The following is a 53,872-nucleotide window of genomic DNA, read 5'->3' on the forward strand; positions in this document are numbered from 1 at the left end:
GATAACCAGTTCTTAAGCGTTTTCCAGAGGTTTTCATGGTGGTCAGTCAGTGGTGCTGCGTAGTTTTTCACTTCAGTTTGTGTTGAAGCCAAAGTATCAGGCGAAATCAGACTGACATCACCATCTTTTTCGAACCAAACCGACTGGTCATCTTCAAGTGAAAAGCACTTATCTAACCCAATTAGCACTTGGTAATGAAAGGCTAAGGCGGTTGTTAACGCTGCATTTTCGGTTTGGCTTCCACTCATACCTGCCAGATCCTTTTGTTCATACTTTAAAACTTCATGGGATAATCGGGGACAGACCCCCATTTTGCGGTAGGTAATCGAGGACAGACCCCCATTTTGGGCAGTCGCGTAACAGCGATACGCTGTCTTGAGGCACGCTACCGCCACTACCCGGCAAGTCGTGATGGCCTCCTGCCATCCCTGCGGTAGTCCTGCGTTCCGGCGATATTGGTCTTCCACCTAGTCGTCTAAGCAACCTTAAGCAGTCAGCGTATGCGAGAGTCATGATGGATGCCACACATCGAATGGTCGCAGACGTCGCTCGCCCCGGCGTCTGGGGCCCCGGACCAGCGTGCTACCCAACCGCGCCCAGGTGGGTATGGCGCTCAGCGGAGAGCGATGGCAACGCTGCAAACAAAAGCCCTCGAGCCAGGGGACGGGCTCAGGGGGCTTCGTGATGGTCACGTTCACCTACCCTTGCTGGATCTTTGACCCTTGGCACAGCGGGTTGGCCAAAGGCCGCGAACTGGTACGACGTGTTGAATGTCGTCCGGGGTGCCGGCTCAGCCCCCTGGGCGAGCGCCCGAGCATTCGCTTGCCTTGTGGTCAAACCGTCCCCCGCTGTCTAGACAGCGATCCATTGCCACCTGGCGGGCTACCCAGGGACCTGAAGCCAAGGCAAGGAGAACGGCCACCGTGACGATAACCAAGGCCATGATCACTGCTTTCCTATGGCGCAACGAGCAAGTCCTGGCGTCGCGCGGTACCTGGAGGTGGTGACCGCTCCGCTGCCATGCGGAGATCCTGATATGTCACGACAGGCATCACCGGGCGCCGGCTTGTCACTGCCACTTGAAAACGCACGATCGGCGGCTCCGCGTTCATGGCAAGCTCATCTGTCGTCTTCGCGGTGCGGTTAGCCATCATCTTGTCGACGGACGGCTGAAGTGGTCAGAAAGTCGTTCAACTGAAGGTCATCGATGAAATCCAGCGTGCCCGCGGGGACGGAAACGATCATCGTCGAGTTGATGACACGATGTGCCGATTCGTCGGGTGTCGCAATCGTCGCGGCATGCAGGGTGCCCTGCCATGCCGGTTGCGACTCGGAATATGGCGAACACGAGTTGTTGATGCAGATGATCTGGTAGTCGGTGCTCGAGAAGCAGGGCACGCGAGTTTTATAGGGCCGCAAGAGATCGTGGCCAGGCTTGAACATGGGATTGTATCTGGCCATGAATTCATTCGGCGTGAGTTCACGGTCGAAGGCGCATCTCGCGTAGTCGTAGATCTCGATGTCGGAATCGATGGCGGACGGCTCGTAGCCGAGCATCAGGAAGCACTCATCCGGCCCGCCATCGAGGTGTGGCCGGGTGGTGTCCTGTTGATCGAAGCGCGCGGCCGACAGGTACGCCAGCGTATTGCCGGTGGTGGATTCGTGGATCGCGGCCATTTCGCGCTTGAGGTCCACCATCACGTGCCGGAGGGCTAAGGAATCGATGTCTCGACCGAGAGGGAGCACGCAGAAGCCTGGCCTGTCGAAGTTGACGCGACAGGTCCGGCGGTAGAGGTCGGCGGCGATCGCCGTCAGGTCCCATGAAGGGGGACGAAGGCAGATCGCGTCGCGCGCCCATGTGAGGGGTTCATCGTTCATGGACGGTGGGATGTCCCCGTGGGATCCACATGCATGTCGCTCATGAGAGCTGATCCTTTCCTGGTGAATGGGGCTTTCAAGGCACGACAGGGTGTTCGGCATCCTTTCCCGCGACGGTGGTCCATTCCCGGACCTGCCAGGCGGTGACGAGACCGTTGATGACGTAGGGATCCGCTTCGGCGAAAGACGCGGCGACGTCCCTGGAATCCCCCTTGAAGACGATGGCGGCCCCATCCGCCGGGTCGGCAAAGGCGCCCCCGAGGAAGAACTCGCCGCGCTCGATGGACGCCTTTGCCAGTGCCAGGTGCTGATCCCGGAATTCCCCGCGCCGCTCCAGGTAGTCAGGGGCGTACTCATAGAACAGGATATAGTGCATTTCCTCACCTCCACGTCATCAGTCGTGTTGTTTTAGGGTTCTGGCCAGAAGCTGAAATACCCCATGACGCCAGCCATCGCCGGTGACCCCACCGCAGCGACGCGGAGGGTCTGTCAACCGGTGCATGGCCCGGTCATGTGCCCTCACGCATGGCGCGAATATCCTCGATATCCACGGGTCGTGACAGCGCCTCCTTGTAGCGGATCAGGTCCTCCCTGAGCATGAGGGGCAGCGCCATGCCCAGCAACTGCACGGTTTCCTGGCGGGAGACATCAATCTCCAGCGGGATCCAGGCCTGGTTGCCTGCCTCCAGGATTCGCGGGCCCTCCGCGCTGCCCACCTCCACCTTGACGCCTTCGTAGGTGAACTGGACGTAGGTCAGGTCCCAGCCTTCCTCCCGGCGGTGAGCGGCCGCCTTGGAGACGAATGCCTGGCCGGCCTGAACCACTGACCAGAAATGCTCGCCGGGCACGAAAAGATCGATGTCGTTCAGATCACGCTCGGAGCCGTACCCCTTTGCCGCGAGCCCTCCGACGATCAGAAACGGGATATTCCGCTCTTGCAGTAACCCCACGATCCACTGGACCGCGACTCGATGCATGCAACCTCCTATGGCGCATAACGCTGACATGCTGCGCCACTATCCATGTAACGATGGAGTTGAACAGGATGGAGACGTCCCGCCAGCGTATGCGACAGTGCTGATGGGGACCAGACGTCGATTGATCGCACCCTTCGTTCGCCCCGGCGTCTGGGGCCCCGGACCAGCGGGATATCCAACCGCCCCAGGATGGGCATGGCGCTCACCGGTGAGCGATGGCACCGCTGCAAACGCCCCCCCCCGAGCCGGATGACTGGCTCGGGGCTTTGCCTGCCAACCTCACTTACCCTGCTCGGGGCTGTTGCTCTAGCGTTTCGCACCCGCAGAGAGAACAGAAGGTGTCTGACAGCCAACGATCGCCGGCACCTCCTGAACCAGCGCTTCGTCTTCGAGCGCCGCCACCATGAAAAGCGCAAAGTCCACGCGGCGGGTGATGTTGCTGGCGAGGATGGGATCGCCGACATGCCGGGACCACACCGGCAGGCCCTGGCTCTCACCCTCCTCGAGATCGCTGCCCCGAACGACGGTCCATCGCCTCCCACTTTCGAACACGCGCCGGCAGGCTTCCACCTGGTCATCGAGGTCCGCGAAGCGAAGGAGCCGTGCGAGGCTGCCGAAAACCTTAACGAAGGTCCTGAGCTTCCATGAATAGATATCCTTGCCGTCTCGTGTGATATGCCAGCCACAGGAGAAGATAAGGCGCGCCTCCGGCGGCGTAACATCGAGCACGGCCTGGGCCGTTCCCGTCGCGTACTGCTGAACGCCCCACGGCACCAACACGGTCAGCACCCCATCGCACCCCGCGACGGCTTTCTCAATCACCTCCCGGTCGTTGGTCGCTCCCGGAACGATCGTGATGCGCCCCTTGAAGGCCTCGAGCTTGCCAACGCTCTGCGGGCGGCACACGCCAACCACTTCGTAACCCCGATCAAGGGAATGCTGCACCATGTACTGCCCTAGCTTCCCGGAAGCCCCTACGATGCACACCTTGTTCATCGTCATCCTCTCGCATTGCCCGGCGGTAGGCTCACGGTGTAGCGGCCGTGCGCACGTATCAGAAAGCGCGGCCCACACCCTGTTCAGGCCGACGGGTCCCCGCCAGCCTGCGCAAGGTCCCTCGTCCCAACATACCGCCCGAAACGGCGACGCCCAGCAAATCGCTTTCATAAAACCGCGTTCATCACCGCGGCAATGGCCAAGTCGTAGAGTGCGCTCCAGTAGCAGGACGTGATCCGCGGCGCGCCGCCCACTGCCCGAGCCACACCGAGCCGAGCACGATCACGGCGCCGCCGGCCTGCAGCGGGCTCAGCTTCTGATCCAGCAGCATCCAGCCGAGCGCCACGGCGGTCAGCGGGCTCATCATGCCGAGCATCGAGACCGCCGCCGGCTCGAGGCGGGCGACACCGCGAAACCACAGGAAATAGGTCAGGGCGGCGCCAATCAGCCCGAGGTAGCCAAGGCCCACAAGATTGCTCGTTGTCAGGGCGGGCAGCGCGGGTTCGCCGAACCAGGCCAGCGGCGCCAGCAGCAGGCCGCCGGCCGTCAGCTGCCAGGCGGTGAAGGTCAGCGGCGATACCGGTGGCTGCCACTTGCGGCTGAGCACGGTACCGGCCGCCATCGAAAGCGCCCCTCCGAGACCGGCCGCCAGGCCGATAGGGTCCAGCTCAGCGGCGGGGGTGAACACCAGCAGGGCGACCCCGCCGGCACCGGCCAGTGCCGCCAGGACTGACAGCGTAATGATCGGCGTGCCCAACAGGCCGCGAGCCAGCAGCACCACCCACAGCGCCTGCAACGCGCCCAGGGTAGCGGCCACGCCGCCCGGTAGCCGATAGGCCGCCACGAACAGCAGGGTCCAGAAGATCGCGAAATTGAAGGCGCCGAGCAACAGCACCCTGCCCCACCAGTCGCGCCCCGGCAGCCGGCGGACCAGCAACAGCAACAGCAGACCGGCAGGCAGGGCGCGGAGCACGGCCAGGGTGATCGGATAGCCCGCGGGCAAGAGCTCGCTGGTGACAATATAGGTGCTGCCCCAGACGGCGGGCGCCATTGCAGTGAGCAGCAGGTCGGTCAAGCGGTTCATGGCGATGCCTCGCATCGGCAGGGGCACTGGGCTCTAGGGGGAAGGTCAGCCCGGCGCAGGAGATCAGGAGGTGAGCTCGTTGGAAACGAGCCGCAGGTTGTCGAGAAGCTGTGCGCGCAGGCTGTCCAGCGGGCCATTGATCAGGCGCTGCCCCGTCTCGCGCACGATCACCGTGGGCACCACGCTGACCCGCAGCCCCCGGGCCAGTCGCTGATCGGCCTGGACGGCCTCGAGGGTCGCCGGGTCTTCCATCCGCCGCATGAAGGCCAAGGCGTTAAAACCGGCCTCGCGGGCGATGGCCCTGAGCACGCTGGAATCCGCGACGTCGCGGGCCTCGCTGAGGTGTGCGGCCTGGATGGCATCGAACATCTGCCAGTGACCTGCCTGGCCGGCCAGGTACTGCGCGGCCTGGCAGGCCAGTGCCCCGGGCAAGCCATGGGGATAGTCGAAGGGGGCCGAGCGCATGCCCTCGATGTTGAAACGCTGAGGTGCCTCACTGGCTTCCCGGCAGGCCGCCCAGTGGTCGAGGATCGTCGACTTGGCCTGAGCCATGGAGCCGAAGACCTCCGCCATGCGCGCCGGGCTGTCCTGCAGGACGAAGGTACGATGCCGGATATCCAGCTCGAACTCCTCGGCCAGCCGATGCAGCCGCGGCGACAGGTTGAAGCACCAGCCGCAGACGACATCGTGGAAGAAGTCGAGGGTGAGTGAGGGGGTGGGCGAGTGTGTCATCAGGCGCTCACCTCCTCGGTTGACTGAGAAGCCAAGGACGAGATGTCGCGGCTGGCGACCAGGCGTGCGGCAATCTCGGCCACGTGGCGCCCCTGGAAGCGGGCACCGGCCAGCTCCGTGGCGCTTGGCTGGCGCGAGCCGTCGCCGCCGGCCACGGTGCCGGCGCCATAGGGTGAGCCGCCGACGATCTCGTCGTGTCGCATCTGACCCGAGAAGGTGTAGGGCAGCCCGGCGATCAGCATGCCGAAATGCAGCAGGGGGACTTGGGTGGAGAGCACCGCCGCCTCATGGCCGCCATGCTGCGAGCCGGTAGAGGTGAAGACGGCGCCCACCTTGCCGACCAGAGCATTGCGAGCCCAGAGCCCGCCGGCCTGATCGATGAACTGCTTCATCTGCGCGGCCATGTTGCCGAAGCGCGTCGGCGTGCCGAGGATGATGGCATCGTAGTCGGGCAGCTCCTCGACCTTGGCCTCCGGGGTATCGTCGGCGACATGACCTGCCGCCTGTCGCACCGCCGCCGGTACTGTCTCGGGTACGCGGCGGATGTCGACCTGGACGCCGGGGACGCTGCGCGCGCCGTCGGCTTCTGCCTCGGCGAGGGAGCGGATATGGCCATAGCTTGAGTAGTAGAGAACGAGGACGCGGGTCATGGTGAGCCTCTCTATTTCGGATGGGTGACGAAACAGAGCATGGGTCAGCATGGCAGGGAGAATAAGAGGGGAAAGGGAACGACATTCTTTACTCATGGTAAAGAATGCCGGGAGTTGAGCGCAGCGGCGTCGGAGGTCAGCTGCTTAGCCGTTCCTTGAGGTGGTCGAGGAAGGCCAGGGTCTTGGCGTCGGTGCCCAGACGCGAGGCGGTGACGGCATAGACCTGTCGGGTCGGGAGTTCGAACGCCGGGAGCACCCGCACCAGCTGGCCGGCCGCCTCGGCCGGATCGGAGATGAAGTCCGGCAAGGCACCGATGCCCTGGCCGGCGATCAGCATATCCCGCAGCATCAGGCTACTGCCGACCTCCAGGCGCGCGGGGCAAGGCACCGAGACCGCGCCGTCGGGCCCTTGCAGCGCCCAGTGGCTGGCATCATCGGCCAGCAGGTAACTTACCGCCTCGTGGTTGTCGAGTTCCTCCGGCCTCTGCGGGTTGCCGTGGGCCGCCAGGTAGGCCGGGCTGGCGAACAGCCGTTGGTGCACCGGTGCGATACGCCGGGCAATCAGGCTCGAGTCCGGCAAGGTGGCGCGCACCCGGATCGACAGATCGAAGCCGCCCTCGACCATGTCGATGACACGGTCCTCTAGGGCCAGTGACACCTCGACCTCCGGGTAGCGTTCCATGAAGCCGGGCAGCAGCGGCGAAAGCACCATCAGGCCGAAGGACTGAGGCGCATTGATACGCAGCCTCCCCCGCACGCGGTCGCTGTACTCGCGTACCCTTTCCTCGACCTGCTCGACCTCCTCGAGCAGGCGACGACTCTCCTCGTAGTAGAGGCGGCCCTGCTCGGTCAGTGCCATCCTGCGCGTGGTACGAGTAAGCAGGGTGCAGCCCAGGTGCCGTTCCAGGCGCTTGGTGTCGCGGCTCAGTAGCCCCGGTGATACGCCGAGATCCTCCGCCGCCCTGGCGAAGCTGCCACGCTCCACGATGCGGCAAAAGGCCCTCATGACCGCCAATCTGTCCAATGTATGACTCCATGCATTCGCGAAGGGAGAGGCGCAACTTGGCACTGCAGGCAAGTGTGGCATGCGGCGCCGACCCGTGAACGCTTCGCCACGGATCGGGCGGCAAGCTGCGCCTTCCGCACCGCATGGAGACACGGCTATTCCCAAGCCACCCTGCCCTGGCGCGAGCTCTCAGTCGGGCCCGTCGCGCCTGCTGGCCGGCTTGGCCTGCACCGGCTTGGCCTCGTCATCGATATCCTCGCCGATAAAGCCGCCGGACTGGCGCCGCCACAGGGCGGCATAGAGGCCGTCCTTGGCCAGCAGTTCCCCGTGGGTGCCGCTCTCGACGATCTGTCCCTCATCGATCACCACCAGACGGTCAAGCATGGCGATGGTCGAAAGCCGATGGGCGATGGCGATCACCGTCTTGCCCTCCATCAGCGTATAGAGCTGCTCCTGAATCGCCGCCTCCACCTCGGAGTCCAGCGCCGAGGTGGCTTCATCCAGCACCAGGATGGGAGCGTTCTTGAGCAGCACCCGGGCGATGGCGATGCGCTGACGCTGGCCACCGGAGAGTTTGACGCCGCGCTCCCCCACCTGGGCATCCAGGCCGCGGCGGCCCTGGAGGTCCACCAGGTCATCGATGAAGGTATCGGCATGGGCGCGACGCACCGCCTCCTGGATCTGCGCTTCGCTGGCCTGGGGGCTGCCGTAGCGGATGTTGTCGCGCACCGAGCGGTGCAGCAGCGAGGTGTCCTGAGTGACCATGCCGATATGCCGGCGCAGCGACTCCTGGGTCACCGCGGTGATCTCCTGGCCGTCGATCAGGATGCGCCCGCCATCCAGGTCAAAGAAACGCAGCAGGAGGTTGGCCAGGGTCGACTTGCCGGCCCCGGAACGACCGATCAGCCCCACCTTCTCACCGGGAGCGATGGTCAGGTCGAGGCCATCGAAGACCCGCCGGCCCTGACCGTCGGGGCGCTCATAGCCGAAGCGCAGCGCCTCGAAGCGTATCTCGCCGCGCGGAACCGTCAGCGTCCCGGCATCGGGCGCATCCTTTACCGCCGGCTCCCGGGCGATGGTATTGAGGCCATCCTGCACGGTGCCGATGTTCTCGAACAGGCTCGCCACCTCCCAGAGAATCCAGTCGGACATGAAGCGGATGCGCATCACCAAGGCGATCGCCACGGCGATGATCCCCAGCGACACCGCTTCCAGGTACCAGGCGCCGATGGCCATGGCGGCCACGCCGGCCAGCAGCAAGGAGTTGAGCACCGTCAGGCTGACGGTCAGGCCGGTGGCCAGACGCATCTGCCGATAGACGGTGCCCATGAACCCCTCCATGGCATCCCGGGCATATTCCTGTTCGCGACGGGTATCGGCGAACAGCTTGATGGTCTGGATATTGCTGTAGCTGTCGACGATACGCCCGGTCATCACCGCCCGGGCGTCGGCCTGGGCCATGGAGACCGCCCGCAGGCGCGGCACGAAGACCCATATGATGGCGATATAGCCGGCGAGCCACACAACCAGCGGCAGCATCAGCCAGGGCTCGGCGCGGCCCATCAGCAGCATGGCGCCGGTGAAGTAGACGAGCACATAGACCATCAGGTCCATCAGCTTCATCACCGTCTCGCGGATCGCCAGGGCCGTCTGCATCACCTTCTGGGAGACCCGCCCGGCGAACTCGTCCTGATAGAAGGCCAGGCTCTGGCCAAGCATATGGCGATGCGCCAGCCAGCGACCGATCATCGGGTAGTTGCCGAAGATGCCTTGCTGGGTCACCAGCGACTGCAGCAGGGTCAAGAGCGGCAGGCCGATCACTACCAGCGTCGCCATCCCCGCCAGGCGCCAGCCATGCTGGGCGAAGAAGCCCTCACGCTCTGCGCCGGATAGCCAGTCCACCAGTTCGCCCATGGTGTGGAAGAAGAACACCTCCGCCGCCGAGACCAGCGCCGTCAGCACCGACATCACGACCAGCAGCGGCAGTACCGGCCGCGAGAAGTGCAGGATGAAGGCGAATAACCCTTTGGGTGGGGTGCCCCGATCGTCCTCCGGGTAGGGATTCACCAGGGTCTCGAAATAGCGAAAGAGGGCGCGATACATGGCAGCAGTCCGGTTGCAGGGAGTGGGCCCGACGTTCTCGAGCCTCGTGGAGGATAGCCAAGCGAGGACCCGGCCGGCACCTGGGGATGCAAGACGACCCTTCGCGGAACTGCCGGGCGATAGGGCGTTCCCGGCCGGCGCCGCCTACTGCAGCTGGAACTCCACCGGCTGCAGCGGCTCGGGCGCCGGATCGCCCAGTGCCTCGGACACGCTGATCTCGTGCACCCGGCAGATGGCGTCCAGCGGCAGGTCGTTGGTCTCGCGGCCGAAGGGGAATTCCAGCTGCTCCGAGAGGCGATCGAGCCCGAAGAAGGTGTAGGCGACGATGGCGGTGAACACCGGGGTGAACCAGCCGGCGCCGGGCACCAGCCCGAACGGCAGCAGGTAGCAGTAGACATAGGCGGTGCGATGCGCCAGCAGCGTGTAGGCGAAGGGCAGCGGGGTCTGGGCGATGCGCTCCGAGGCGGCCTGGATGCCGGCCATGCCGTGCAGGTGCCGGTCGAGCGCCGCCGCCCCCACCGAGTCGAGCTCCCCTGCCCTCCGTGACTCGGCGATCACGTCGCCGGCCTGCTGGAGCATGAAGGCCGCCGGGTTGCGGGTGGCGAGCGCCTGATCGACCAGGGCCGCGGGAAGCGAAGCCGGCAGGTCCGCGCGTACATCCTCCTCGCGAAGCTGACCGCGCAGCAGGTGGGCATGGGCCAGCGCGCGCATCATCAGCTCACGGCGCCGCTCCGGGCTCAGGTAGATGCCGCCGGTCCGCGCCAGGCCGCGCATCTCATAGACCATGTGCCCCCACTCGCGGCGCGCCTCCCACCAGCGGTTGTAGGTCGCCGTGTTGCGCACGCTCAAGAGGATCGACAGCGCGATGCCCATGAGGGTGAACGGCAGCAGCGTGTATTCGACGATGCCATCCAGGTAGTGATGGCGAGAGACCCAGGTGACGACCGTGGCGAAGAGCCCAGCCAGCAGGATATGAGGGAAGATATGGGGCAACACCGAGCCCTTCCAGGCCAGCATCAGCCTGAGCGCACCGGGGCGATCACGAACGATCACGACACAACGACTCCGAACGGCGAAAGCGGCGATGTTGTCACAGCGCCCCGACCGAGGAAAGCCGGGCCCGCGCTCGCGCGCTGAGGCGGTATCGCTGCTAGCGGCAATACTCGTAGAGATTGTTGCGTGCCCCGTAGAGATCCACGGCCCCCTTCGCGCGGAAGCCCAGCGTGGTCAACAGACGGTTGGAGCGGGCATTGTCCGGCAGCGTCACCGCCAGCACCGAGTACAGAGCATGCGCCGTCATGCCCTGCTCGAGCACGGCGGCCGCGGCCTCGAAGGCGTAGCCGCGACCGCAGAAGGCGGGCAGGAACGCATAGCCCAGGTCGGGGCGATCGAGCTCGTCCCGTTTCACCAGGCCGCACATGCCGATCGGCGTGCCCTCCCCTTTCAATTGCACCAGGTTCAGGCCGAAGCCATGCGCCCGATAGCTCGCCATCGGGCCGTTTTCCAGATAATGAACGGCATGCTCCCGGGTGCGAACCTGCTTGTCGGCGATGTGGCGTATGAACGACGGGTCGTTCAAGAGCCGCACGATGAAGTCGGCGTCCCCGGCCTCGAAATGCCGAAGGGTCAGTCGTTCGGTGTCGATGACTTTCCCCATGCCAGTCCTTGGTTGAACGCGAAAAAAGCCCCCGAACCGTGGGATCGGCGCGGGGGCTTTTCATTGTGCGCGCGTGAGTTGATGAGCGCTAGGGCGCGACCCAGCGGCCCTCCCGATGCGCGAGGATCTCGCCGGTCTCGTCATCCAGCGCGAAGAGGTGCAGCCAGCCGTTGCCCACCAGGGACTGCAGGCTCTCGTGGCGGGCGATGATCGCGTCGATCGCCGCCGTGGGCGCCGCCAGGTAGGCGCTCAGGCGCATCGGCTCGTGGCGCCAGCGCTCGCCGTCGTGCAGCGACTGCATCGGCAGGCCGATGCGCAGGTCGCCGCCGTTGCCCTCAAACACGCCGATATGCCCGCCGACCACGTTGTGCAGCACCTTGTTGCCGCTGCCGAACTTGCGGTTGTCGGTGACGGAGGCGTTGTACTGCATGTTGATCCAGTGGGCGACGACCAGGGGCGCGGTCATGATCAGCTCGAGGCGCGCGGCGTCGGCGTCGGTGCGCCAGTCGTAGTCGTGCAGGAAGCTGCGCCCGGCGAGATCGAGAGGCGCAGTGAGGCGCCGCGGCGCGGCGATGAAGCTGGCGTTGTTGGCCAGGCCCCACTCCGGGCGGGTCTGCGACCAGTCGGCGCCGCGACGCTCGAGGTGCTTCTCGAGCTCCGGCTCGTTGGCCGCGAAGCCGAGCCGCGGGGCGCGCTCGCGCCGGGCCTGGTCGCCGGCCCCGTCGAGCCAGGCGCGCTCTTCCTCGCTCAAGGCGAAGGCATCCTCCACGCCCTCGGGCAGCTCGATGCGGTCGGTGATGGTGTGATGCAGTGCGGGCACGAAGCGGGTCTGCTCGGGAATGACGAGGCCGGCCTCGGCCAGCGCCCCGCGCACCGCGGGATCGTTGAGCAGCCGCGCCAGGGCGCGCACCGAGACCTCGCCCGACTGCCCGCCGCAGGCGCCGCACTCGAGCCCCGCGGCATGCGGGTTGTTGCTGCTGTGGCTGCCGTGGCCCACCAGCAGCACCCGGGGCGCGAGCCCCTCGGTGAGGCCCATGGCGCCGAGCACGGTGCGTGCGAGCGAGGCCTTGTCGGCCAGGCTCAGCGCCTCGCCGCTGTCGCGCCAGTGCCAGCTCAGCGCATCCATGGCGAGCGGCTCGCGCCTGGCCTTGGCATCGAGCGAGCGGCGCAGCAGCTTGCCGGCATAGAGCAGGCCGCCCGCTTCCACGGCGGTGAAGCTGGCACTCGCCGTGCGGCTCCACTCCTGCAGGCGCGCCTGCCAGTTCAGCCGCTTCGCCGAGCGCGCCTCGTCCTCGCCCGCCCCGCTTTTGAGCGTCACCTTGGGCGCCAGCAGGCCCGGCAGGTGGGGCTGGGCCAGCGCGGTGCCGCCCTGCCGGTGTTCCAGGGGCAGGCCGAAGAAGCCGGCGAAGCCCAGGGTCTGGATGGCCGGGCTCTGGCGCTCCAGGGCCCGGCGCAGCGGCTCGGAGCGCACGTCGATGCAGAACACCGCCTGCAGCTCAACCGCGTCGGTTGCCGGGGCCGATGTGCGGGCCGACTCGCCCAGGGCCTGGTGCAGCGGCGCCTGGTAGGCCAGCTCGCTGGCGAGCTGCCACACCCAGAGGGGCTGCTGGGCGCGCTGGTGACGCTCGACCCGCTCCGGCAGCTCCACGAGCTCGGCGTGCCACAGCCGCGTCAGGCGCTCGGCCTGGTCGGGCTGCTCCGCGCGAACGTAGCGCCACAGCACCAGCTCCCAGGCCAGGCGGATCGCCAGCAGGCTGCGCATGTCCGAGGCCGGCGGCTCGCGCTCACCCTCGCCGTCGGGCGCGGCCAGCGCCCGCTGCCACTCCTGGTAAGCGACCCAGGCGGCCCAGCCGTTGATGTCGAGCAGCAGCGCCTGGGCATAGTGCTCGAGCCGGCCGGCCTCCACGTCAAGCTCGGCGATGGCGGCCTGGAAGAGGCCGGCCTCGGTGTCCGGCAGGGTCTGGAAGTAGCCCCGCAGCCGCGGCTCGCCCATCAGGATGGCGATGCCGCGATCCTTGAGGGTGATGTCCCGCCAGTGCTGGTAGAGCCGCTTGCCGCAGGGGGCGTTCAGGCGCTCGGCGTTGAGCGGCCCGTCCTCCTGGAAGTTGGCGGCGCAGAACTGGCTGATCTGCTGGGTGATCTCGTCCCGCCAGGCCATCTTGTGCTGGCGGTCGCGACGGGCATCGATCAGGTCGCTGATGTTGTGCCAGTGGGGCAGCCGGCTGAGCTCGTCGACGACGACCAGCAGGTTCTTGTAGCCGCCCGGGTAGTCGAGCCGCTCGGCCGCCTCGGCGAGATGCTCATCGGTGATCTCGCCGCGCTGCCAGGCGCCCAGGTAGTGGCTCGGCGGCATCAGGCAGTGGACGTTGCCCAGCGCCGAGAGCCGCGCCGAGACCGTGGCGGCGTCCTCCCCGCGCTGGGTCCAGTAGGGGCTCACCGCGATCAGCCGATCCAGCGGCCAGCTCGGGGCGATGCGCGCGCAGGCCCTATCCAGCGCCGCTTCCTGGGCATCGGTCAGCGGCGCAACATCACTGGCGTCGGCCATCCAGGCGACCTGGGAACTGTTGAGACTCGTCATAGCGAACTCCCGCGAAAGGCTGTGTGCAGCTGCTTGGCCTTGATACGGCCGGGCAGCTCGTGGGGCCAGAGCTTCAGGGTGGTACGGGTGACCCACTCATCCAGGTAGAAACCGGCGTAGCAGTAGCGATTGAGCGTCTTCGAGCCGCGGTGGTGCAGGCCATGGCGCTTCAGCCAGTAGCCCGCGAAGAGCAGCAGGAACAGCGCGCTGACCCACAGGTCCGCCCAGGGCGAGACCGTGTGCCCGGACGCCGGCAGGAAGGTGGCAAACAGGGTCTTGAGGCCGACATAGGCGAGCATCACCAGCGCGGCCAGGCCGGCAAAGGCGCCGAGGCTGCCCGCGGTGCGCTCGCTGCCACGCTCGGCCAGCAGCACGGTGAGCGCCAGCGTCAACAGCACCCAGGGGCTGTTCGCCGCGAAGGCCGGGGCGTCGGTGAGGCCGCGTGCGAGCGCCACCGTCCCCGCCACCAGCACGGCGCTGATAAGGCCTGCCGAGAACCACTGGCCCGGCGAGGGGCTGCGGCCGGGAGCCCGACGGCGCAGCAGGTCCTGCTCGACCGCCTCGCCCGAGCTCAGGAAGGCGTAGGCCTTGTAGCAGGAGTGGGCGATCAGGTGCAGCAGCGCCAGCTCCACCAGCCCCAGGGCGATCTCGACGAGCATCAGGCCCATCTGCGCGCTGGTCGACCAGGCCAGGCGCACCTTGATGCTGACGCGGGTCATCATGACCAGCGCCGCCAGCACGCTGCCGATGCCGGCGACGACGAGGACCAGCGCCTGGGCGGGGGCCGACTGCAGCAGCAGCGGCGAGAACAGCAGCAGCAGGTAGCCGCCGAGGTTGATCACCCCGCCGTGCAGCGCCGCCGACACCGGCGTGGGCGCCTCGACCACCTGGATCAGCCAGCCGTGCAGGGGCAGCTGGGCGCACTTGATCAGCGCCGCCAGGGCGAGCAGGCAGGCCGCCGCCTGTTCGGCGAGGCTAAGGGCGCCGTCATCCGCGCCCTGAGCCTCGCCATAGGCACCGACGATGACGCTGATCCGCGCGGTGTCGTGGTGCAGATAGAGCAGCACGAAGGCCGTCAGGGCACACAGTTCGGCGGCGCGGGCGAAGAGGAACTTCTTGTGGGCCGCCAGGGCCGCCCGGGGCCGGTCGGGGTAGAACATCAGCAGCTGATGCATCGCCAGGCTGATGGCGAACCAGGCGAGCAGGAAGAGCGCCAGGTGATCGCTCAGCACCGCCACGCTGACCGCCGCGAACACGGCCTGGATGAGCGCGACGAAGCGCCGCTGGCGGGGCTCGCCCTGGAGATAGGTGGCGCTGAAGCGCACCACCACGAAGGCGATGAAGTTGGCGAGCAGCAGCATGATCAGCTGCAGCGGCGCGGTCTGCCAGCCGCCGTTCACGGTCGGCAGCAGCTGCGCCGCGGAGAGCCCCAGCAGCAGCGCGGAGACGAGGAGGCCGCAAAGCGTGGTGGCCTGGGCCGTTCGCCAGGCACGCTCGCGCGGCTGGCGGGTGCTCAGGGCGGCGCCCAGCGCCAGCGCGATGGGCACCAGGGCCAGCAGCCAGGGGGACAACAGCTCGATCCACTGCATGAGATGACTCCGCTCGTTCAGGTGCGAGCAGTATCGAGCGCCCTATGTTTTAATTAAAATATATATAAATTGAGCAATTGTTCTACAAAAGAGAACGATATGAGCCGCCTGAACTATCACCACCTCTACTACTTCTGGCGCGTGGCCGCCGAGGGCAAGCTGACGAGTGTCGCCCAGTCGCTGCACCTCTCCCAGAGTGCGCTCTCGGCGCAGATCCGCAAGCTGGAGGAGCGGATGGGCAAGCCGCTGTTCGAGCGGCGCAATCGCGCCCTGGTGCTGACCGAGGCGGGCCGGCAGGTGTTCAACTACGCCGAGGTGATCTTCACCAAGGGGGAGGAGCTGGAGTCGCTGATCAATCGCGGCATCGAGCCCGAGTACCAGCACATCCGCATCGGCACCCTCTCCAGCATGTCGCGCAACTTCATCGAGGGCTTCATCGCCCCGCTGCTGCAGGGCGAAGGGCCGAGGGTGCGCTTCAGCCTCTATGCCCGGGGCATGGCCGACCTGCTCGACGGCCTGGCCCGCCACGAGTTCGACCTGGTGCTGGCCAACACCCAGCTGCCGCCCTCGGGCTCGCCCCAGGCCGCCTGGCAGAGCCAACTGCTGGCCCGCCAGCCGCTCTCCATCATCGGCCCGCCCGACGCCAACCCCTATACGCCCTTCCCCGAGGGCTACGAGGGCCTGCGCTGGGTGCTGCCCGGCGAGCACCACGAGCTGCGCCGCGCCTTCGACGGCCACTGCAGCCTGCACCAGTATCGGCCCGAGATCCTCGCCGAGGCCGACGACATGGCCATGCTGCGCCTGCTGGCCCGCGACAGCGGGGCGCTGAGCGTGCTGCCGGAGGTGGTGGTGAAGGACGAGCTGCGCCAGGGCCGGCTCACCTCCTTCGAACGGCTGCCCAACGTCTTCGAGAACTTCTACGCCATCACCCTGCCCCGGGAGTTCATGCCCGGCGTGGTCTCAGAGCTTTTGGCCCGCCCGCTGAGGGAGCTGACCTGACCACGCGCCCCTGCCCCGGCTGCAACGCAAAGCCCCCGAGCCGAATGACCGGCTCGGGGGCTTTCTGATCGCGGTGCGCGAAGCGCGAACGGCTTAGCGCAGACCCGCCCTGGCCGCACGATGCGCGTGCAGCTTCTTATAGCTCTCGATCAGCCGCTGGTGCTTCTCGAGGCCCTCGAGCGCCATGCCGACCGGCTCCAGGCCGTGGAAGCGCACGCTGCCGTCCACCGAACCGACCACGGCGGCCAGGGTCGCCTCGCCGAACATGCGCGTGAAGTTGTGGCGGTAGTCGTCGAGCTCTAGCTCGTCGTCGAGGGTGATCTCCAGCACCGCGTGCATGGCCTGGTAGAAGAGCCCGCGCTCGACGGTGTTGTCGTTGAACTGCTGGAACATCTCGACCCGCTCCAACGCCTCCTCGTGCTGGCCGAGCGCCAGGTTGATCAGCAGCTTGAGCTCGAGGATGGTCAGCTGGCCCCAGACGGTGTTCTCGTCGAACTCGATGCCGATCAGGGTGACGATGTCTTCGTGGTCATCGATCTGGCTCTCCTCCAGGCGCTCCAGCAGCGCGGCGAGCCGCGCATCGTCGAGGGTATGGAGATTGAGGATGTCCTCGCGGAACAGCAGCGCCTTGTTGGTGTTGTCCCACACCAGATCCTCCACCGGATAGACCTCGGAGTAGCCCGGCACCAGGATGCGGCACACCGGCGCGCCTAGGTCCTCGTGCACGGCCTGGTAGGCCTCCAGGTCCAGCTCCTCGAGGATGCCGAACAGGCCGGCGGCCTCCTCGGCGTTGCTGCCGGAGAAGTCCCACTCGACGAACTCGACGTCGGCCTTCGCACTGAAGAAGCGCCAGGAGACCACGCCGGAGGAGTCGATGAAGTGCTCGACGAAGTTGTTGGGCTCGGCCACCGCCAGGGAGTTGAAGGTCGGCGGCAGGAAGTCGTTCAGACCCTCGAAGCTGCGCCCCTGCAGGAGCTCTGTGAGGCTGCGTTCCAGCGCCACGTGGAAGCTCGGGTGGGCGCCGAAGGAGGCGAAGACGCCGCCGGTCTTGGGGTTCATCAGCGCCACGCACATCACCGGGAACTGGCCGCCCAGGGAGGCGTCCTTGACCAGCACCGGGAAGCCCTGGGCCTCCAGTGCCTCGACGCCCTCGAGGATGTCGGGGTAGCGCTCGAGCACCGCCATGGGCACGTCCGGCAGGGTGATCTCCTCCTCGATGATCTGCTTCTTCACCGCGCGCTCGAAGATCTCGGAGAGGCACTGCACCTGGGCCTCGGGGAGCGTATTGCCGGCGCTCATGCCGTTGCTGAGATAGAGGTTCTCGATCAGGTTCGAGGGGAAGTAGATCGTCTCGCCGTCGGACTGGCGCACGAAGGGCAGCGAGACGATGCCGCGATCGGCCCGGCCAGAGTTGGTGTCGATCAGGTTCGAGCCGCGAAGCTCGCCCTCCGGGTCGTAGATGTCCCGGGTGTACTCGTCGAGAATGCCGGCCGGCAGCGCGTCGTCGGGCCCCGGCTGGAACCACTCTTCATTGGGGTAATGAACGAACTGGCTGCCCGCGATCTCCTCGCCGAAGAACTGGTCGTTGTAGAAGAAGTTGCAGCTCAGCCGCTCGATGAACTCACCCAGCGCCGAGCAGAGCGCGCTCTCCTTGGTGGCGCCCTTGCCGTTGGTGAAGCACATCGGCGAGGCGGCGTCGCGGATGTGCAGCGACCAGACGTGGGGCACGATGTTGCGCCAGGAGGCGATCTCGATCTTCATGCCGAGATCGGCGAGCAGCCCCGAGAGGTTGGCGATGGTTTGCTCCAGTGGCAGGTCCTTGCCCTCGATCCAGGTGCCCTCGCCGTTCGCCTCGCCGGTGGCCTTGCCCATCAGCAGCGCCTGGGCGTCCTCGTCGATGTTCTCGACCACCTCGATCTGGAACTCGGGCCCGGTCTGCACGACCTTCTTGACCGTGCAGCGGTCGATGGAGCGCAGGATGCCCTGGCGATCCTTGTCGGAGATGTCCTCGGGCAGCTCCACCTGGATCTTGAAGATCTGCTGGTAGCGGTTCTCCGGGTCGACGATGTTGTTCTGCGACAGCCGGATGTTCTCGGTGGGGATGTCCCGGGCGTTGCAGTAGACCTTGACGAAGTAGGCCGCGCACATCGCTGAGGAGGCCAGGAAATAGTCGAAGGGCCCCGGTGCCGAGCCGTCACCCTTGTAGCGGATGGGCTGGTCGGAGATGACCGTGAAGTCGTCGAACTTGGCCTCCAGGCGGAGGTTGTCGAGATAGTTGACCTTGATTTCCATGGACAAAGCACCGGGTGTTGATTCAGGGGGCGTAAGCGCAACCCGCCATTATCCAGCTTTTACCGGGCGTCGTCTTGGGCGCGTGGTCAAAAATTCGCCGGCCTCGGCGCGACGGGGCTAGCCCGGCGCCTCGCCGCCTCTCGAGCGCCCGAGGTCAGTCGCCCTCGGGGCCATGCACGGTGACGCCATGCTGGGTCAGAACCTCGAGCAGTCTCGGCACGTCCGGCGGGCCGGGGGGAATCCACTCGTCCACGGCGCGAAACATCTCCACGGCTCGGCCCCGCTCGGTGATCTCGAGCATCTCGCCGCCGCCCTCCGCGAAGTGGAAGGCATGCACCGTGCCGGCGGGCACATGGACCAGCGTGCCGGCCTCGCAGAGCGCCGACTGGTCGCCCGCCGCGAAGTGCACCGCCCCCTTGAGCACGTAGAAGCTCTCGTCCCAGTCGTGATGGTGGGGGGGCGGCCCCATCCCCTCAATGCCCCGCTGCAGGGTGATTTCCCGGCCGTTGGCCTCGTCCTTCGAGGTCAGCACGGTGACGTCGACACCGACGACCGAGAGAGGCACGGCGTAGTCATTCGGGCTGATGATCATGGCATGCTGGTTCATGGTGGCTGTCTCTCTGTTGTTCCGGCGATATCCGACGATCAGGGAAGCTTCCCGATGGCTTTTCATGCCTCGGCGGCCGCACTGCCGTCCCGGTTGAAGAAGGCAGCTCGCCTTGAACCCTCTGCTGCCACGCCGGCCGCTCGACGTACATCGAGGCATCGGCGGGTCCGGCTGGCGATCCGCCTCAATGAGAATAGTCCGCGGCTCGCCGCCGTGCGTCGCCCGAAGAGGCACCGTGCCATGGGCCAGCGTGCCGCTCGGCTTCATGACCGCGGCTGGCCGCGAACCCGCCACGCCGCTATTCGAATCGATAGCGGAACTCGATCATGTGGAAATCGGCGCCTGTCGTGTCAGGCCCATTCACACCGGCATCGGAGTAGTGAAGAAACCGATAGCCCACCCCCAGCTGCTGGTAGAACGGAATGCCGACGCCCAGGGTCAGGGCAAACTGGAACGGCCCGCCATAATCCTGCGTGCCGAAGCGATACCGACTGAACAGGGCACCTCCCGCGCCCAGATCCACGATAAAGCGCCCGTCATCACTTCCCAGCGTCACTTCGGGAATGAGCGACACGACGAGGGCCTCTTCTCCGGCTCCCCGCAGGACGCCGGCACTCGCCATCAGGCGGGTGCCCATCCCCCAGCCCGACGGGGAGTAGTGCTCCCAGGGCAGCGCGAGGTTGGCCGACAGGTCATACTCCTCGAAATCCTCCGGCGCATCGGCGCCCAGCAGGGTCTGTTCCGATACTCGTGCACGCAGGCTGAGGCTCTGGAGGGTCGGGTCGTCGGAGAGACTTCGGCCGGGAACGAGCAGGCAGCCGATGATCATCGGCAAGAGGCCGACATACGGTAATAGGCGAGAACGACCCGTGACGGGCAGCATAGGCTCATCGAAACCCCGGCCGACAAGGAGAGAGCGCCCTTCCCCGGCGGTTCTATCGCGGCCTGACCACCGCCCCGGGCCATGCCGTCAGTGCACGCGGGCGCCTCCGTGATATGACCATAGCCCAGTCCGGAACGAACGAGGCCCCGAGCCTGCGGTTCGGCTCGGGGCCTTCGAGACCACCTTAGGGAAAGCAGTCAGCGCCTCGGCGCCCTCAGTCCCGGGAGGGGTAAACTCCCTGCAAGGCGATGCAGTAGTGCAGGTTGCCGTCCAGGTTCTTGGTCTTCAGGTCGGGCAAGGCGAAGGTCGTCCTGCCGTCGCCTCCGTAGGTATTGCCAATCAGTGAGAACAGCGCCGTGTTCTGCTCGATCTGCAGTTCCTGGCCCTCGCAGAAGGCCCAGCCTCTCGGGGCAAAGGTGTAGGGAAACAGCTGAATCTGGCCGATAAAGGGTTCCATGATGCCTTCCTCGTTGCAGTGCCGACGCCCGATGGCGGCCGGCTTCCAGGCGTCGACTCGATGGCCGTGTCAGGGATCGTCTCAGTCGAAGCGCTTAATCAGCCTAAGTAACGATCCTCATATCAGCAAAGCCAGGACGTATGCCCGAAATCGTACCGCATGACGTCCTCGTCACCCGAGGGGCTCGCCGGGGCAGGCGTCACCACGAGCGTCAGGCCGGCGACCCGAGGTCGCGCTGCATGATCGTCACCGCCTCGCCGCGATAGTCGCGCTCCTCGTGGTCTTGCCAGCCCAGCCGCCGATAGAGCGCCTGCTGGTCCGGCGTATAGAGATAGCAGCACTCGACACCGTGCGCCCGGGCCTCCTCCTCCACCCGCCGCACCAGCCGCGAGGCAAGCCCCCTGCCCCGCCACTCGGGCAACACATACACCGAGGCCAGCCAGGGGGTGAGCTCGCAGCGATCGCTCATGTCGTCGACCACCAGGCTCGCCATGCCGACCGGCCGTTCGCCGTGCATGGCGGCGAACACCGAGGGCACGCCCGCCGAGCCGCAGTCGTCGCGAAACGCCTCGAGGGCGACCGCCGGGTCGCGGCCGGGATGCAGGTGCCCCCACTCGGCATGTGCCCAGCCGGCCAGGGTGGCAACGTGGGGCGAATGCGCGTCGATGCGGGCGAGGCGAAGGCCAGTCTCCATGGCGAAGGGCTCCAGTGAGGTGGGGGTCGTCGAGCACGGCCGAGGCGCCGAGCGCGTGAGGCACCAGTATTCCCGCTCGCGTCGTCATCTGCCAGGGGCGGCGACCTCGGCCGTGCCACCTCCCCAGCGCGACGGAGCTCGGCTAGACTCGAGGCTTTGCCCATCAAGGACGATGCCATGCCTGCCGCCCTCGAACAGCGCGCCCTCAAGCTCTCCATCGCGATGACGCTGGTCGTCGCCAGCCTCGGCGTGGCCCTGGGGCTGCTCGCCGGCTCGCGCTCGATCCTCTTCGACGGCGTCTTCTCGACCATCGATGCGGCCATGTCGGGGCTGGCGCTTTTCGTGACACGACTGATCGCCCGGGAGCTCAGCCAGCGCTTCCAGCACGGCTACTGGCACCTGGAGCCGCTGGTCGCGGCGCTCAACGGTGCCATCCTGCTGCTGCTCTGCTTCTACGCCTTCCTGAATGCCGTGCAGGGCCTGATGGCCGGCGGCCATGAGCTGGCCTTCGGCGTGGCCATCGTCTATGCCGCGGTGGTCACCCTGGTGTGCACGGCGATGACGCTGCACCAGCGGCGGATCAACCGCGAGGTGGGCTCGGAGTTCGTGCGTATCGACATGCACGGCTGGCTGATGGCGGCGCTGATCACCGGCGCCCTGCTGGTGGCCTTCGTGATCGCGCTGATCCTTCAGCACACCGCCTATGCGCACCTCACGCCCTACGTCGACTCACTGCTGCTGGCGATGCTCACCCTGGGCTTCCTGCCGGTGCCCATCGGCATCGTGCGCCGCGCCATGAAGGAGGTGCTGCTGATCGCGCCCAGCGCCATCGACCGCGAGGTGCACGCCGCCATGGCCCCGGTGATGCGCCGCGACGGGCTGCTGGAGTACAACAGCCACGTCGCCAAGGCCGGTCGTGGCCACTTCATCGAGATCCATGTCGTGACTCGGCCGGACTTCGCCGCCGAGCGCGGCATGGTCGAACTCGACGAGATCCGCGCGGCGATCGCGGCGGGGCTCAGCATCCCGCCCGAGCGGCGCTGGTTCACCGTGTCGTTCACCGCGGATCCACGCTGGGCCTGAGCCGAGCGTCACGCTGAGCCGGCGCCTGGCTGGCGCCGGCAGGGCCTCATGCGCGATCGGCCTCGTCCTGCTCCTTGCTCTCATACATCAGCGCGTCACCCGCCAGCAGCAGGTCGTCGATGCTCTTGTGCTGCTCGGGGTGGAACTCGACGATGCCGGAGGAGAACTGGATCTCGTAGCCCCGACCGGCGGCACGGTTGTGATCGGCCAGCGCCTCGTCGAGCCGGGCGATGTAGCCCTCGGCCGCCTGCTGCGAGGCATTGGGCAGGAAGGCGACAAACTCGTCACCGCCCAGCCGGGCGACGATGTCGGCGCTGCGACAGGTGTCGATCAGGGTGTTCGCGAAGGCGACCAGGGCGCGATCACCCTCCATGTGGCCATGCGAATCGTTGATCTCCTTGAACCGGTACAGGTCGATGAAGACCAGCGTGGCCGGCATCCCGTGACGGCTGCAGAGATCGAGGCTGTTCTGGGCGAGGGTCATGAAACCGCGGCGGTTGGCCAGGCTGGTCAGCTCGTCCAGGGTGGCCAGCTTGACCATGGCGAGCTCACGCTCGGCGATGGCCGCCAGATCCTTCAAGGCGTCGATATCGTCTGTCGAGAGCTCGCGGGGCCGGCGGTCGATGATGCAGAAGGTACCCATCTTCCGCTGGTCCATGTCGGTGATGGGACAGCCGGCGTAGAAGCCGATATGGGGAGGGCCCGAGACCAGCGGGTTGTCCGCGAAGCGCGCATCCTGCTGCGCATCGGGCACGATGAAGACCTCATCGCCATGGATCGCATGCGCACAGAAGGCAAGATCCCGATCGGTTTCGCGGACGTCGAGCCCCGCCGCGGACTTGAACCACTGGCGGTTATGATCGATCAGGCTGACCAGGGCGATCGGGACGTCGAACAGGCGCCTGGCCAGGCGCGTCAAGCGATCGAACCGCTCCTCGGCAGGCGTATCAAGAATGTCGAGAGAGCGAAGCGCTTCGATGCGCATCTCTTCATCCACCGGTTTCCCTGGCCTTTTCACACCGCTCTCCTGTGTGGGCTCCGATATGGGCCTGATCGCTTCGCCGCGAAGACTGGCACGCCCGCACGCGACTGACAAGCGAGCACCCGCTTTACTGCTGCGCGGCCGCGGCTCCCGCTGGCCCGGCCCCTGCGCAAGCCCCGCCCGCGCGAGCGAGCCCCTGCTAGAGGCGATGCTAGAGGTGCTGCAGGGCCTCTTCCACTACCGTCGCCACGCGATTCGGCATCGCCTTGCGGCGATGCGAGGCCAGATAGAGGGTCTCGCTGACCGGGTGCGCCAGCGGGTGGACCCTGACGTGCGCGGGGTGATCGAAGGCCTCGACCGCATGGGCCGGCAGCACGGTGAAGCCCAGACCGAGGCTCACGGGCTCGAGAATCAGGTTGATCTGATTGGAGAACCCCGCCTTCCCGAGCTGCTGGATGTGCTCGTACTCGGGGTAGTTGGCGCCCAGCAGCAGGCCGGCATGGTGCGCGCCGTCGGGATGATCGATGAAGCCCAGCCGGCACAGCGCCCCCCAGTCGGGGTCGACCACCGCGGCGGGCGTGACCAGCAGCAGCGGCTCCCGAGCCACCGGCCGGACGCTGACGTCCTCCAGCGCAGAGGGGGCCGTCATGAAGCCGACATCGACACCGCCGCCGGCCACGGCGCGCTCCACGTCGGCATTCGGGGCGAAGCGGTAGTCGATCACCAGCGCGGGGTGGCCACGCTGCAGGGCCAGCAGGCGGCGGTAGAGCTTGAGGCCTACACTGCCGGGGGACATCACCCGCACGAGGCCCTCCCAGGCCGGGTCCGCGGCGACCCGCTGCTCGAGGTTGCCAAGCGCCTCCACGAGCTGGCGCCCCTCCCGATACAGCCGCTCTCCGGCGTCGGTGAGCGTGAACTGCTTGCCCTGCCGGACCAGCAGCGCGCACCCCAGCTGCTCCTCGAGCTTGCGCACCTGCTGGCTGACGCCGGACTGCGTCATGTGCAGCCGCTCGGCGGTGCGGGTGAAGTGCCCCACTTCCACCAGGGTGCAGAAGCTTTGCAGCCAGTTCGGATTGATCATTACGAACCGCACTTATAAGAATGATAAATGATAATTTTAAGTGATCATTTGGGCTTCGTACACTGGCGCCGTCATCCACACGAAAGGAGCGGTCATGCACAACACATACCCGAGAAACTTCTCGCATATCGGCATCTCGGTGCCGGACCTGGACAAGGCGGTGGCCTTCTACACCGAGGTGATGGGCTGGTACCTGATCATGGAACCGTCGGAGGTCGTCGAGGACGACAGCGCCATCGGCGAGATGTGTACCGATGTGTTCGGCAGCGGCTGGGACCGCTTTCGCATCGCGCATCTCTCGACCGGTGACCGGATCGGCGTCGAGCTGTTCGAGTTCAAGAACGCGGAAGACCCGGAGGACAACTTCGAGTACTGGAAGACCGGCGTCTTTCACTTCTGCGTGCAGGACCCCGACGTCGAGGGACTGGCCGAGCGCATCGTCGCCGCCGGCGGCAGGAAGCGCATGGAGAAGCCGCGCTACTACTATCCGGGCGAGAAGCCCTACCGCATGATCTACATGGAGGACCCGTTCGGGAACATCCTCGAGATCTACAGCCACAGCTATGAGCTGACCTACAGCGAAGGCGCCTACTGATCCCGCGTGTGAACGCCCGGCGTCATGCTCGAGGCGCCCTCGTTCGCCGGCGGGGCCTCTCGGTCGCGCAGGAGCCGATCGACATGGCGACACCAGGCTTCGCTCTCCCGGCTCGGCACCGCCGGGTCATCACGGATGCCGAGCCTGAACTCGACCACCGAGCGCCACTCCGCGGAGCCGGGATCGGGACCGTGCCCACGGCCATCGCCCGTGCCCAGCCGCTCCTCGACGTGGGCGACCCACGCTGCAGAACAGGGCGTCAGCGCATGATCGGGCGAGGCATCATCGCCGCTGGCGTGGGCATGCACCGCCGCCACGAGCAGGAGTATCGCCGTCCATCCACGCATCTCTCGCCCCTCGGTTGACTGGCCTGGCCGCGCGCCTGGCCCTCGACATGGAGATTCTAGCCGAGCCCCGCACGGGTCGCTGTGCAACGCGGCGATCGCGGCGCCCCGCGCGAGGGTGGCTCGCTGCGTTCGCCCCCCCTCCTTTAGTCTCGAGTCGGGTCTGTGGTAAAGTACTGGCGCTCTAGTCGGCGTTGCGTCTTGGAGACGCCGAAAATCCTTTCAACTAGAGCATCTCCCCCATGCCCCAGAATGATCAAACCGCCGCCACGGCTCGGACGGGACTCATGTCGCGGCTCGGCGATCCTCTCGTGCTGTTGCTTACCATCGGCTTCATCGTCGCCTTCGTCGGCCTCTCGCTGTACGACATCCAGGGCGTGGCCGATGGCATCGCCAGCGGTTTCGCCTGGACCGCCGCGACGCTGGGCACCTATTTCCAGCTGCTGCTGCTGCTGACCTTCCTGGTCGGCATCGGGGTGGCCATCTCCCCCGCCGGCCAGGCCCGGGTGGGCAACCTCGACGCGCCACAGATCAGCACCTTCAAGTGGCTGTCGATGATCATGTGCACCCTGCTGGCCGGCGGCGGCGTCTTCTTCGCCGCGGGTGAGCCGATCTACCACTTCGTGGTCACCCCGCCGGCCTTCGACACCGAGGCCGGCACGCCGGAAGCGGTCGCCGGCGCCCTCGCCCAGTCGTTCATGCACTGGGGCTTTTTGGCCTGGGCCGTGCTCGGCACCCTCACCGCCGTGGTCCTCGCGCATGCCCACTACGTGAAGGGCCAGCCGCTGCAGCCGCGCACCCTGCTCTACCCGGTGCTCGGCGAGCGAGTCATGAAGGGCTGGTTCGGCAGCGTGGTCGACGCCTGCTGCGTGATCGCCGTGGTCGCCGGCACCGTCGGCCCCATCGGCTTCCTGGCCACCCAGGTGAGCTTCGGCCTGCATGAACTGTTCGGCGCCTCCGAAGGCTACAGCACCCAGCTGATGATCCTGGTCGCGCTGGCCGTGGTCTACGTCACCTCGGCGATGACCGGCATCCACAAGGGCATCCAGATCCTCAGCCGCTTCAACGTCTTCCTGGCGCTGGCCATCGCGGCGGTGATCTTCGTCTTCGGTCCGACGCTGTTCCTGACCAACGCCTTCACCCAAGGCTTCGGCGAGTACCTCACCTCCTTCTTCGCCATGGCGACCATGACCTCCGAGACCGCGCCCGCCTGGTGGATGAAGTGGTGGACGGTGTTCTTCTTCGCCTGGTTCATCGGCTACGGGCCGCTGATGGCGATCTTCGTGGCGCGCATCTCGCGGGGCCGCTCGATCCGCCAGATGATCCTCGCCGTGGCCGTGATGGCGCCGATCGCCACCGCCATGTGGTTCACCCTGCTCGGCGGCTCGGGCATCCACTACCAGCTGACCGGCGTGATCGACCTCACCGAGGCGCTCAACAACTTCCAGTTTGACGTGGCGACCCTCACCGTGGCCCAGGCGCTGCCCGGCGGCGGCCTGATGGCGATGGCCATCCTGGTGCTGACCAGCATCTTCGTGGCCACCACCGGCGACTCCATGAGCTATGCCATCGCCGTGGTCTGCACCGGCCACGACGACCCGAACCGCCTGGTGCGCGCCTTCTGGGGCATCGCCATGGCCATCATGGCGGGCATCCTGCTCTACATGGGCTCCGGCCAGATCAGCGCCCTGCAGCAGTTCATCGTGATCACCGCGATCCCGGTGTCGCTGGTGCTGCTGCCCTCGCTGTGGACCGGCCCCCAGGCCGCCTACGCCATGGCCCGCGAGCAGGGCCTGGTGGCCGCGCGCAACGCCAAGGCGAGTGCCGCCGACCGCTGATGCAGCACACCCTCGACCAGGCGGCTAGCCACGCCGCCTGGGCCGGGCGACACGCATCGAGAAGGCCCCGAGTCATCGCTGACTCGGGGCCTTTTTGTCGTCTGTCTCCGTCAGCCATCACCCATGACGCCTCCCTCGCCCCCGTGCAGGCAAGACCGTCCGGGAGGCAGCTACCCTCAATCATGAACGTCCGGGTCTACACCGCTCGAGGGATGCTCGGGCGCGTGCCCCGCGACGCCCGATACGGCGAAGGAGGTGTCAAATGGCAGACGTGGAGAGCGGTGAGATCTACTTCTTCTACCGGCCCAGGGTCGACGTCGACCATGTCCGGAACCTCGACGACGTCCAGCGGCTGTACCTCGTACTGGTGCCGGACGATGCCGAGATCGCTCGGCTGTTGCTGGTCGGCAAGAAGCGCATGCCGGAGATCCTCGAGGGCGAGCCGGCATCCACCGCGCGCGAGTGGATGATGATCGACATGACGGGCAAGCCGAACGCGATCGGCGAGGCCCTGGCCCCGCTGGAGTATGAGACGAAGACTCGCGGCGAGCAGGAGCAGGGCGAGGCCATTCCCGTCGGCGAGGGGCGCTACGCGATCGTCACAGGCGACGGCGATTCGCGGCTGGCCTACCGCCTGACTCGCCCCCAGCAGCCGGGGCAGGCACAGCAGGAACTGGGCATCCTGGCCGAGGCGAGCTACGTGATCTCGGTGCGCAATCCGGCCCTCGACGTGCCCGGCTTCCCGGATGCCCGGCCGGACTATCCCGAGACGCTGCGCGAGAAGTTTGCCGACAAGCGCTGGATCGATATCGACGATAGCCGCCTGCTCGACCATGCCAACGCTCAGCTGCTGCTGATCGGCGCGCACGATGACCTGAGCGAGGAGGACGTCTCGCTCACCGGCACGGCGTCGCTCTTCGAGACCCTGGGGCTGAGCCGGCGGGAGTGGCCCACCGAGGCGCTGAAGGCCGGCCGGTTCACGGAACCGAGCATGCAACCCGAGTCTCGTGAGCCCGCAGGCGACCTGAGCAAGGGCGGCGAGCGCGGCGGCCGAGCGGCTCGCGAGACGGCCTCGGCGGCCGGCATCGCCCATGCCCTGAAGGGCGTGGACTTGCCGTGCAGCAAGGCCGAGCTGGTCAGGCAGGCCGAGGCCAACGAGGCAGCACAAGAGATCGTCGAGGCGCTGAACGCGCTGCCCGGCCAGCAGTACGAGACGATGGCCGACATTCAACACGCCTTTGGGGAAGTGCGCTGATGGCCCCGTTCATTTGTGACATCTGTGGTGACGAGTTCGAGCAGAAGTCCCGCTACGAGCAGCACCTGCAAACCTCCCACCCCCGCCTGGCGGTCTCCGCCGCGGATATCGAGAAGGCGCTCAAGGGGGTGACGTTTCCCAAGCAGCGGGACGCGCTGCGCGATGCCATCGACGAGGACCATCGCGAGGTGCGCCGCATCGTCGAGCAGCTGCCGGCGCAGGAGTATCGCGATGCGGCCGAGGTGGCGCGCGCCTTCGGCGAGCTGCGCAGCCACGAACGGCTCCCCGATGACCAGCCCAGCAAGACCGGCGGCGAGCGTGCCATGCAGGCCCCCTCCGCCGCCCGCTTCGCCAGCCTCTTCGAAGGCATGCGCTTCCCGGCCAGCCGCGACGAGCTCGAGGCGCATGTCCGCGGGCAGGCCAGCGAAGCGGACCTGCAGACGCTGGCGTCGTTCGGCGAGCGCACCTACTACAGCATGGCGGATGTCGCCGAGGAGCTGGGGCGGATCAGGTGAGCGCGGGACTCACTGCAGGGTCAGGCGCAGGCCGCGGAAACGCCGGCGATACGCCCGAGGGGTGAGCCCCACGCGCCGGCCGAACAGGCGCCGGAAGAAGCTCGGGTCGGCATAGCCGACCTGCTCCGCCACCGCCTCGATGGGGTCGTCGCCGCTCTCCAGGATCTGCTTGGCCTCCTCGAGGCGCAAGGTGTGCACGTAGTCCATCGGCGTCATGCCGGTGGCGGCCTTGAAGCGGCGCTTGAAGGAGCGTTCGGTCAAGCCGCTGCGGCGGACCATGCCGGCCACCGGCGAGTGGATGTCGTAGTGCTGGGCGACCCACACCTGGGTCTCGCCGATCAGCGCATCCTCCACCTGGCGGGCGGCGGTCAGCGTCGCGTAGGGCTGCTGGCCTTCGTGGTGCCAGTCGATCAGGAAGATCCGCGCCAGGTGCATCGCCTCGTCCACGCCGACCAGCCTGGCCACCAGGAACAGCGCCAGGTCGATCCAGGTGGTGCCGCCACCGGCCATGATCAGCCGTCCTCCCTCACCGCTGACCACCAGGGCGCGATGTGCATGCACGCGCACTTCGGGATGCTGGTGCGCCAGGGCATCGCAGTAGGCCCAGTGGGTGGTGGCATCCTGGCCGGCGAGCAACCCCGTCTCGGCGAGCAGCAGCGAGCCGGTGCAGGCCCCGGCCAGCAGGGCCCCGCGCCCATGACAGGCCAGCAGCCAGGCGAGCTCCGGGTCGTAGCACCCCGCAAGCTCAGCGCCGGGCACCACCAGCAGGTCGGGAATGCAGATGGCCGTCGGCCCCGGGCAGTCGGCCAGGGCCGCGTCCGGCTCGATCCAGGCCCCGTTGCGGGTGCGAAAGCCGCGACCATCGCGGGAAACGATCAGCGGCTGCAGCAGCGCCACCCCGGGGCGACCGTGCATCAGCAGCTCCCAGTCGCGGCCGGCCGACCCGAAGAGGTCGAACATGCCATAGAGGGTGGAGGCGGTGGTTTCGGGCACCGCCAGGATGGCGACTTGCGTGGTGGACGGCGTGGTCATGGCAGAAAACACCCCTTTGCGGCGCGATCCCCTTTCGTTGCGATGCCGTGCCGGCCGTAGGGTTCTCCTGCAGGCCCATGACAATGACCACACGAAGGAGACCCACCATGTGCCATGTTCATTCCCTTCCCGTGACCGCGACCGACAGCGACGCCTTCGAGGCCCGACTGGTTCATGCCCTCAACGAGAGCGGGCTGATGCTGCTCACCGCCATCGGCCACCGCACCGGCCTCTTCGAGGCCCTGGCCGGCCAGCCGCCTCTCACCAGCCAGCAGCTGGCCGAGCACACCGGGCTCGACGAGCGCTACGTGCGCGAGTGGCTCGGTGGCATGGTCGCCGGCGAGGTGATCGACACCGACCCGGCCGCCGGCACCTATCGCCTGCCCGATACCCACGCCGAGCTGCTCACCGACCGGGGTCCGGCCAACCTCGCCGTCTACGCTCAGTTTATCTCGCTGCTGGGGAGCGTGGAGGACGACGTGGTTCGCTGCTTCCGCGAAGGGGGCGGCGTGCCCTACTCGCGCTATCCGCGCTTTCAGGAGGTGATGGCGAGCGACAGCGGCCAGACCGTGCTGCCGGCGCTGTTCGATGCCATCCTGCCGCTGGCCCCGGGCCTGACCGCGCGGCTCGAGGCCGGCATCCGGGTGCTGGACTGCGCCTGCGGCCGCGGCCGCGCCCTGCTGGCGATGGCCGAACGCTTCCCGACCAGCCGCTTCGTCGGCTACGACCTCTCCGAAGAGGCCATCGCCTGGGCGAGGGACCAGGCCCGGGCGGCCGGGCTCGACAACCTGACCTTCGAGGTGCGTGACCTCGGCGACTTCGATGTCACCGCCGCGCCAGGGGCCTTCGACCTGGTGACCACCTTCGACGGCATCCACGACCAGGCCAGGCCGCGCCGCCTGCTCAAGGGGATCCACCGAAGCCTGGCGCCTGACGGGGTCTACCTGGTCCAGGACATCCACGCCTCGAGCCACCACCATCTGGACCGCAACCATCCGCTGGGCACGATGCTCTATGCCGTCTCGGTCAGCCACTGCATGACGGTCTCGCTGGCCCAGGGCGGCGAGGGGCTCGGCACCATGTGGGGCCGCGAACGGGCACTGGCCTACCTGGAGGAGGCCGGCTTTGGCGACATTCGGGTCCACCAGCTGGAGCACGACATCCAGAACGACTACTTCGTCTGCCGGCCATGACGCGCCATCGCGGCGCTCGCCGGCCTCCGGTCGAACGAGGAGAAGGCGTTCGACGGCGTCCGGGATGAATGTCGGCGAGGCCTCCCCTATGCTGGGCATCCGATCCATGACGGGAGACATCGAGACCATGTGGGATCAACGCGAGATCACGCTGTCGCCACGGTCGCGGGGCTTTCACCGGGTCACCGAGGAGATCGTCGCCGGCCTGCCGCGGCTGGCCGAGGTTCGGGTGGGGCTCGTGCACCTGCAGCTGCTGCACACCTCGGCCTCGCTGACCCTCAACGAGAGCGCGGACCCGGACGTGCGCCATGACATGGACGCCTTCCTGCGCGACCTGATACCCGGCGCCCTGCCCTACTTCCGCCACACCCTCGAGGGCGATGACGACATGCCCGCCCACGTGGCGGCCAGCCTGTTCGGCACCCAGCTGACCGTGGCGGTGAGCGACGGAGGCCTGGCACTGGGCACCTGGCAGGGGATCTGGCTGGGCGAGCATCGCGATCGGGGCGGCGCCCGCCGCCTCGTCGCCACGCTCCAGGGAAGCCTGGACGACGTCAGCCGGTAACGACCGCCTCCCGTCGACCATCGGTCACCGACCTAGCGAACGATGGTCGGCGGCGGCCAGCGCGGTCACTCACCGGTCAGCCGCCGGCCAGCCGCTCAACGCGCTCCAGCGTCAAGCGGCGCCCCTCGGTCGGCGAGAAGCGAAAGTGGCCTTCCACCCGCACGGCCTCGCCGAGGTAGGGGGCGATGCGCTCGTGGGGGACGATCTCGACCCGGTGCAGGTCCCGATCCTCGATCCAGTAGTGCAGCGGGTCCTCGAAATGACGCACCACGCCCTGCGTCGCCACGCGGCTGTCGTCGTGGGCCGCGGGCTGAGACGCCAGCACCGGCAGGGGCACCTCGGCGACGCCCTCCTCGTCGCTGCAGCCCGCCAGCCACAGCCCGGCGAACAGCAGTAGCGGGCCGATGCCGGCGCGTCGTCTTGGAGCTCTCATCGTGGCCTCCTCTGGTGGCCTGCCCGGTCGGCGCCGAGGCCCGACGCGCCGGCCTCATTGCCTAGGCATCGTCTGGCGCCTCGCCGTCCGTCGCCGGGGCATCGTCGATCTTCTGCAGCGTGGCCGGCCGACGGATATGCCGGTGTGCCGGCGTATCGCCCCGGGCGATGTCGTGCTCGCTGAGCACCACCACCGACCTGGGCCACCACTCGGGGTGATGGTCGCGGATGAAGGCCAGCAGCTTCTCGCGGACCTGCGCCTCGGCCGCCCAGGCGCCCATGGGCTCGGGGCTCGTCAGGTAGAAGGAGATCTCCTGCGTCGCCTCGTGCTGGCCCGTCACGTAGCAGGCCAGCGAGTGGTGATCGATGACCTTCTCCTCGGCCATCGCGAACTCCTTGAACTTTTCCCGCAGGGTCGCCACGTCGGCGCTGATGTGCAGGGTCAGCACGATGGTCTGACAGAGCTTCGCGTTCTTCGAGGAGAGGTTCTGGAAGGGCTTCGAGATGAAGTACCTCACCGGCACGACCAGACGCCGTTCATCCCAGGTCCGCAGGCGGATGAAGGTGTAATAGATACCCTCCACGTAGCACCACTGATCCTCGAAGATCAGCAGGTCGCCGATGCGGATCGGCTTGGTCAGCGAGATCTGGAAGGAAGCCAGGATGTTGCCGAGCACGGCCTGACCGGCGATGCCCACCAGCACCGTCACCACACTGGCCGAGGCCAGCAGCGTCACGCCGAGGGTCTCGAACAGGCTGACCTGGGCGATCACGTAGATCGCCACGCCCGTCACGGTGATCAGGATCACCGCGCGTCGCAGGGCGTGGAGGGTGGTCAACAGCTGGCGATCGTCGCGGCTCTTGGTGTCATCGATCTCGCCCACCAGCCGGCGCGTCATGCGGATCAGCAGCGTATCCACGAGCCGCACCGCGATCAGCCCCACGCCCCAGGCCAGGATGATGACCAGCAGCCCCCGGAAGATGGCGGTGACCACGCCGGAGAAGGAGACCACGTAGGTCAGCAGCCACTGCGCCAGCAGCGACATGGTGAGAAAGGCCATGGGCAGCCGGATCATCTGCGCGAAGACGCTGGAAAGCCCCGCCGGCAGACGAGCGGCGAGCAGGCCCATGAGGGCATGGGTAAACCACCCCACCGCGCCGATGAGGAACAGGAAGATCGGGATGGCAAACCACTCCCAGAGTTTCAGCTTGCCGAAGGAGACCTGGAAGCGCTCCGGGATCTGGTCTTCCAGCCAGGAGGGGCCATATTTCTCGTAGAGCCGGGGGATCGCGGTAATCGTCTCCGGGGCGATCAGCCAGATGGGATCCTGTTCGCCCACCCGGTAGCGGCCCAGGCGCACCTCGTAGTTCTGCCCGTCGAGCTCGAGGCTGGCGAGCTCGAGGTTGCGCCGTGGCTGGCCGACGCGGGAGCTCTTGCCCGAGGTGTCCACGACCATGGCGTCCTGACGCGCGGAGAGCGCGGAGACGTTGATCCACTCTCCCCGCTGCAGCACGGCGGCGAGCTGCCTGGCCAACACCGGGCCGCGCTCGGCCTGCTCGTCGGGGGGCAGGTCGAGCAGGTTGAGCAGGTGCGCCGCGGCCGAATAGTCCTCCTGCTCGGTCAGCGTCAGGAAACTGCGCACCGCATCGCGGGGCGTCCGGCGCTCGATACCGTCGGGCGGCTCCCCGAGGCCGGTATTCAACGCGTCGACGCTGAACCAGCGGGTGTTCTCCGCCTCCTCCTGGGCCAGGCCCAGGCAGGAGACGGCCAGCAGCAGCGCCACCAGGATCCATGTAAGCGAAGTCTTCATAAGCATCCTTCCCGAAGCGTCGGAAACTCCCTATTCCACTCGTCGTCACCCGCCAGGTTCTCGTTGACCCAGTGTAGCGGCTCGGGCCTCCCAGTCTCTCGCGCCAGGCGCGACACCGCCTCTCGCGACCGACGTGCCAGAAGCGACGCTTCAGCGGCACTTCCCCGTCCTCGAAGTGCAGCACTTCCCCCCCTATCGGGCCCCGAGGTAGGCTGAGTGTCGATCACGGGCATGGCCCGACACGTTATCCGAGAGCCCCCGATGCCGCCAACTCGCCTGCTGCGCCTTCGCTTCCTCAGCCGCCTCGCCCTGCCAGCCTGGCTCGTCATTGCCCTTGTGATCCCCTTTTCCGCCGCGCTCCTCGCGGCCCCGACGGTCACCCTGGCCGACGCCTGCCCCGCGCCCGGCCAGTGGCTGACCGATGACGGGGAACGGCGCTCCACCGCGGCGCTGATGCCCGAGCTCGCCGAGCGTCGGGTACTGCTGCTCGGCGAACGCCACGACCGGCTCGACCATCACCGCTGGCAGCTTTACACCCTGGCCGCCCTGCATGCCCACCGCCCTTCGATGGTGATCGGCCTGGAGATGCTGCCCCGCGAGGCGCAGCCGGCGCTGGATGCGTGGATCGCCGGCGAGCTCGACGAGGCGGCCTTTCTCGCGGCGAGCGACTGGCAGCAGGCCTGGGGCTTCGATCCCGCGCTCTACCTGCCGATCCTGCACTTCGCGCGGATGCAGCGGATCCCGCTGGTGGCCCTCAACGTCACCCCCGCCCTGCGCGGGCGCCTGGCCGCAGAGGGCTGGGCGGCCGTCCCCGCGGAGGAACGTTTCGGCATCACCCCGCCGGCCCCGGCCGCGCCGGCCTATCGCGATCGTCTCACCGCGATCTTCGAACAGCACGTCGACCGCGACGACGACCCCGCGGGCCTTGCGCGCTTCATCGCCGCCCAGCTGGTCTGGGACCGCGCCATGGCCGCGGCGCTGTCGGAGGCCGCGCGCCCCGACACCCTGGTGGTGGGGCTGATGGGCCAGGGCCACCTCGCCGGCGGCGACGGCGTACCCGCCCAGCTCGACGACCTGGGCCTCACCGATCACCTGAGCCTGCTGCCCTGGACCCCGGCCGGCGACTGCGCCGCCCCGACGGAGCACGCCGACGCCCGCTATGTGCTGGGCGATGAATCCGCCTTCCAGCCCGAAGACCCGCTGCGCCTGGGCGTGCTGCTCGAGGCCCACCCGGAAGGCGTGCGCATCGTGAGCGTCAATGAGGCGAGCGTGGCCGAGCAGGCGGGCCTCGTGGCGGGCGACGTGATCCTCACCGCCGCCGGGGTCGATCTCGAAGCGCCCACCGACCTCAGCGCCATCCTGCGCCGCCAGGCGCCGGGCACCCTGCTGCCGCTGGGGGTCCGGCGCGACGGCGTCACCCGGGAGCGGCTGGCGCGCTTTCCCCCCGCGAGTTGAGCGAACGGTCGCGCCGCCTCACGCCAACTCACACCCCCACAGGCCGGCGAGCGGCGACGGGGAAGGGACGGTATCGAAAGGACGGTATCGAAAGGACGGTGTCGCCGAAGGGACTATGCTGAAGAGAAGGAACGCATCATCCACCCACAGGGAGGCCACCACTGACGACCCCGGCCCGAGCGGCCGAAGGAGACACTGTCATGAGCATGCCCATGACGATACGGGAGTACCTGCGAGCCTGTGACATCGACTTCGAGGAAGTCCCCCATCCACGCGAGGTGACCAGCAGCCGCATCGCCGAGCGGACGCACGTCGCCGGCAACCAGATGGCCAAGGCGGTCATGCTGCAGGGCGACGCGGGCTATCGGCTGGCCGTGCTGCCGAGCACCTGCGATGCCGATCTCGATCGACTCTCGGCGCTCTTCCACGAGAAGGTCGAGCTGGCCTCCGAGGCGCAGATCGCCGAGACGTTCAGCGACTGCGACCCCGGCGCCACCACCCCGGTCGGCCAGGCCTACGGCCTGCAGGTCTATATCGACGATATGCTGCGCCACCAGCCCGACATCTACTTCGAGGCCGGCGACCACCAGACCCTGGTGCACATGAGCGGTCGCGAGTTCGACCGCCTGATGACCGCCAGCCCGCACGGCCGCTTCAGCCGACACCACTGATCACCAGGCCGCACGACTACGTGGCCACGCCCCACGGGGCGCGGCCACGTCACCGGCCCGCGTGCCCGCCCCGGATCGAATCATCCGCCTCAGCACTGTCCTTGTCATAACCGGCCTGCCCCGGTCCACCCTTTCATCGCCAGGTCGTCTGGAGCCCCTTCTCCCCCAGCTCCCCACGGGCCTTGCGCAAGGCCAGAGCCAACAAGGCATGCCATGCCCGATCACTGCCCGACGACCTCCAGAAGCACGTCGCCGGCGGCGCCATCGGGTGGACGGGTGGCCGCGATGGCGGAAAGTGTGACCGCCACGTCAACCGTATGAACCCGCCGCGATACCGTCCGCGGGGCCAGCCCGTAGCCTGCGAACACGATCGGCACATAGGTATCGTAGCGCCAGGGCGAGCCGTGTGTGACGGTGACGGAGAGGCCATCGAAGTCATTGACGAACCAGCCGGGGTGGAAGACGACGTAGATGTCGCCGGACCGGTCGGGGTTGAAGTTGTTCAGCACGGCGCGCGTGAGCGCGTTCTCGGGCAGCGCGCCCTCGCGCAGCCGGGAACTCGGGATCGCATGGGCCACACCGTCGAACGCGACGAGCTCTTCGGCGACCGCCGTTTCCAGCGCTACCTGATCGACGCCCTCGGCGCTGCGCGCCGCTTCCGCCAGGTTGAGATAGGGGTGATCGTAGCCTTCGATGAGCTTGCCTGACATTCCGAACCGATCGCGGATCCGGTCGACGGCCGCATCGGTGTCCCAGGTGTCGGGCGCCACGTAGCCACCGAGCTTGCCCAGTTCGGCCAGGAAACCCGGCGCTTCTGGCGCGCCATGGTCCGCCGACAGGACGATCAGCGTCTGGTCCAGCCCGACCTCCTCGTCGAGGTAGGAGAACAGGTCGGCCAGCGTGCGATCGAGGTGCAGCAAATTGTCCTCGGCCTCAAGGCTCGAAGGCCCGAAGAAATGGCCGACATAGTCGGTCGCCGAGAAACTGACGCCGAGAAAGTCGGTCACCTCGTCGTCGCCGAGCCCCTCCGCGTCGATCAGCGTCTTGGCGAAATCGGCGGTGATCTCGTCCCCCGCCGGGCTCAGGGTGAGGAGCGTCGTGAAATAGGGGTCCTCTTCCGCTCCCTGCGAATCGACGCTCGAGAAGGGATGCGGAAAGGTGCGCCCGAAGCCCGCGAAATCCGGCTCCCACTCCTGGTCGTCGCGTTCGCCGAACACGTAGGTTTCGATCGGGTGCAGCAGCTCCCATGCGACGCCACGATACCTCTGCGGGACGTCACTCTCGTTCCACGCCGTCACCCAATCGGGATAGGCGTCGTAGTAGTAGCTCGAGGTCACGAAATCTCCCGTGGCCTTGGAGAACCAGAACGCCTCGCCGGTATGGCCGGCCATTGTCACCGCGCCCCGGTCCTTCACGGACACACCGAACACCTTGGCCCGGCCCTGCGTCGCGATCGACAGCTCATCGGAGAAGGTCGTCGTCAGGATGGCGGACGGCGATCGTCCGTCCGTGGCCGCGGCCTTCTGGGTCGGGTCGATCTCGGTCTCCGCATCGACCCCGGCGCCGGCCGAGAGGATCGGGTAGTCCGGATCCTCGATGTTATAGACTGTGCGGCCCGCCTTCCGGTCGAACCAGAGGTTGCCCACCATGCCATGGGCGGCGGGATGCGCCCCTGTCGCTAGCGTGGCATGGCCGACGACCGTCTCGGTGTTGGCATGAGCATGGTGCGCATCGACGTAGTGGATACCCTCGTCCAGCAGGTAGCGAAAACCACCCTCGCCGAACTGGTCCCTCTGCCGGAGCAGCAGATCGCCGCGCAGTTGGTCCACGGTGATCTGCAGGATCAGGCGGGGAGGCTCCTGCGCTCCGGCGGCGAGGGGGAGCGCGGCGGCCAGCGCCACTCCGAGACAGGTATGGCGGGTCATCTGTACACCTCGCGATCTGATGGAAAAGGCTCGCAGCCGGGGAAGGTTCAGCTGTCGTCGTACGGCTCGGCGGTGAGGTTGCTGTCGTCGTTTCGGCCCAGGTCGTTGGGCTCCGGGTAGCCATCTTCACTGTAGACGGTGACCGACCGGGGCACGTCGTCACCGCCCAGGGCGTCTCGCCGCCGTTCTGGTCCTCGGCGTCGATCAGGTAGACGGCGCCGCGCGCCGCGCCTACAACTTGAGGATGAAAGGGATTCCGGCGGTCGAGCGTGCCGGACGCGGCCCACTGGCCGTCGTCCGCTTCCTGGGACTGGTGCTGCTGGGTGCCGTGATCGGCGCCATCGCCGCGCTCGTCGCGGTGGGATTCGTCGCCGCGGTGCTCGGCCTCAACGACCTGCTGCTGATCTCGCCGCGCAGTCGCATGATGTTCGACCACCCCGGCCTGCTGCTGGTCATCACCGTCGCGGTGCCGACGCTCGGGGGCCTGGCGGTCGGCCTGGTGCATCTCGCCATTCCCGAACGGCGCCCGCATGCCCCGGCCGATGTGATCGCCGCCGTGCAGACCCGCCGCGGCCGGCTGCCGGCGCGGGCCGGCGGCCTCTCGGCGCTCAGCGCCCTGATCTCGCTGGGCAGTGGCGCCTCGGTCGGCCAGTACGGCCCCCTGGTCCACCTGGGCGCGACCCTGGGGTCGCTCGGCGCCCGGCTGCTGCGCCTGGGTCGCTCCGAGGACAACGTCACCATCGCCTGCGGCGTCGCCGCCGCCATCGCCACCGCCTTCAATGCGCCCCTGGCGGGCATCGTCTTCGCCCACGAGGTGGTGCTGCGCCACTACGCCCTGCGCGCCTTCGCCCCGGTGGCCGCGGCGGCCCTGGTCGGCCACGTGATCGCCGCCAACGTGCTCCAGCGCGGCGCACTCTTCCACGTCGCCGACACCGCCGCGCCGCGCCCCTGGGAGTTCATCGCCTTCCTGGCGATCGGCGGCCTCGGCGCCCTGGTCGCGGGGGCCTACATGAGCACCCTGCTCGGCGTCACGCGCCTGGCGCGGCGCCTGCCGCTGGCCGCGCCGCTGCGTCCCGCCCTGGCCGGGGCGCTGCTCGGTCTCACCGCCCTGTGGGTCCCCGACATCCTCGGCATGGGTCAGGAGACCCTGCGCTTCGCCACCATCGCCGGCGCCTTCGACAGCGCCGAGCTGCTGCTGGTCCTGGTGCTCAAGATCGCCGCCACGGGGCTCTGCCTGGGCATGGGCTTCGGGGGCGGAGTGTTCAGCCCGGCGCTGGTCATCGGCACCCTGTTCGGGGCGCTGTGTGGCACCCTGGTCGGCCAGCTCAGCGGCGCGCCCCAGGAGACCTTCGTCTTCTATGCCGTCTGCGGCATGGTGGCGGTCACCGCCCCGGTGATCGGGGCCCCTCTGACCAGCCTGCTGATCGTCTTCGAGCTGACCGGCAGCTACGCGCTGACCACCGCGGCGCTGGCGAGCGTGACCCTGGCGAGCCCCATCGCCGCCCAGCTCTTCGGCCGCTCGCTGTTCGACATCCAGCTCGTGGCGCGCGGCCTGGACCTCTCCGCCGGGCGCGGCCGCGCCGTGCTGCGGGGGACCCCGGTGACAGAGCACCTGACGGATGAAGGCGTGATTCTCAGGCCGCAGACGCCGGTGGCCGAGGCGGTCACCGCCCTGTGCCGCGCCCGCCACGGCGAGGGCTATCTGGTCGACGCGGCGGGGCGCTACCACGGCTGCGTGAGCCTGGCCGACCTGGAAGCGGCGCGGGAAGCGGCGCCGGAGGACGCCGACAACCCGCCGCGGGTGGAGCTGATCGCACCGCTGGCGCGCCCCGTGCTGGCGCCAGACGCCTCGCTCTGGGACGCCATGGCGGCACTCGAGGACGTCACCGGCGAGGCCCTGCCGGTGGTCGACGCCGAGGGCGCCTTCCTGGGGGTGGTCTTCGAGTCGAGCATCACCCGCGCCTACCTGGCACACGGCGACGAACTGCGACGGGAGGAGCATGGCACGGGATAAACGTCCGATGACGCGAGAGTCCAAGCGAACGCGGGGCCGCTGGCCGGCGCGCCTGCTGGGGCTGGCGCTCGCCCTGCTCTCGCTCGGCGGCGCAGCCGACGAGGACGCCCTCGTCGTGCTGAGCTGGGGCGGGGCCTACGAGCGCGCCCAGCAGGCGGCGCTGTTCACACCCTACACCGCCGCCACCGGCCGGCCCGTGGAGGTGCGGCAGTACGACGGGGGAATAGAGGCGCTCAGGCGCGCCGTGGCCGCGGACGAGGTGCCCTGGGACCTGATCGACATGACCCGCAGCGAGGCGATGGCCGCCTGCGACGAGGGGCTGCTCGAGCCGCTCTCGCCGGCGCTGCTGTCGCCGGCCCCGGACGGCACGCCCGCGGAGGCGGACTTCCTGCCGGACGCCTTCGGTCGCTGCGCCATCACCCACAGCATCTTCGCCACCGTCATCGCCTATCGCACCGACGCCTTCCCCGGCCGGCGCCCGACCCGAATCGGCGACCTCTTCGACCAGCGCCGTTTCCCGGGGCCGCGCGCCCTGCAGGACACCCCGGCGGTCAACCTGGAGTGGGCGCTGCTCTCCTATCGGGTGCCCCGCCAGGAGCTCTATCGACTGCTCAGCACGCGCCGCGGCCTGGCGCTGGCCTGGGAGCGCCTGGACACGCTCGACGAGATCCGCTGGTGGCAGGCCGGCGATACCCCGCCACGCCTGCTGGCCGAGGGCGAGGTGGTGATGGCCTCGGGCTATAACGGCCGCTTCTTCGAGGCCATGGTCAACCGTGGCGCGCCGATCGAGATCCTCTGGGACGGCCAGGTCCAGGAGCACGAGACCTGGGCGATCCCGAAAGGCGCGCCCCACCCCGAGGCGGCGCGCGAGTTCCTGCGCTTCGCCACCGACACCGAGCGCCTCGCCGACCTGGCGCGGCACATCCCCTACGGCCCGGCCCGCCGTTCGGCGGCGGTGCGGGTCACCACCCACCCCGAGAGCGGCGTGGACATGCGCCTGCACATCCCGACCCACCCGCTGAACACCGAGCGGGCGGTGACCAAGGACGAGGCCTGGTACGCCCGCACCCAGTCACGCATCCAGGCGCTCTTTCGCGACTGGCGGGCCCGGCGCGAGTCGAAGTAGACGAGCCTAGCGCCTCGCGGCGCGCAGCAGCAGGTTGCGCGGGGTCAGCTCGCGGGCGCAGAAGGTGCCGAGCTCCACCGTAAAGCCCGCCTCCTCCAGGCGCAGGGCACGATCCAGCACCAGCCATACCTCCAGCGGGCGACGGAACAGGTGGCGCACCAGTTCCCGGCGCACCACCTCGGCCCGGCACCGCTCGCCGGCGGCCTCGAAGGCCGCCCAGTCGACGCCGGCCGGCAGGACCAGGCCCTTCTGCTCGGCCGCCCAGCGGCAGAAGGCCTCGAAGCGCGCCGGCAGCTGGCCGTAGGCCAGGCTCGGCACCGGCAGGTAGGCGTCGACGCCGCGCACCTCGCGCTGCAGCAGGTCGAAACCGAGCCGCCAGGCGCCGGCCTGCTCGCGGCGACGGCGAACGTGGCGCGGCGCGGTCACCGTCTCCTGCACCGCCATGGCGAGCTCCTCGCGGGTCAGCGAGAGCCCCAGGGCCGATGCCCGCTCGCGCCCCTGCTGCGACAAGGGTCGGTAGTGCGCCGCGGCGGTGCGCTGATAGCAGCACGGCGCCAGGGTCACGGCGCTGCCCTGCGCGGCGCAGAGTTCGATCAGTCGGGCGTGCAAGTCGCCGCAGGCGTGCAGCGCCGCCACGTGCGTCTCGGGCGAGAGCCAGCGCCCCGCCTCGGGGGCCAGCACGTCCTGCTCGGCCATGCGCACCGCCGCCCCCTGGCGGTCGGCCAGCCGCTGCCCGTCGCGACACAGCGGGGCCTGCCACTCCAGGGCCGTCACCTCGGCCGCGTCGCGACGCGAGAGCGCCCGGGCCAGGTGCCCCTTGCCGGCGCACCACTCCACCAGCCGCTCGTCGGGCGCAGCCGCCACCCGGGGCAGGAAGGCCTCGATCTGCGACCACTTGCGCCCGCCGACATGGGCCGCCCAGGCCGCCGGCAGCGCGCGATCGTCTCCGGCGAGCTCGGGCAACGCGGCGAGCTCCTCGAGCGCCGCCACCGGCAGCCACTCGGCGAGCGGCGAGTCGCGGAAGGGGGCGTCCTGCAGGCGCGCCGCCTCGGCGTCGGAGAGCGCCAGCAGCGTCTTGTCCAGCGCCGAGTACGCCGCGCCCCAGGGCGAGCCGCGATGCTGGAACGGCAGCGGGCGCCACAGCGGCTGCCAGTCGGCCAGCAGCGCGGTCAGCCGCGCGAAGCGCTCGGCATGGGACAGGGAGGGGGGAGGAGACGGGGACATGGACGCTCGACCTCAAAAGTGGGGCGCATTGTAGGGACTTCGCGGGCGACTTGCATGGCCGGGCGCCAGCCGACAGAGTGCGGGGTTGCCGCACCGCCGCGAGCCATGCGCAGCGCCCTCCCCCGACCGCCAGGAGCCCGATCGATGTCCGCCTCTTCCCATCCATCCTCCCACAGCGTGCTGGTCACCGGCGCCTCCAGCGGCATCGGCCAGGCCGCCGCCCTGGCGCTGGCCGAGCGCGGCTGGCGGGTGTTCGCCACCGCGCGTCGCGACGAGGACCTGGCCCGCCTGCGCGAGGCGGGCCTGACGGCGGTCTACCTCGATCTCGACGACAGCGAGTCGATCGCCGCCTGCGTCGAGACGGTGCTGGCGGCCACCGGCGGGCGGCTCGAGGCGCTGTTCAACAACGCCGCCTATGGCCAGCCCGGCGCGGTGGAGGATCTCTCCCGCGAGGTGCTGCGCGCCCAGCTGGAGACCAACCTGCTCGGCACCCACGAGCTCACCTGCCGGGTGCTGCCGGCGATGCGCCGCCAGGGCGGCGGGCGCATCGTGCAGAACAGCTCGGTACTGGGGCTCGCCGCCCTGCCCTACCGCGGCGCCTACGTCTGCTCCAAGTTCGCCCTGGAGGGGCTGACCGACACCCTGCGCCTGGAGCTTCACGGCAGCGGCATCCACGTCAGCCTGATCGAGCCCGGACCGATCACCAGCCGCTTTCGCGAGAGTGCCTACCGCGCCTTCAAGGCGCATATCGACACTGCGGCAAGCGCCCACGCCGAGACCTACCGCGCCGTGGAGGCGCGATTGGCCGGCGACGACGGCGGCGGGCGCTTCACCCTGGGGCCCGAGGCGGTCGTCGAGAAGCTGGTGCATGCCCTCGAGAGCCGGCGCCCGAAGGCACGCTACTACGTGACCGTGCCGACCCACCTGTTCGGCACCCTTAGGCGAGTGCTTAGCACCCGGCTGCTGGACCGCCTGCTGCTGCGCTCCACCCGCGACGAACGCCGGCCCTAGGCGGCACGCCGGCGCCGTCAGATGGTGTTGCGCAGGCCCAGCTCGTAGGGATGCGGGTCAAGGTAGGTCTGTTCGCGGATGTAGTCCGAGCCGTAGCGCTTTACGTAGTGGGTGAGCAGGCGGATCGGTACCACCAGGTGCACGTGGCCCAGGCGGTAGTCCTCGATGGCCGCCAGCAGGTCCTGGCGGGTCTCGCCGTCGACGGCCTGCTTGAGGTAGCCCAGCACGTGCAGCAGGGCATTGGTGTGGCTCTTGCGGGTCGCCGGGCGGCCGAGCGCCGCCATGAAGCGCTGCAGGTAATGGGCCATGGCCTCGGCGAGCGGCAGCTTGCTGGCCCCTGCCAGGTAGCGTCCCAACTCGCGGTAGGTCTCCACGTGATGGGCCATCAGCAGGTACTTCTGCCGGCTATGGAACTGCAGCAGGGCGTGGAAGCTCGGCGCGGCCTCGACCTGGCGCTTCCAGTCGTCGAAGGCGTAGACCCGGGTGATGAAGTTCTCGCGCAGCACGGCATCGTTCATCCGCGCCTCCTCCTCCAGCGGCAGCTCCGGGAAGTGGCGGCGCAGGGCGCGCACGAAGGCGCCCGAATCCGAATGGCTGGGCATGCCGTTGGGATGGTAGACCTTGACCCGCTCGAGCCCGCAGCTCGGCGAGCCCTTCATCAGGATGAAGCCACGCAGGTGGCGGTGGCCATCGACGAACGCCTGGCTGACCTCCTCCAGGCGCTCGGTGACGTCGAGGCTCGGGTCCTGGGTGCCCAGCACCCGGGGCGTCTCGTCGTGCAGGCCGACCAGGCGGATCGGCTCCCGCGGCACGCCGAGCCCGGCCGCGAGCTCGGGACAGAAGGGCTCCAGGGCGAAGCGCTCCTGGAGCACCTCCAGGCAATAGCGCGAGCGCTTGTGCCCGCCGTTGTAGCGCACCTGCTCGCCCGTCAGGCAGGCGCTGATGCCGACCGGGATGCGCTTGCCGCGTGCTGGCCGCTCCGTCATTGCCGCTCTCCTTTTGCCGCTTCTCTTTGCCCGTCTTTACCCGTCTTTACCTGCTCGTCTGGGCCGACCCGCTCTGGGCTGCCCGGCGCTTGCCGGGCTCATCCTGCGTCCCTGCCCCACCGTGCCCGGGTATGCCCTGGCACGTCGGCGGGAAGCGCCATTGTGGCATAGCAACGCCGCGCTGCCAGTCCCGGCGCCGGGTCGATCAGCGCTCCAGGCCCAGGCGCCGGTGCCACTCGGCGAGACTCTCCTCGGGATAGCCGGCGAAGCAGCGGTCGCCATCGCGGGCCTCGACCTCCACCCAGCCGGCCTTGCTGTCGAGCAGCAAATGGACGCGCTCGGGCGGGATCGGCAGCTCGCTGTCGATGGCCGAAGCGAAGGGATGGACCAGTTCGGGCCAGTCCGGGTCGAAGACCCACAGCGCGCTGCCGCAACGGCCGCAGAAGTGCCGCTCGCCCGAGCTCTCCTCGCCGTCGATCACGGCATGGTAGACCCGACGGTGTTCGGCGCCCTCGACCTCGAGGGTCTCGGCCAGCGCCCCCAGGTTGATGGCATAGCCACCACCGCCGGCCGTCTTGCGACAGATCGAGCAGTAGCAGCGCTGATAGGGATAGGAGTGAGGGGACTCGACGCGAAAGCGCACCGCGCCGCAGTGGCAGGAACCGTCTAGTCGCATGGCATCCATCCTCCAGGTCGCTGGTCGTTGTTTCCCCCCCGGGGAGTCGGGGCGGCGTTGTCGCAACAGGGCGGTCGGGGCACGCGGGCGGCCAGGCCCGGGACTCCGCCTCGCGGGTCGGGGCGGCTGGTGGCGCTGCGCGCTTGTTGGTATCGTCGCCGCGGCATTCCCCCATCAGGAGTCATCATGTCACAGAAGATCTACTGCACCGCGAGCTTCAAGCCCAAGCCCGGCCGGGAGGACGCGGTCTTCCGGGCGCTCCAGGCGCTGGAGCCGAATGCCCATCGCGAGGACGCCTGCCTGCACTACACCGTCACCCGCCATATCGACAATCCCTTCGCCCAGGGCGCGAGCTACCCCATCGTCTTCCATGAGATCTGGGCCAACCGCGAGGCCTTCGAGGCGCACTGCCAGCGCCGGGAGATCCAGGCATTCTTCGCGACGCACCTCGAGGACCCGGACGGCGATATCGAAGACGCCAACGTCTGTGTCTATACCGACGAGCCCGTCGAGTTCGACGCGCCCAGGCTCTGACCGGCCCGGCACGGTCAGTGATCGGCCAGGGGGCCGAGCAGTGCCGGCGGTCGAGCGCCGCCGGCGAGCCGCCTGAGCCCCGCCCACAGGCTCACCTGATTGGCGGTCATCACCTCGCGACCGGCCTCCCGGACCAGCGCCTCGCGCCGGCCAAGGGTGTCGATGGCGGTATCGGGGATCAGCAGCGGCCGCGTGGTATCGGGATGGCGGTCGACGAATCGGCGCACCTCCTCGAGGATGTCGGCGCGGTGCGAATCCGCGGCATAGGGGCAGTCCAGGGCCTTGTCGTGGACCACGCCGACCCCGCCCTCGCGCAGGAAGCTCACCAGCCGCAGGGTGACGTCGTCCGGGTAGGGGCTCAGCAGGTCGACACGATCGTGACCCAGGGCGTCGAGGGCCTCGAGAAATGCCAGCGCCGTGCTGGTCACCGGCACCCCCAGCCGCGCCTCGAGCGCGGTGCGCTGATCATGGGCCCAGCCGAGCCCGCCGATGAAGCTGGCGCTGGTGCAGGCCCACACCACGGAGCGCGCGCCGGCCTCCTCGACCAACCGCTCGCCCGGTGGGGCCAGCCGCTCCACGGCGCCCAGGGCGAGCAGCGCCGCCGGCGCGTGGTGGCCGTCGCTCGGCACCCGGCCCAGCACGAGCCGCGGCAGCTCCCGGGCTCGCTCCGCCAGGGTGATCCACTCGTAGTCATCCGGCCCATCGTCGGGCAGCAGGATGCCTAGGCAGTCGGCATGCGTCATGTCGGGCACTCCGAAAAGGGTGGTGCGGATGGGCGTTCGCCCTACAGGCTAGCGCAGGTGACCCGCCCGCTGACAATGGCCGCCTGCCGAAAAGTGTGTCTCCGCGTCGGCCGCCCCGTGCTGGCCAGACTCACAGCCGCTCGCGCGTCACCTCCATGACCCGGCCATCCACCCTCTGCAGGCATGTCTCCTCGATCTCGCTGCACAGTGACGCCACGGCCCGCGATGTGGGGCCCACCGCCACGAAGGTCCATTCACTGGCATCGTGGCGATCGTGATGCCCGCTCTCGCAGACGGCGATCGCCGGATGTCGACCGAGACGTTCGTGAAGGCCACCCATGCGCTGTCGCTTCTCCTTGAGGGAGCGACAGCCCGGGAGGGAGATCGTCAGGGTCAGGATCGTGATATGCATGCCCTCTCCTTGCCCGTTCCACATTCACGAGGAGAAAGAGCCATTCGCCAGGGGGTGTTTTCCTCGGTGACCCATATCGATCGGCCCCCGACGACGGACATAGATCAACCATCGTCTCCGGAGAAGCTCCTCGGCAACGGCGGCGGCGTCAGGGGCTCCCCGTCGTAGTCGGGAATGCGGCCGAAGCGCTCGCTGCCGGCCTCCCAGTCGCGCTGGGCCTCGGCGATCTCGGTCTTGCTGTGGCCGACGAAGTTCCACCAGATGAGGATCTCCTCGTCCAGGGGCTCGCCGCCAACCAGGATGGCTCTGCCGCCGACGGGCAGGCTCAGGGTGATACGGTCGCGCCCACAACCCAGATAGGCCAATTCATTGGGGGGAAAGGTATCGCCCTCGACGTCCAGCGCGCCTTCCAGGGGCAACACGCCGTACTCGAAGTCCTTGCGCAGCGACAGCTCGACGGTGCTCGCTTCCCTGCTGACGAGATCCAGGCCCACCAGGGGCGAGAACGCCAGGGTCGGGGCCCTATAGCCGGAGAACTCCCCCGTCAGCAGAGTGAAGTCGACCCCTTGCGTTTCCCAACGCGGTAAATCGGGATAGTGGTCGAAGCGTGGATCCGTGCGCCGATCGGCTTCGGGCAGGGCGATCCACAGCTGGGCGGCATGCAGGTGCGTATCACCGGCCACGGACTCCTCGGTATGGCTGATGCCGCGGCCGGCGGTCATCAGATTGACCTGGCCGGGACGGATCACCTGCTGGTTGCCCAGACTGTCGCGATGCAGCACCTCGCCCTCGATCATCCAGGTGAAGGTTTGCAGCCCGATGTGCGGGTGTGGGCCGACCCGCAGGCCGCGGGAGCTGCCCTTGAAGACGGCCGGCCCGGCGTGGTCGAGGAAGCACCAGGCGCCCACCAGCCGGCGGTGTCGCGAAGGTAACACCCGGTTGACCGGAATCCCGCCGACATCGGCGGTACGCGGCGCCACGTGTTGGATCTGGCGTTTGCCGTCGACGACGGGGCAGTCGCGGGAAGAGACCAGATCGCGATCTTCGACGAATGTGCTCATGGGGGAATCCTTCCGTGAGGTACGAACAAGGCTCGACCCCGGGGAAGGCCATGAGCCTCCCTGGAGCCGAGCCTATCGCGCTTAGCCCTGTGTCTGCTGGCTGTAGCTCTGGATCAGGTTGGCGTACGCAGGCAGGTGGCCTGCCAGCAGGCCGCCGAAGCCTTCGATGTCGTTGCGCCAGTCGCGGTGCAGCTCGCAACCGGCGCCGAACCAGGTCAACAGCTGGGCACCGGCCTGGGACATGCGATCCCAGGCGGCGTCGCGCGTGGTCTGGTTGAAGGTACCGGAAGCATCCGTGACCACGAAGACCTCATAGCCCTCCTCCAGGGCGGAGAGCGCCGGGAAGGCCACGCAGACCTCGGTGACCACGCCGGCAATCAGCAGCTGCTTCTTGCCGGTGGCCTTGACCGCGGCGACGAACTCCTCGTTGTCCCAGGCGTTGATCTGCCCCGGACGCGCGAGGTAGGGCGCCTGGGGGAACATCTCCTTGAGTTCCGGCACCATGGGCCCGTTGGGACCGTCCTCGAAACTGGTGGTAAGGATGGTGGGGATGTCGAAGAACTTGGCGATGTCCGCCAGCGCCAGGACATTGTTCTTGAAGTCGTCCGGGCTGAAGTCGCGGACCAGGGACAGCAGGCCAGCCTGATGGTCGACCATCAGCAGGGCCACGTCGTCCTTGTCGAGGCGGTTATAGGTAAAGGACATGTTTGCGCTCCTATTGCATCAGGGGGAAAACCGGCGGCCGAGCCGGCGGAGAAGAACCGCTAGCGTAGAGCTCCCGCTAGCCGTTCAGGGCGCCGTACTTCCCGTCTTGGAAGTCGGCGAAGGCTTGGTGGATCTCCTCCGCGCTGTTCATCACGAAGGGCCCGTGGCCGACGACCGGCTCATCGATGGGCTCGCCACTGAGCAGCAGCAGCCTGGCGTCGTTGTTGGCCTCCAGCGAGAGCGTCTCGCCACGACGCTCGAAGCTCACCACGGCCTCGTCGCGCACGACGGTCTCGCCGTTGACCTGGACGGTGCCCTCCAGCACCACCAGCAGGGTGGTATGTCCCACCGGGACCGATAGGCTGGCATGCCGCCCGGCGACCATGCGCACGTCCCAGAGGTTGATCGGGGTAAAGGTGCTCGCGGGCCCCTCATGACCAAGATAGCTCCCGGCCACCACGCGCACATGGCCGGCCTCGTCTTCGAGCGCCACGCTGGGAATGTCGGCGTCGAGCAGCGTCTGGTAGGCTGCCGGAGCGTCCTTGTCCCGGGCCGGCAGGTTGACCCACAGCTGCACCATCTCGAGGCGACCGCCCTGCTCGGTGAAGGCTCGGGAGTGAAACTCCTCATGGACGATGCCGGCACCGGCGGTCATCCACTGCACGTCTCCCTCGCCGATCCGACCACCGCTGCCGGTGGAGTCGCGATGCTCGAGCTCTCCTGCGTAGACCAGGGTCACCGTCTCGAAGCCGCGGTGGGGATGCTGCCCCACGCCCCGCGGCCGCTTGGCAGGCTTGAAGGTGAAGGGGCCGGCGTGATCCAGCATCAGGAAAGGGCTGAGATGCTCGGCGCCCATGCGCTCGTAGGTGAACAGGGAACGTACGGGAAAGCCGTCACCGACCCAATGACCATGCGGTGCACCGTATACCGTCCGAATCTTCTTCATGATCGGGCTCCTGTTGGCAGAAAGGGCACCTGTGGCCCTGATGCAGGAAGCCTAGAAAAGGAACACTGCCGGCGGTAGGTGGTAGGATTCATACGGACCGTTCCATTCACAGGACGACCGATGCGTGACCTCAACGATCTCTACTACTTCGTCCAAGTAGTTAACCACGGCGGCTTCGCTGCGGCGGGCCGCGCCCTGGGCATCCCCAAGTCGAAACTGAGCCGACGCATCAGCCAGCTTGAGAAGCAGCTGGCGACCCGGCTGCTCAACCGCTCGACGCGTCATGTCTCGGTCACCGAGCTCGGCCAGGCCTACTACCGCCACTGCGTGGCCATGCTGGTGGAGGCAGAGGCTGCCGAAGAGCTTATCGAGCACAATCGCGCTGAACCGCGAGGTCTGGTGAAACTCAGCTGTTCACCCAGTGTACTGCACTACCTGATCACGCCCTTGCTGGTTCGCTTCATGGAACGCTGCCCCGAAGTGGAAGTCCAGATCGATGCCACCAGCCGTCGCGTCGACGTGGTGAGAGAAGGTTTCGACATGGCGATCCGTGTGCGCTTCCCGCCCCTGGAAGACAGCGAGTTGGCCATGAAGGTGCTGTCGAGCAGTCCCCAGCGCCTGATGGCCGCGCCCGGCCTGTTCGAGCATCGCTCCCTCCCCCGGGGACCGGCCGATCTCATCGAGCTGCCGAGCCTGGATTTCGAACAGCATGACAAGCAGCATGTCTGGGATCTGGCAGGTCCGGATGGCATGACGACCCAGATCCATCACCGGCCTCGTCTGGTAACGGACAGCGCAGAGACCCTGCATGAGGCCGCCCTTCGGGGATTGGGCGTCGTCAAGCTGGCCCTGCTGGTAGGCGGTCAGGATCTTCAGGCGGGTCGTCTGATCGATGTGCTACCGGGGTGGCAGCCGCGAGGCGGTATCCTGCATGTCGTCTTCCCCTCGAGGCGCGGCCTGTTGCCCTCGGTCAGGGCGCTACTGGACTTCCTCGGCGAAGAAATCGAGGAGGTCGATGTCAAAACGCTGACCGCCCGCGTCGGGTAAGATCATGGCCGACACTCGACCCCATCCCTGAGGAGGCAAGGACAGGCCATGCATACGCCCTCACTCGCCGTACTTCGCACGCCGCTGGTCGCCGTCTACGGCACCTTGAAGCGCGGCCTGCGCAACCACCACTGGCTGGAAGACGCCGCTTTCCTGGGTGAGGACTGCCTCACCGGCGCCACGCTCTACGACCTGGGGCCCTATCCCGCCGCCAAGCTCGAGGCGTCACGAGGCATCGCGGTGGAGGTGTTTCGGATCGATGCCCGGCTGCTGGCCGGCCTCGACCGTCTGGAGGACTACCGGGTGCGCACCCCGCGCAAGGGCGACTACGATCGCCTCATCCATACGACCACCTTCGGCCCCGCCTGGCTCTATCTCTACAACCGTCCGGTCGCGGGCTATCCGGTGATCCGCGAAGGCCACTGGCGCCCGCGTTGAGGCCAGGTGGCCGCCCCGCCAGGCCCGCGCCTGTGCTATAAACGCGCTCACGAAGGCGGCGTCTTCCCGGCATCAGCCCTTCGCGACATCCGCTATTTGCGACACCAGCTTTTTTGCGACACCACCAAGGAGACGGTCATGGTTCGCTTCATGTTCTCCCTCGCCGCGCTGGCCGGCCTGGCCTACGGCGGAATCTACTTCTACTACGACGTCAGCCTGAAGCGCGCCGTCGGCGATCATCTCGACCGCCTCGGCCTGACCGCGGTGGAGGTGAAAGGGATCGACTTCGCCCCCACGGCGCCGCTGGTCACCGATACCCACGTCACCGCCGAGGTCGCCTACCGCAGCGCCGAGGCGAGCCTCGACATCCGCGTGATCGGCCATCCGGTGTTCTCCGAGGAGTATCGTCTCGAACTCGACAGCCTGCAGGCCTTCCGGCTCAGCATCGGCGCGGGTGACTGAGGACACCCCTCCCCCACGGGGCACCTGCGCGAACGGGCGTGGTATGCTGTCGGATTCATCAACCGGCATTCCTGCCGACCGTCGAGGAGAGCAACATGGCTCAGGCAAGCGCACGTCATATCCTGGTGGACAGCGAAGCGAAGTGTAACGAACTCAAGGCCGAGATCGAGGGCGGTCGCGACTTCGCCGAGGTCGCTCGCGAGCACTCCAACTGCCCGTCCGGCCGCCAGGGCGGCGAGCTCGGCACCTTCGGCCCGGGCCAGATGGTGCCGGAGTTCGACAAGGTGGTGTTCGAGGGCGAAGTGGGCAAGGTCCACGGCCCGGTGAAGACCCAGTTCGGCTACCACCTGCTGGAAATCACCGACCGCAGCTGAGCCACGGGTCTGCTGTCAGGAGCCGCGCATGGAGCCCATGCGCGGCTTTTTCTTGTACAGTACCTGTATGAAATGAAGGATGATGGCAGGTCACCGAGGCAGGAGGAGCCCTTCGATGAACGACGACACCTTCCAACACAGCATCCGTAAGCTGCTGAAGAACGTGGGCGTGAACACCCAGCAGGAGATCGAGCAGGCCGTACGGGAGGCGCTGGCCGACGGGCGCCTGACCGGCAACGAGCGCCTGCCGGCCCGGGTGACGGTCGAGGTGGACGGCCTCGAGCTGGATCTGGAATTCAAGGGAGACATCACCCTTGAGTGACACGCCGATGATCCGCGTCGAGGGGCTGTCGAAGACCTTTTCCGACGGCTTCCAGGCGCTGGTTGATGTCGACCTCACGATCCGGCGCGGCGAGATCTTCGCCCTGCTCGGCCCCAACGGCGCAGGCAAGACGACCCTGATCAGCGTGATCTGCGGTCTGGTCAACGCGAGCCAGGGTCGGGTGCTGGTGGATGGCCACGACAACGTCCGTGACTACCGCGCCGCCCGCTCGCTGATCGGCCTAGTGCCCCAGGAGCTGACCAACGAGGCCTTCACCACGGTGTGGGACACGGTCAGCTTCAGCCGCGGACTCTTCGGCAAGCCGAAGGATCCGGCGCACATCGAGCAGGTGCTGCGCTCGCTGACCCTGTGGGAGAAGCGCCACAGCCGGCTGCTGGAGCTCTCCGGCGGCATGAAGCGTCGCGTGCTGATCGCCAAGGCGCTCTCCCATGCGCCCCAGGTGCTGTTCCTCGACGAGCCGACTGCCGGCGTGGACGTGGAACTGCGCCGCGAGATGTGGGAGGTGGTGCGCGGCCTGCGCGACCGGGGAGTGACGATCATCCTCACCACCCACTACATCGAGGAGGCCGAGGAGATGGCGGACCGCATCGGGGTGATCCGCCGCGGGGAGATCGTGCTGGTGGAACACACCCACGCGCTGATGCACAAGCTCGGCAGCAAGGAGCTGACCCTGCACCTGCAGGAGCCGCTCGAGTCGGTGCCGGAGTCGCTGGCCGGCCACGGCCTGGTCCTCGACGACGAGGGCCAGGCGCTGGTCTACAGCTACGACACGGCCCGCCAGGAAGAGGGCTCGACCATCTCCGGCCTGCTGGCCGACCTCGAGGCGGTGGGGCTGCGCGTCAAGGACCTGAACACCCGCCAGAGTTCGCTGGAAGACATCTTCGTCAGCCTGGTCCAGGAGCGTCGATCGACATGAAGCGCGTGAACCTGCAATCCGTGAAGACCCTCTACCTCGCCGAGATGGCGCGCAGCCTGCGCACCATGCTGCAGAGCATCGTCTCGCCGGTCATCTCCACCTCGCTCTACTTCGTGGTGTTCGGCGCGGCCATCGGCACCCGGATCAGCGAGGTGGATGGCATCAGCTACGGCGCCTTCATCGTGCCGGGCCTGATCATGCTGATGCTGCTGACCCAGAGCGTCTCCAACGCCTCCTTCGGCATCTTCTTCCCGCGCTTCTCGGGCTCGATCTACGAGATCCTCTCGGCGCCGATGTCCTACGTCGAGGTGGTGGTCGGCTACGTCGGCGCGGCGGCGACCAAGTCGCTGATCCTCGGCCTGATCGTGCTGGTCACGGCGCGGCTCTTCGTGCCCTACTCCATCGATCATCCGCTGATGATGGCGCTGTTCCTGGTGCTCACCGCGGTGACCTTCAGCCTGCTCGGCTTCATCATCGGCATCTGGGCCGACGGCTTCGAGAAGCTGCAGCTGGTGCCGCTGCTGGTGATCACCCCGCTGACCTTCCTCGGCGGCACCTTCTACTCCATCGACATGCTGCCGCCCTTCTGGCAGGCGGTGACCCTGGCCAACCCGGTGGTCTACCTGGTCAGCGGCTTTCGCTGGAGCTTCTACGGCATCAGCGACGTGAGCCCGCTGGTCAGCCTGGGGATGATCCTGCTGTTCCTCTCCGTGGCGCTCGCCATGGTGGGCTGGATCTTCAGGAGCGGCTACCGCCTCAAGCCCTGATCACGCCTGGATCATGCCCGGATCAGGGTGCCGGCCAGGCCCTCGAGGATCCGGCCGGCGTCCTCCAGCGCGCCGATGCCGGCGACCCCGCCACGGGCGGTGACGAACTCGCACGCGGCCGCCACCTT

Annotated in this window: 56 protein-coding genes (2 of these 56 running past the window's edge); 21 read left to right on the top strand and 35 right to left on the bottom strand. The window is 67.8% G+C overall.

What is annotated here, in order from left to right:
* The 14 genes from ACGTNG_RS15645 to ACGTNG_RS15710 all read right to left on the bottom strand — a co-directional run.
* On the bottom strand, positions 1-248 hold the start of the coding sequence (locus tag ACGTNG_RS15645; RefSeq protein WP_394797446.1) for an adenylate cyclase. The gene continues 880 nt to the left of window position 1, outside the view; 248 of the gene's 1,128 nt are visible here — the first part of the coding sequence; the start codon lies at positions 246-248; its stop codon lies off the left edge, out of view.
* Between the two features lie 895 nt (positions 249-1,143).
* Positions 1,144-1,878 (bottom strand): hypothetical protein, encoded by a 735-nt coding sequence (locus ACGTNG_RS15650; protein ID WP_394797447.1) that lies wholly within the window; start codon positions 1,876-1,878, stop codon positions 1,144-1,146.
* A 76-nt stretch (positions 1,879-1,954) separates the two neighbouring features.
* Entirely contained in the window at positions 1,955-2,254 is a 300-nt protein-coding gene (locus ACGTNG_RS15655; protein ID WP_394797448.1) for a YciI-like protein, read from the bottom strand.
* Between the two features lie 133 nt (positions 2,255-2,387).
* The gene (locus ACGTNG_RS15660) at positions 2,388-2,855 is read right to left on the bottom strand and encodes a nucleotidyltransferase (protein ID WP_394797449.1); all 468 of its coding nucleotides are present in this window, start codon (positions 2,853-2,855) and stop codon (positions 2,388-2,390) included.
* 306 nt (positions 2,856-3,161) lie between these two features.
* Positions 3,162-3,857 carry an NAD(P)-dependent oxidoreductase gene (locus tag ACGTNG_RS15665; protein ID WP_394797450.1) on the bottom strand — a complete coding sequence of 232 codons (696 nt, stop codon included), beginning with the start codon at positions 3,855-3,857 and terminating at the stop codon, positions 3,162-3,164.
* A 178-nt stretch (positions 3,858-4,035) separates the two neighbouring features.
* Positions 4,036-4,935, bottom strand: a complete 900-nt coding sequence (locus tag ACGTNG_RS15670; protein WP_394797451.1) for an EamA family transporter — start codon at positions 4,933-4,935, stop codon at positions 4,036-4,038.
* Positions 4,936-4,998: 63 nt separating this feature from the next.
* Positions 4,999-5,667 carry a DsbA family oxidoreductase gene (locus ACGTNG_RS15675; protein ID WP_394797452.1) on the bottom strand — a complete coding sequence of 223 codons (669 nt, stop codon included), beginning with the start codon at positions 5,665-5,667 and terminating at the stop codon, positions 4,999-5,001.
* Entirely contained in the window at positions 5,667-6,317 is a 651-nt protein-coding gene (gene wrbA / locus ACGTNG_RS15680; protein WP_394797453.1) for an NAD(P)H:quinone oxidoreductase, read from the bottom strand. Before wrbA ends, ACGTNG_RS15675 begins: the two co-directional genes overlap by 1 nt.
* Before the next feature lie 136 nt (positions 6,318-6,453).
* Complete coding sequence (locus ACGTNG_RS15685; RefSeq protein ID WP_394797454.1) at positions 6,454-7,323, bottom strand: LysR family transcriptional regulator; 870 nt, start codon at positions 7,321-7,323, stop codon at positions 6,454-6,456.
* A 189-nt stretch (positions 7,324-7,512) separates the two neighbouring features.
* Positions 7,513-9,426 carry an ABC transporter ATP-binding protein gene (locus tag ACGTNG_RS15690; protein WP_394797455.1) on the bottom strand — a complete coding sequence of 638 codons (1,914 nt, stop codon included), beginning with the start codon at positions 9,424-9,426 and terminating at the stop codon, positions 7,513-7,515.
* 144 nt (positions 9,427-9,570) lie between these two features.
* On the bottom strand, positions 9,571-10,479 hold the full coding sequence (locus ACGTNG_RS15695; protein ID WP_394797456.1) for a bestrophin family protein: 909 nt from the start codon (positions 10,477-10,479) through the stop codon (positions 9,571-9,573).
* Between the two features lie 97 nt (positions 10,480-10,576).
* A complete protein-coding gene (locus tag ACGTNG_RS15700) occupies positions 10,577-11,083 on the bottom strand; it encodes a GNAT family N-acetyltransferase (protein WP_394797457.1) in 507 nt (168 codons plus the stop codon).
* Positions 11,084-11,171: 88 nt separating this feature from the next.
* The gene (locus tag ACGTNG_RS15705; protein ID WP_394797458.1) at positions 11,172-13,661 is read right to left on the bottom strand and encodes a YbcC family protein; all 2,490 of its coding nucleotides are present in this window, start codon (positions 13,659-13,661) and stop codon (positions 11,172-11,174) included.
* A complete protein-coding gene (locus ACGTNG_RS15710; RefSeq protein WP_394797459.1) occupies positions 13,658-15,250 on the bottom strand; it encodes an NADH-quinone oxidoreductase subunit L in 1,593 nt (530 codons plus the stop codon). The genes ACGTNG_RS15705 and ACGTNG_RS15710 overlap by 4 nt, the downstream gene beginning before the upstream one ends.
* 99 nt (positions 15,251-15,349) lie before the next feature.
* Between ACGTNG_RS15710 and ACGTNG_RS15715 the strand changes: the two genes are divergently transcribed.
* Complete coding sequence (locus tag ACGTNG_RS15715; RefSeq protein ID WP_394797460.1) at positions 15,350-16,249, top strand: LysR family transcriptional regulator; 900 nt, start codon at positions 15,350-15,352, stop codon at positions 16,247-16,249.
* 93 nt (positions 16,250-16,342) lie between these two features.
* Here ACGTNG_RS15715 and ACGTNG_RS15720 read toward each other — a convergent pair whose 3' ends face one another.
* The 5 genes from ACGTNG_RS15720 to ACGTNG_RS15740 form a co-directional block, all read right to left on the bottom strand.
* Positions 16,343-18,541: an OsmC domain/YcaO domain-containing protein gene (locus ACGTNG_RS15720; RefSeq protein WP_394797461.1), complete on the bottom strand. Its 2,199-nt coding sequence runs from the start codon at positions 18,539-18,541 to the stop codon at positions 16,343-16,345.
* A 154-nt stretch (positions 18,542-18,695) separates the two neighbouring features.
* Positions 18,696-19,148: a cupin domain-containing protein gene (locus tag ACGTNG_RS15725; protein WP_394797462.1), complete on the bottom strand. Its 453-nt coding sequence runs from the start codon at positions 19,146-19,148 to the stop codon at positions 18,696-18,698.
* A gap of 298 nt (positions 19,149-19,446) precedes the next feature.
* On the bottom strand, positions 19,447-20,031 hold the full coding sequence (locus ACGTNG_RS15730; protein ID WP_394797463.1) for an acyloxyacyl hydrolase: 585 nt from the start codon (positions 20,029-20,031) through the stop codon (positions 19,447-19,449).
* 214 nt (positions 20,032-20,245) lie between these two features.
* Positions 20,246-20,488, bottom strand: a complete 243-nt coding sequence (locus ACGTNG_RS15735) for a phage tail protein (protein ID WP_394797464.1) — start codon at positions 20,486-20,488, stop codon at positions 20,246-20,248.
* Positions 20,489-20,699: 211 nt separating this feature from the next.
* Positions 20,700-21,182 (bottom strand): GNAT family N-acetyltransferase, encoded by a 483-nt coding sequence (locus ACGTNG_RS15740; protein WP_394797465.1) that lies wholly within the window; start codon positions 21,180-21,182, stop codon positions 20,700-20,702.
* Positions 21,183-21,359: 177 nt separating this feature from the next.
* Between ACGTNG_RS15740 and ACGTNG_RS15745 the strand changes: the two genes are divergently transcribed.
* Positions 21,360-22,265 carry a cation diffusion facilitator family transporter gene (locus tag ACGTNG_RS15745; protein WP_394797466.1) on the top strand — a complete coding sequence of 302 codons (906 nt, stop codon included), beginning with the start codon at positions 21,360-21,362 and terminating at the stop codon, positions 22,263-22,265.
* Positions 22,266-22,311: 46 nt separating this feature from the next.
* Here ACGTNG_RS15745 and ACGTNG_RS15750 read toward each other — a convergent pair whose 3' ends face one another.
* Both ACGTNG_RS15750 and ACGTNG_RS15755 read right to left on the bottom strand, forming a co-directional pair.
* Positions 22,312-23,250 carry a GGDEF domain-containing protein gene (locus tag ACGTNG_RS15750; protein WP_394797467.1) on the bottom strand — a complete coding sequence of 313 codons (939 nt, stop codon included), beginning with the start codon at positions 23,248-23,250 and terminating at the stop codon, positions 22,312-22,314.
* Positions 23,251-23,458: 208 nt separating this feature from the next.
* Entirely contained in the window at positions 23,459-24,328 is an 870-nt protein-coding gene (locus tag ACGTNG_RS15755; protein ID WP_394797468.1) for a LysR family transcriptional regulator, read from the bottom strand.
* A gap of 94 nt (positions 24,329-24,422) precedes the next feature.
* Between ACGTNG_RS15755 and ACGTNG_RS15760 the strand changes: the two genes are divergently transcribed.
* Positions 24,423-24,923 (top strand): lactoylglutathione lyase family protein, encoded by a 501-nt coding sequence (locus ACGTNG_RS15760; protein ID WP_394797469.1) that lies wholly within the window; start codon positions 24,423-24,425, stop codon positions 24,921-24,923.
* Here ACGTNG_RS15760 and ACGTNG_RS15765 read toward each other — a convergent pair.
* Positions 24,917-25,270, bottom strand: coding sequence for a hypothetical protein (locus ACGTNG_RS15765; RefSeq protein WP_394797470.1), 354 nt, complete (start codon positions 25,268-25,270; stop codon positions 24,917-24,919). The genes ACGTNG_RS15760 and ACGTNG_RS15765 overlap by 7 nt on opposite strands.
* Before the next feature lie 284 nt (positions 25,271-25,554).
* Between ACGTNG_RS15765 and ACGTNG_RS15770 the strand changes: the two genes are divergently transcribed.
* The 3 genes from ACGTNG_RS15770 to ACGTNG_RS15780 all read left to right on the top strand — a co-directional run bounded on the left by ACGTNG_RS15770 (position 25,555) and on the right by ACGTNG_RS15780 (position 28,875).
* Entirely contained in the window at positions 25,555-27,105 is a 1,551-nt protein-coding gene (locus ACGTNG_RS15770; RefSeq protein WP_394797471.1) for a BCCT family transporter, read from the top strand.
* A gap of 262 nt (positions 27,106-27,367) precedes the next feature.
* Positions 27,368-28,360, top strand: a complete 993-nt coding sequence (locus tag ACGTNG_RS15775; protein ID WP_394797472.1) for a DUF2795 domain-containing protein — start codon at positions 27,368-27,370, stop codon at positions 28,358-28,360.
* Positions 28,360-28,875, top strand: a complete 516-nt coding sequence (locus ACGTNG_RS15780; protein WP_394797473.1) for a DUF2795 domain-containing protein — start codon at positions 28,360-28,362, stop codon at positions 28,873-28,875. Before ACGTNG_RS15775 ends, ACGTNG_RS15780 begins: the two co-directional genes overlap by 1 nt.
* A gap of 9 nt (positions 28,876-28,884) precedes the next feature.
* Here ACGTNG_RS15780 and ACGTNG_RS15785 read toward each other — a convergent pair whose 3' ends face one another.
* Positions 28,885-29,907, bottom strand: a complete 1,023-nt coding sequence (locus tag ACGTNG_RS15785) for a GlxA family transcriptional regulator (protein ID WP_394797474.1) — start codon at positions 29,905-29,907, stop codon at positions 28,885-28,887.
* A 107-nt stretch (positions 29,908-30,014) separates the two neighbouring features.
* Here ACGTNG_RS15785 and ACGTNG_RS15790 point away from each other — a divergent pair, with 107 nt between their 5' ends.
* The gene (locus ACGTNG_RS15790; RefSeq protein ID WP_394797475.1) at positions 30,015-31,100 is read left to right on the top strand and encodes a class I SAM-dependent methyltransferase; all 1,086 of its coding nucleotides are present in this window, start codon (positions 30,015-30,017) and stop codon (positions 31,098-31,100) included.
* Between the two features lie 127 nt (positions 31,101-31,227).
* Positions 31,228-31,665 (top strand): secondary thiamine-phosphate synthase enzyme YjbQ, encoded by a 438-nt coding sequence (locus tag ACGTNG_RS15795; protein WP_394797476.1) that lies wholly within the window; start codon positions 31,228-31,230, stop codon positions 31,663-31,665.
* Between the two features lie 76 nt (positions 31,666-31,741).
* Here the strand turns inward: ACGTNG_RS15795 and ACGTNG_RS15800 are convergent, their stop codons facing one another.
* Entirely contained in the window at positions 31,742-32,098 is a 357-nt protein-coding gene (locus tag ACGTNG_RS15800) for a hypothetical protein (RefSeq protein ID WP_394797477.1), read from the bottom strand.
* Positions 32,099-32,159: 61 nt separating this feature from the next.
* Entirely contained in the window at positions 32,160-33,908 is a 1,749-nt protein-coding gene (locus ACGTNG_RS15805) for a mechanosensitive ion channel family protein (protein WP_394797478.1), read from the bottom strand.
* A gap of 261 nt (positions 33,909-34,169) precedes the next feature.
* On the opposite strand from ACGTNG_RS15805, the gene ACGTNG_RS15810 reads away from it, so the two are divergent.
* Both ACGTNG_RS15810 and ACGTNG_RS15815 read left to right on the top strand, forming a co-directional pair.
* Positions 34,170-35,363 (top strand): ChaN family lipoprotein, encoded by a 1,194-nt coding sequence (locus ACGTNG_RS15810; protein ID WP_394797479.1) that lies wholly within the window; start codon positions 34,170-34,172, stop codon positions 35,361-35,363.
* A gap of 200 nt (positions 35,364-35,563) precedes the next feature.
* Positions 35,564-36,034 (top strand): aminoacyl-tRNA deacylase, encoded by a 471-nt coding sequence (locus ACGTNG_RS15815; RefSeq protein WP_394797480.1) that lies wholly within the window; start codon positions 35,564-35,566, stop codon positions 36,032-36,034.
* A 221-nt stretch (positions 36,035-36,255) separates the two neighbouring features.
* On the opposite strand, the gene ACGTNG_RS15820 is transcribed toward ACGTNG_RS15815, so the two are convergent.
* Positions 36,256-37,959: an alkaline phosphatase family protein gene (locus ACGTNG_RS15820; protein ID WP_394797481.1), complete on the bottom strand. Its 1,704-nt coding sequence runs from the start codon at positions 37,957-37,959 to the stop codon at positions 36,256-36,258.
* A 244-nt stretch (positions 37,960-38,203) separates the two neighbouring features.
* Here ACGTNG_RS15820 and ACGTNG_RS15825 point away from each other — a divergent pair, with 244 nt between their 5' ends.
* Both ACGTNG_RS15825 and ACGTNG_RS15830 read left to right on the top strand, forming a co-directional pair.
* Positions 38,204-39,973: a chloride channel protein gene (locus ACGTNG_RS15825; protein WP_394797482.1), complete on the top strand. Its 1,770-nt coding sequence runs from the start codon at positions 38,204-38,206 to the stop codon at positions 39,971-39,973.
* Positions 39,974-39,980: 7 nt separating this feature from the next.
* Entirely contained in the window at positions 39,981-41,099 is a 1,119-nt protein-coding gene (locus ACGTNG_RS15830; RefSeq protein ID WP_394797483.1) for an extracellular solute-binding protein, read from the top strand.
* 6 nt (positions 41,100-41,105) lie between these two features.
* Here the strand turns inward: ACGTNG_RS15830 and ACGTNG_RS15835 are convergent, their stop codons facing one another.
* Positions 41,106-42,323 carry a methyltransferase gene (locus ACGTNG_RS15835; RefSeq protein ID WP_394797484.1) on the bottom strand — a complete coding sequence of 406 codons (1,218 nt, stop codon included), beginning with the start codon at positions 42,321-42,323 and terminating at the stop codon, positions 41,106-41,108.
* Positions 42,324-42,467: 144 nt separating this feature from the next.
* Here ACGTNG_RS15835 and ACGTNG_RS15840 point away from each other — a divergent pair, with 144 nt between their 5' ends.
* On the top strand, positions 42,468-43,334 hold the full coding sequence (locus tag ACGTNG_RS15840) for an SDR family oxidoreductase (RefSeq protein WP_394797485.1): 867 nt from the start codon (positions 42,468-42,470) through the stop codon (positions 43,332-43,334).
* Positions 43,335-43,351: 17 nt separating this feature from the next.
* Here the strand turns inward: ACGTNG_RS15840 and ACGTNG_RS15845 are convergent, their stop codons facing one another.
* Both ACGTNG_RS15845 and ACGTNG_RS15850 read right to left on the bottom strand, forming a co-directional pair.
* Positions 43,352-44,320, bottom strand: a complete 969-nt coding sequence (locus tag ACGTNG_RS15845; RefSeq protein WP_394797486.1) for a YbgA family protein — start codon at positions 44,318-44,320, stop codon at positions 43,352-43,354.
* 205 nt (positions 44,321-44,525) lie between these two features.
* On the bottom strand, positions 44,526-44,996 hold the full coding sequence (locus ACGTNG_RS15850; RefSeq protein WP_394797487.1) for a GFA family protein: 471 nt from the start codon (positions 44,994-44,996) through the stop codon (positions 44,526-44,528).
* Between the two features lie 186 nt (positions 44,997-45,182).
* Here ACGTNG_RS15850 and ACGTNG_RS15855 point away from each other — a divergent pair, with 186 nt between their 5' ends.
* Positions 45,183-45,530, top strand: a complete 348-nt coding sequence (locus tag ACGTNG_RS15855) for a putative quinol monooxygenase (protein WP_394797488.1) — start codon at positions 45,183-45,185, stop codon at positions 45,528-45,530.
* A gap of 14 nt (positions 45,531-45,544) precedes the next feature.
* On the opposite strand, the gene ACGTNG_RS15860 is transcribed toward ACGTNG_RS15855, so the two are convergent.
* From ACGTNG_RS15860 to ACGTNG_RS15880, 5 genes are all read right to left on the bottom strand, one after another.
* Positions 45,545-46,273: an aspartate racemase/maleate isomerase family protein gene (locus tag ACGTNG_RS15860; RefSeq protein ID WP_394797489.1), complete on the bottom strand. Its 729-nt coding sequence runs from the start codon at positions 46,271-46,273 to the stop codon at positions 45,545-45,547.
* Between the two features lie 130 nt (positions 46,274-46,403).
* A complete protein-coding gene (locus ACGTNG_RS15865; protein WP_394797490.1) occupies positions 46,404-46,685 on the bottom strand; it encodes a DUF503 domain-containing protein in 282 nt (93 codons plus the stop codon).
* Between the two features lie 104 nt (positions 46,686-46,789).
* Positions 46,790-47,746, bottom strand: coding sequence for a pirin family protein (locus tag ACGTNG_RS15870; protein ID WP_394797491.1), 957 nt, complete (start codon positions 47,744-47,746; stop codon positions 46,790-46,792).
* Positions 47,747-47,827: 81 nt separating this feature from the next.
* Complete coding sequence (ycaC, locus tag ACGTNG_RS15875) at positions 47,828-48,451, bottom strand: isochorismate family cysteine hydrolase YcaC (protein WP_394797492.1); 624 nt, start codon at positions 48,449-48,451, stop codon at positions 47,828-47,830.
* A gap of 76 nt (positions 48,452-48,527) precedes the next feature.
* Positions 48,528-49,397 carry a pirin family protein gene (locus ACGTNG_RS15880; RefSeq protein ID WP_394797493.1) on the bottom strand — a complete coding sequence of 290 codons (870 nt, stop codon included), beginning with the start codon at positions 49,395-49,397 and terminating at the stop codon, positions 48,528-48,530.
* A gap of 120 nt (positions 49,398-49,517) precedes the next feature.
* On the opposite strand from ACGTNG_RS15880, the gene ACGTNG_RS15885 reads away from it, so the two are divergent.
* The 7 genes from ACGTNG_RS15885 (at position 49,518) to ACGTNG_RS15915 (ending at position 53,744) form a co-directional block, all read left to right on the top strand.
* Positions 49,518-50,444 carry a LysR substrate-binding domain-containing protein gene (locus ACGTNG_RS15885; protein ID WP_394797494.1) on the top strand — a complete coding sequence of 309 codons (927 nt, stop codon included), beginning with the start codon at positions 49,518-49,520 and terminating at the stop codon, positions 50,442-50,444.
* Positions 50,445-50,492: 48 nt separating this feature from the next.
* A complete protein-coding gene (locus ACGTNG_RS15890; RefSeq protein ID WP_394797495.1) occupies positions 50,493-50,882 on the top strand; it encodes a gamma-glutamylcyclotransferase family protein in 390 nt (129 codons plus the stop codon).
* A gap of 138 nt (positions 50,883-51,020) precedes the next feature.
* The gene (locus ACGTNG_RS15895) at positions 51,021-51,344 is read left to right on the top strand and encodes a hypothetical protein (protein ID WP_394797496.1); all 324 of its coding nucleotides are present in this window, start codon (positions 51,021-51,023) and stop codon (positions 51,342-51,344) included.
* A gap of 95 nt (positions 51,345-51,439) precedes the next feature.
* Positions 51,440-51,718 (top strand): peptidylprolyl isomerase, encoded by a 279-nt coding sequence (locus ACGTNG_RS15900; RefSeq protein WP_394797497.1) that lies wholly within the window; start codon positions 51,440-51,442, stop codon positions 51,716-51,718.
* A 115-nt stretch (positions 51,719-51,833) separates the two neighbouring features.
* Positions 51,834-52,040, top strand: coding sequence for a DUF6494 family protein (locus ACGTNG_RS15905; RefSeq protein WP_394797498.1), 207 nt, complete (start codon positions 51,834-51,836; stop codon positions 52,038-52,040).
* Between the two features lie 7 nt (positions 52,041-52,047).
* Positions 52,048-52,977, top strand: a complete 930-nt coding sequence (locus ACGTNG_RS15910) for an ABC transporter ATP-binding protein (protein WP_394797530.1) — start codon at positions 52,048-52,050, stop codon at positions 52,975-52,977.
* Positions 52,974-53,744, top strand: coding sequence for an ABC transporter permease (locus ACGTNG_RS15915; RefSeq protein ID WP_394797499.1), 771 nt, complete (start codon positions 52,974-52,976; stop codon positions 53,742-53,744). The genes ACGTNG_RS15910 and ACGTNG_RS15915 overlap by 4 nt, the downstream gene beginning before the upstream one ends.
* An 11-nt stretch (positions 53,745-53,755) precedes the next feature.
* On the opposite strand, the gene ACGTNG_RS15920 is transcribed toward ACGTNG_RS15915, so the two are convergent.
* Positions 53,756-53,872 carry the end of a carbamate kinase gene (locus ACGTNG_RS15920; protein WP_394797500.1) on the bottom strand. The gene runs 792 nt beyond the window's last position, so only the last 117 of its 909 coding nucleotides appear in the window; its start codon lies beyond the right edge, outside the window — the gene reads right to left on this strand; it ends in the stop codon at positions 53,756-53,758.

The sequence above is a fragment of the Halomonas sp. B23F22_3 genome, from assembly GCF_043496965.1.
GTDB lineage: Bacteria > Pseudomonadota > Gammaproteobacteria > Pseudomonadales > Halomonadaceae > Halomonas.

What these genes read in the sequence shown, in the direction of transcription:
- ACGTNG_RS15650 (WP_394797447.1), bottom strand. Translation starts at nt 1,878, where the DNA reads ATGAACGATGAACCCCTCACATGGGCGCGCGACGCGATCTGCCTTCGT.
- ACGTNG_RS15655 (WP_394797448.1), bottom strand. Translation starts at nt 2,254, where the DNA reads ATGCACTATATCCTGTTCTATGAGTACGCCCCTGACTACCTGGAGCGG.
- ACGTNG_RS15660 (WP_394797449.1), bottom strand. Translation starts at nt 2,855, where the DNA reads ATGCATCGAGTCGCGGTCCAGTGGATCGTGGGGTTACTGCAAGAGCGG.
- ACGTNG_RS15665 (WP_394797450.1), bottom strand. Translation starts at nt 3,857, where the DNA reads ATGACGATGAACAAGGTGTGCATCGTAGGGGCTTCCGGGAAGCTAGGG.
- ACGTNG_RS15670 (WP_394797451.1), bottom strand. Translation starts at nt 4,935, where the DNA reads ATGAACCGCTTGACCGACCTGCTGCTCACTGCAATGGCGCCCGCCGTC.
- ACGTNG_RS15675 (WP_394797452.1), bottom strand. Translation starts at nt 5,667, where the DNA reads ATGACACACTCGCCCACCCCCTCACTCACCCTCGACTTCTTCCACGAT.
- wrbA (WP_394797453.1), bottom strand. Translation starts at nt 6,317, where the DNA reads ATGACCCGCGTCCTCGTTCTCTACTACTCAAGCTATGGCCATATCCGC.
- ACGTNG_RS15685 (WP_394797454.1), bottom strand. Translation starts at nt 7,323, where the DNA reads ATGAGGGCCTTTTGCCGCATCGTGGAGCGTGGCAGCTTCGCCAGGGCG.
- ACGTNG_RS15690 (WP_394797455.1), bottom strand. Translation starts at nt 9,426, where the DNA reads ATGTATCGCGCCCTCTTTCGCTATTTCGAGACCCTGGTGAATCCCTAC.
- ACGTNG_RS15700 (WP_394797457.1), bottom strand. Translation starts at nt 11,083, where the DNA reads ATGGGGAAAGTCATCGACACCGAACGACTGACCCTTCGGCATTTCGAG.
- ACGTNG_RS15705 (WP_394797458.1), bottom strand. Translation starts at nt 13,661, where the DNA reads ATGACGAGTCTCAACAGTTCCCAGGTCGCCTGGATGGCCGACGCCAGT.
- ACGTNG_RS15710 (WP_394797459.1), bottom strand. Translation starts at nt 15,250, where the DNA reads ATGCAGTGGATCGAGCTGTTGTCCCCCTGGCTGCTGGCCCTGGTGCCC.
- ACGTNG_RS15715 (WP_394797460.1), top strand. Translation starts at nt 15,350, where the DNA reads ATGAGCCGCCTGAACTATCACCACCTCTACTACTTCTGGCGCGTGGCC.
- ACGTNG_RS15720 (WP_394797461.1), bottom strand. Translation starts at nt 18,541, where the DNA reads ATGGAAATCAAGGTCAACTATCTCGACAACCTCCGCCTGGAGGCCAAG.
- ACGTNG_RS15725 (WP_394797462.1), bottom strand. Translation starts at nt 19,148, where the DNA reads ATGAACCAGCATGCCATGATCATCAGCCCGAATGACTACGCCGTGCCT.
- ACGTNG_RS15730 (WP_394797463.1), bottom strand. Translation starts at nt 20,031, where the DNA reads ATGCTGCCCGTCACGGGTCGTTCTCGCCTATTACCGTATGTCGGCCTC.
- ACGTNG_RS15735 (WP_394797464.1), bottom strand. Translation starts at nt 20,488, where the DNA reads ATGGAACCCTTTATCGGCCAGATTCAGCTGTTTCCCTACACCTTTGCC.
- ACGTNG_RS15740 (WP_394797465.1), bottom strand. Translation starts at nt 21,182, where the DNA reads ATGGAGACTGGCCTTCGCCTCGCCCGCATCGACGCGCATTCGCCCCAC.
- ACGTNG_RS15745 (WP_394797466.1), top strand. Translation starts at nt 21,360, where the DNA reads ATGCCTGCCGCCCTCGAACAGCGCGCCCTCAAGCTCTCCATCGCGATG.
- ACGTNG_RS15750 (WP_394797467.1), bottom strand. Translation starts at nt 23,250, where the DNA reads ATGCGCATCGAAGCGCTTCGCTCTCTCGACATTCTTGATACGCCTGCC.
- ACGTNG_RS15755 (WP_394797468.1), bottom strand. Translation starts at nt 24,328, where the DNA reads ATGATCAATCCGAACTGGCTGCAAAGCTTCTGCACCCTGGTGGAAGTG.
- ACGTNG_RS15760 (WP_394797469.1), top strand. Translation starts at nt 24,423, where the DNA reads ATGCACAACACATACCCGAGAAACTTCTCGCATATCGGCATCTCGGTG.
- ACGTNG_RS15765 (WP_394797470.1), bottom strand. Translation starts at nt 25,270, where the DNA reads ATGCGTGGATGGACGGCGATACTCCTGCTCGTGGCGGCGGTGCATGCC.
- ACGTNG_RS15770 (WP_394797471.1), top strand. Translation starts at nt 25,555, where the DNA reads ATGTCGCGGCTCGGCGATCCTCTCGTGCTGTTGCTTACCATCGGCTTC.
- ACGTNG_RS15775 (WP_394797472.1), top strand. Translation starts at nt 27,368, where the DNA reads ATGGCAGACGTGGAGAGCGGTGAGATCTACTTCTTCTACCGGCCCAGG.
- ACGTNG_RS15780 (WP_394797473.1), top strand. Translation starts at nt 28,360, where the DNA reads ATGGCCCCGTTCATTTGTGACATCTGTGGTGACGAGTTCGAGCAGAAG.
- ACGTNG_RS15785 (WP_394797474.1), bottom strand. Translation starts at nt 29,907, where the DNA reads ATGACCACGCCGTCCACCACGCAAGTCGCCATCCTGGCGGTGCCCGAA.
- ACGTNG_RS15790 (WP_394797475.1), top strand. Translation starts at nt 30,015, where the DNA reads ATGTGCCATGTTCATTCCCTTCCCGTGACCGCGACCGACAGCGACGCC.
- ACGTNG_RS15795 (WP_394797476.1), top strand. Translation starts at nt 31,228, where the DNA reads ATGTGGGATCAACGCGAGATCACGCTGTCGCCACGGTCGCGGGGCTTT.
- ACGTNG_RS15800 (WP_394797477.1), bottom strand. Translation starts at nt 32,098, where the DNA reads ATGAGAGCTCCAAGACGACGCGCCGGCATCGGCCCGCTACTGCTGTTC.
- ACGTNG_RS15805 (WP_394797478.1), bottom strand. Translation starts at nt 33,908, where the DNA reads ATGAAGACTTCGCTTACATGGATCCTGGTGGCGCTGCTGCTGGCCGTC.
- ACGTNG_RS15810 (WP_394797479.1), top strand. Translation starts at nt 34,170, where the DNA reads ATGCCGCCAACTCGCCTGCTGCGCCTTCGCTTCCTCAGCCGCCTCGCC.
- ACGTNG_RS15815 (WP_394797480.1), top strand. Translation starts at nt 35,564, where the DNA reads ATGAGCATGCCCATGACGATACGGGAGTACCTGCGAGCCTGTGACATC.
- ACGTNG_RS15820 (WP_394797481.1), bottom strand. Translation starts at nt 37,959, where the DNA reads ATGACCCGCCATACCTGTCTCGGAGTGGCGCTGGCCGCCGCGCTCCCC.
- ACGTNG_RS15825 (WP_394797482.1), top strand. Translation starts at nt 38,204, where the DNA reads ATGAAAGGGATTCCGGCGGTCGAGCGTGCCGGACGCGGCCCACTGGCC.
- ACGTNG_RS15830 (WP_394797483.1), top strand. Translation starts at nt 39,981, where the DNA reads ATGACGCGAGAGTCCAAGCGAACGCGGGGCCGCTGGCCGGCGCGCCTG.
- ACGTNG_RS15835 (WP_394797484.1), bottom strand. Translation starts at nt 42,323, where the DNA reads ATGTCCCCGTCTCCTCCCCCCTCCCTGTCCCATGCCGAGCGCTTCGCG.
- ACGTNG_RS15840 (WP_394797485.1), top strand. Translation starts at nt 42,468, where the DNA reads ATGTCCGCCTCTTCCCATCCATCCTCCCACAGCGTGCTGGTCACCGGC.
- ACGTNG_RS15845 (WP_394797486.1), bottom strand. Translation starts at nt 44,320, where the DNA reads ATGACGGAGCGGCCAGCACGCGGCAAGCGCATCCCGGTCGGCATCAGC.
- ACGTNG_RS15850 (WP_394797487.1), bottom strand. Translation starts at nt 44,996, where the DNA reads ATGCGACTAGACGGTTCCTGCCACTGCGGCGCGGTGCGCTTTCGCGTC.
- ACGTNG_RS15855 (WP_394797488.1), top strand. Translation starts at nt 45,183, where the DNA reads ATGTCACAGAAGATCTACTGCACCGCGAGCTTCAAGCCCAAGCCCGGC.
- ACGTNG_RS15860 (WP_394797489.1), bottom strand. Translation starts at nt 46,273, where the DNA reads ATGACGCATGCCGACTGCCTAGGCATCCTGCTGCCCGACGATGGGCCG.
- ACGTNG_RS15865 (WP_394797490.1), bottom strand. Translation starts at nt 46,685, where the DNA reads ATGCATATCACGATCCTGACCCTGACGATCTCCCTCCCGGGCTGTCGC.
- ACGTNG_RS15870 (WP_394797491.1), bottom strand. Translation starts at nt 47,746, where the DNA reads ATGAGCACATTCGTCGAAGATCGCGATCTGGTCTCTTCCCGCGACTGC.
- ycaC (WP_394797492.1), bottom strand. Translation starts at nt 48,451, where the DNA reads ATGTCCTTTACCTATAACCGCCTCGACAAGGACGACGTGGCCCTGCTG.
- ACGTNG_RS15880 (WP_394797493.1), bottom strand. Translation starts at nt 49,397, where the DNA reads ATGAAGAAGATTCGGACGGTATACGGTGCACCGCATGGTCATTGGGTC.
- ACGTNG_RS15885 (WP_394797494.1), top strand. Translation starts at nt 49,518, where the DNA reads ATGCGTGACCTCAACGATCTCTACTACTTCGTCCAAGTAGTTAACCAC.
- ACGTNG_RS15890 (WP_394797495.1), top strand. Translation starts at nt 50,493, where the DNA reads ATGCATACGCCCTCACTCGCCGTACTTCGCACGCCGCTGGTCGCCGTC.
- ACGTNG_RS15895 (WP_394797496.1), top strand. Translation starts at nt 51,021, where the DNA reads ATGGTTCGCTTCATGTTCTCCCTCGCCGCGCTGGCCGGCCTGGCCTAC.
- ACGTNG_RS15900 (WP_394797497.1), top strand. Translation starts at nt 51,440, where the DNA reads ATGGCTCAGGCAAGCGCACGTCATATCCTGGTGGACAGCGAAGCGAAG.
- ACGTNG_RS15905 (WP_394797498.1), top strand. Translation starts at nt 51,834, where the DNA reads ATGAACGACGACACCTTCCAACACAGCATCCGTAAGCTGCTGAAGAAC.
- ACGTNG_RS15910 (WP_394797530.1), top strand. Translation starts at nt 52,048, where the DNA reads ATGATCCGCGTCGAGGGGCTGTCGAAGACCTTTTCCGACGGCTTCCAG.
- ACGTNG_RS15915 (WP_394797499.1), top strand. Translation starts at nt 52,974, where the DNA reads ATGAAGCGCGTGAACCTGCAATCCGTGAAGACCCTCTACCTCGCCGAG.